52 protein-coding genes, 1 tRNA gene, 1 pseudogene and 2 CRISPR repeat arrays (1 of these 56 running past the window's edge) are annotated in these 57,671 nt (G+C 50.6%); of the genes and pseudogenes, 19 read left to right on the forward strand and 35 right to left on the reverse strand.

Annotation, left to right across the window (positions count from 1 at the left end; translation table 11 throughout):
• A partial coding sequence (locus tag ACYVRB_RS00005) for a transposase (RefSeq protein WP_461212776.1) occupies positions 1–377 on the forward strand: 377 nt, incomplete at its 5' end.
• A 302-nt stretch (positions 378–679) separates the two neighbouring features.
• Here the strand turns inward: ACYVRB_RS00005 and aspS are convergent.
• The 10 genes from aspS to ACYVRB_RS00055 form a co-directional block, all read right to left on the reverse strand.
• The gene (gene aspS / locus ACYVRB_RS00010; RefSeq protein WP_461212777.1) at positions 680–2,479 is read right to left on the reverse strand and encodes an aspartate--tRNA ligase; all 1,800 of its coding nucleotides are present in this window, start codon (positions 2,477–2,479) and stop codon (positions 680–682) included.
• 2 nt (positions 2,480–2,481) lie between these two features.
• Positions 2,482–3,762 (reverse strand): histidine--tRNA ligase, encoded by a 1,281-nt coding sequence (gene hisS, locus ACYVRB_RS00015; protein WP_461212778.1) that lies wholly within the window; start codon positions 3,760–3,762, stop codon positions 2,482–2,484.
• A gap of 456 nt (positions 3,763–4,218) precedes the next feature.
• A CRISPR array of direct repeats spans positions 4,219–6,853; the repeat unit is 32 nt; unit sequence ATTTCAATTCACGCACTCCCGTAGAGTGCGAC.
• Between the two features lie 174 nt (positions 6,854–7,027).
• The gene (locus ACYVRB_RS00020) at positions 7,028–9,544 is read right to left on the reverse strand and encodes a CRISPR-associated endonuclease Cas3'' (RefSeq protein ID WP_461212779.1); all 2,517 of its coding nucleotides are present in this window, start codon (positions 9,542–9,544) and stop codon (positions 7,028–7,030) included.
• Positions 9,534–10,469 (reverse strand): type I-C CRISPR-associated protein Cas7/Csd2, encoded by a 936-nt coding sequence (gene cas7c / locus ACYVRB_RS00025; RefSeq protein ID WP_461212780.1) that lies wholly within the window; start codon positions 10,467–10,469, stop codon positions 9,534–9,536. Before cas7c ends, ACYVRB_RS00020 begins: the two co-directional genes overlap by 11 nt.
• Positions 10,462–12,342 carry a type I-C CRISPR-associated protein Cas8c/Csd1 gene (cas8c, locus tag ACYVRB_RS00030; RefSeq protein WP_461212781.1) on the reverse strand — a complete coding sequence of 627 codons (1,881 nt, stop codon included), beginning with the start codon at positions 12,340–12,342 and terminating at the stop codon, positions 10,462–10,464. Before cas8c ends, cas7c begins: the two co-directional genes overlap by 8 nt.
• 1 nt (position 12,343) lies before the next feature.
• Positions 12,344–13,066 (reverse strand): type I-C CRISPR-associated protein Cas5c, encoded by a 723-nt coding sequence (gene cas5c, locus ACYVRB_RS00035; protein WP_461212782.1) that lies wholly within the window; start codon positions 13,064–13,066, stop codon positions 12,344–12,346.
• 281 nt (positions 13,067–13,347) lie between these two features.
• On the reverse strand, positions 13,348–13,644 hold the full coding sequence (gene cas2 / locus ACYVRB_RS00040; protein WP_461212783.1) for a CRISPR-associated endonuclease Cas2: 297 nt from the start codon (positions 13,642–13,644) through the stop codon (positions 13,348–13,350).
• The gene (cas1c, locus tag ACYVRB_RS00045; RefSeq protein WP_461212784.1) at positions 13,645–14,676 is read right to left on the reverse strand and encodes a type I-C CRISPR-associated endonuclease Cas1c; all 1,032 of its coding nucleotides are present in this window, start codon (positions 14,674–14,676) and stop codon (positions 13,645–13,647) included. It lies immediately after the preceding gene.
• Complete coding sequence (gene cas4, locus ACYVRB_RS00050) at positions 14,673–15,326, reverse strand: CRISPR-associated protein Cas4 (protein WP_461212785.1); 654 nt, start codon at positions 15,324–15,326, stop codon at positions 14,673–14,675. The genes cas1c and cas4 overlap by 4 nt, the downstream gene beginning before the upstream one ends.
• A gap of 280 nt (positions 15,327–15,606) precedes the next feature.
• A CRISPR array of direct repeats spans positions 15,607–19,047; the repeat unit is 32 nt; unit sequence GTCGCACTCCTCGTGAGTGCGTGAATTGAAAT.
• Between the two features lie 172 nt (positions 19,048–19,219).
• Complete coding sequence (locus ACYVRB_RS00055; protein ID WP_461212786.1) at positions 19,220–20,227, reverse strand: LacI family DNA-binding transcriptional regulator; 1,008 nt, start codon at positions 20,225–20,227, stop codon at positions 19,220–19,222.
• Between the two features lie 351 nt (positions 20,228–20,578).
• Between ACYVRB_RS00055 and ACYVRB_RS00060 the strand changes: the two genes are divergently transcribed.
• From ACYVRB_RS00060 to ACYVRB_RS00075, 4 genes are all read left to right on the forward strand, one after another.
• Positions 20,579–21,577 carry a zinc-dependent alcohol dehydrogenase family protein gene (locus ACYVRB_RS00060; protein WP_461212787.1) on the forward strand — a complete coding sequence of 333 codons (999 nt, stop codon included), beginning with the start codon at positions 20,579–20,581 and terminating at the stop codon, positions 21,575–21,577.
• A 75-nt stretch (positions 21,578–21,652) separates the two neighbouring features.
• Positions 21,653–22,528 (forward strand): ROK family protein, encoded by an 876-nt coding sequence (locus ACYVRB_RS00065; RefSeq protein WP_461212788.1) that lies wholly within the window; start codon positions 21,653–21,655, stop codon positions 22,526–22,528.
• Positions 22,529–22,542: 14 nt separating this feature from the next.
• Positions 22,543–22,929, forward strand: a complete 387-nt coding sequence (locus tag ACYVRB_RS00070) for a VOC family protein (RefSeq protein ID WP_461212789.1) — start codon at positions 22,543–22,545, stop codon at positions 22,927–22,929.
• A 12-nt stretch (positions 22,930–22,941) separates the two neighbouring features.
• The gene (locus ACYVRB_RS00075) at positions 22,942–23,874 is read left to right on the forward strand and encodes a GRP family sugar transporter (protein ID WP_461212790.1); all 933 of its coding nucleotides are present in this window, start codon (positions 22,942–22,944) and stop codon (positions 23,872–23,874) included.
• A gap of 72 nt (positions 23,875–23,946) precedes the next feature.
• On the opposite strand, the gene ACYVRB_RS00080 is transcribed toward ACYVRB_RS00075, so the two are convergent.
• The 3 genes and pseudogenes from ACYVRB_RS00080 to ACYVRB_RS00090 form a co-directional block, all read right to left on the reverse strand.
• Positions 23,947–25,254 (reverse strand): TPM domain-containing protein, encoded by a 1,308-nt coding sequence (locus tag ACYVRB_RS00080; RefSeq protein ID WP_461212791.1) that lies wholly within the window; start codon positions 25,252–25,254, stop codon positions 23,947–23,949.
• 45 nt (positions 25,255–25,299) lie between these two features.
• Positions 25,300–26,763: pseudogene (locus ACYVRB_RS00085) on the reverse strand (flotillin family protein); the annotation flags it as partial.
• 30 nt (positions 26,764–26,793) lie between these two features.
• On the reverse strand, positions 26,794–27,174 hold the full coding sequence (locus tag ACYVRB_RS00090; protein ID WP_461212792.1) for a hypothetical protein: 381 nt from the start codon (positions 27,172–27,174) through the stop codon (positions 26,794–26,796).
• Positions 27,175–27,458: 284 nt separating this feature from the next.
• Here ACYVRB_RS00090 and ACYVRB_RS00095 point away from each other — a divergent pair, with 284 nt between their 5' ends.
• The 3 genes from ACYVRB_RS00095 (at position 27,459) to ACYVRB_RS00105 (ending at position 31,153) form a co-directional block, all read left to right on the forward strand.
• Positions 27,459–28,778 (forward strand): N-acetylmuramoyl-L-alanine amidase, encoded by a 1,320-nt coding sequence (locus ACYVRB_RS00095; RefSeq protein ID WP_461212793.1) that lies wholly within the window; start codon positions 27,459–27,461, stop codon positions 28,776–28,778.
• Between the two features lie 124 nt (positions 28,779–28,902).
• Complete coding sequence (locus ACYVRB_RS00100; RefSeq protein ID WP_461212794.1) at positions 28,903–29,634, forward strand: SDR family NAD(P)-dependent oxidoreductase; 732 nt, start codon at positions 28,903–28,905, stop codon at positions 29,632–29,634.
• 478 nt (positions 29,635–30,112) lie between these two features.
• On the forward strand, positions 30,113–31,153 hold the full coding sequence (locus ACYVRB_RS00105) for a zinc-dependent alcohol dehydrogenase family protein (protein WP_461212795.1): 1,041 nt from the start codon (positions 30,113–30,115) through the stop codon (positions 31,151–31,153).
• 53 nt (positions 31,154–31,206) lie between these two features.
• On the opposite strand, the gene ACYVRB_RS00110 is transcribed toward ACYVRB_RS00105, so the two are convergent.
• The gene (locus tag ACYVRB_RS00110; RefSeq protein ID WP_461212796.1) at positions 31,207–31,773 is read right to left on the reverse strand and encodes a hypothetical protein; all 567 of its coding nucleotides are present in this window, start codon (positions 31,771–31,773) and stop codon (positions 31,207–31,209) included.
• Between the two features lie 112 nt (positions 31,774–31,885).
• Between ACYVRB_RS00110 and ACYVRB_RS00115 the strand changes: the two genes are divergently transcribed.
• A complete protein-coding gene (locus ACYVRB_RS00115; protein WP_461212797.1) occupies positions 31,886–32,890 on the forward strand; it encodes an amidohydrolase family protein in 1,005 nt (334 codons plus the stop codon).
• Positions 32,891–32,904: 14 nt separating this feature from the next.
• Positions 32,905–33,216 (forward strand): DUF2316 family protein, encoded by a 312-nt coding sequence (locus ACYVRB_RS00120; RefSeq protein WP_461212798.1) that lies wholly within the window; start codon positions 32,905–32,907, stop codon positions 33,214–33,216.
• A 58-nt stretch (positions 33,217–33,274) separates the two neighbouring features.
• Here ACYVRB_RS00120 and ACYVRB_RS00125 read toward each other — a convergent pair whose 3' ends face one another.
• The 3 genes from ACYVRB_RS00125 to ACYVRB_RS00135 form a co-directional block, all read right to left on the reverse strand.
• Entirely contained in the window at positions 33,275–33,901 is a 627-nt protein-coding gene (locus ACYVRB_RS00125; protein ID WP_461212799.1) for an HAD hydrolase-like protein, read from the reverse strand.
• 13 nt (positions 33,902–33,914) lie between these two features.
• Positions 33,915–34,361, reverse strand: coding sequence for a D-aminoacyl-tRNA deacylase (gene dtd / locus ACYVRB_RS00130; RefSeq protein ID WP_461212800.1), 447 nt, complete (start codon positions 34,359–34,361; stop codon positions 33,915–33,917).
• Positions 34,362–34,631: 270 nt separating this feature from the next.
• Complete coding sequence (locus ACYVRB_RS00135; protein ID WP_461212801.1) at positions 34,632–34,994, reverse strand: MerR family transcriptional regulator; 363 nt, start codon at positions 34,992–34,994, stop codon at positions 34,632–34,634.
• A gap of 87 nt (positions 34,995–35,081) precedes the next feature.
• On the opposite strand from ACYVRB_RS00135, the gene ACYVRB_RS00140 reads away from it, so the two are divergent.
• Positions 35,082–36,023: an alpha/beta hydrolase gene (locus ACYVRB_RS00140; protein WP_461212802.1), complete on the forward strand. Its 942-nt coding sequence runs from the start codon at positions 35,082–35,084 to the stop codon at positions 36,021–36,023.
• 70 nt (positions 36,024–36,093) lie between these two features.
• Here ACYVRB_RS00140 and ACYVRB_RS00145 read toward each other — a convergent pair whose 3' ends face one another.
• From ACYVRB_RS00145 to ACYVRB_RS00170, 6 genes are all read right to left on the reverse strand, one after another.
• Positions 36,094–38,328, reverse strand: a complete 2,235-nt coding sequence (locus tag ACYVRB_RS00145; protein WP_461212803.1) for a RelA/SpoT family protein — start codon at positions 38,326–38,328, stop codon at positions 36,094–36,096.
• 86 nt (positions 38,329–38,414) lie between these two features.
• On the reverse strand, positions 38,415–38,741 hold the full coding sequence (locus ACYVRB_RS00150) for a hypothetical protein (protein WP_461212804.1): 327 nt from the start codon (positions 38,739–38,741) through the stop codon (positions 38,415–38,417).
• A gap of 4 nt (positions 38,742–38,745) precedes the next feature.
• A complete protein-coding gene (locus tag ACYVRB_RS00155) occupies positions 38,746–39,480 on the reverse strand; it encodes an RsmE family RNA methyltransferase (RefSeq protein WP_461212805.1) in 735 nt (244 codons plus the stop codon).
• Positions 39,477–40,421: a 50S ribosomal protein L11 methyltransferase gene (gene prmA, locus ACYVRB_RS00160; protein WP_461212806.1), complete on the reverse strand. Its 945-nt coding sequence runs from the start codon at positions 40,419–40,421 to the stop codon at positions 39,477–39,479. The genes ACYVRB_RS00155 and prmA overlap by 4 nt, the downstream gene beginning before the upstream one ends.
• Positions 40,422–40,431: 10 nt before the next feature.
• A complete protein-coding gene (locus tag ACYVRB_RS00165) occupies positions 40,432–40,929 on the reverse strand; it encodes a DUF3013 family protein (protein ID WP_461212807.1) in 498 nt (165 codons plus the stop codon).
• Complete coding sequence (locus ACYVRB_RS00170) at positions 40,907–41,539, reverse strand: DNA-3-methyladenine glycosylase (RefSeq protein ID WP_461212808.1); 633 nt, start codon at positions 41,537–41,539, stop codon at positions 40,907–40,909. The genes ACYVRB_RS00165 and ACYVRB_RS00170 overlap by 23 nt, the downstream gene beginning before the upstream one ends.
• A gap of 262 nt (positions 41,540–41,801) precedes the next feature.
• On the opposite strand from ACYVRB_RS00170, the gene ACYVRB_RS00175 reads away from it, so the two are divergent.
• Complete coding sequence (locus ACYVRB_RS00175; protein WP_461212809.1) at positions 41,802–42,041, forward strand: hypothetical protein; 240 nt, start codon at positions 41,802–41,804, stop codon at positions 42,039–42,041.
• A gap of 112 nt (positions 42,042–42,153) precedes the next feature.
• On the opposite strand, the gene ACYVRB_RS00180 is transcribed toward ACYVRB_RS00175, so the two are convergent.
• From ACYVRB_RS00180 to ACYVRB_RS00200, 5 genes are all read right to left on the reverse strand, one after another.
• On the reverse strand, positions 42,154–42,564 hold the full coding sequence (locus ACYVRB_RS00180; RefSeq protein ID WP_461212810.1) for a hypothetical protein: 411 nt from the start codon (positions 42,562–42,564) through the stop codon (positions 42,154–42,156).
• A 341-nt stretch (positions 42,565–42,905) separates the two neighbouring features.
• Positions 42,906–44,453, reverse strand: a complete 1,548-nt coding sequence (locus ACYVRB_RS00185; RefSeq protein ID WP_461212811.1) for a BCCT family transporter — start codon at positions 44,451–44,453, stop codon at positions 42,906–42,908.
• 236 nt (positions 44,454–44,689) lie between these two features.
• Positions 44,690–45,271: a sugar O-acetyltransferase gene (locus ACYVRB_RS00190; protein ID WP_461213026.1), complete on the reverse strand. Its 582-nt coding sequence runs from the start codon at positions 45,269–45,271 to the stop codon at positions 44,690–44,692.
• A 306-nt stretch (positions 45,272–45,577) separates the two neighbouring features.
• The gene (locus tag ACYVRB_RS00195; RefSeq protein WP_461212812.1) at positions 45,578–45,751 is read right to left on the reverse strand and encodes a hypothetical protein; all 174 of its coding nucleotides are present in this window, start codon (positions 45,749–45,751) and stop codon (positions 45,578–45,580) included.
• The gene (locus tag ACYVRB_RS00200) at positions 45,751–46,131 is read right to left on the reverse strand and encodes a hypothetical protein (RefSeq protein ID WP_461212813.1); all 381 of its coding nucleotides are present in this window, start codon (positions 46,129–46,131) and stop codon (positions 45,751–45,753) included. The genes ACYVRB_RS00195 and ACYVRB_RS00200 overlap by 1 nt, the downstream gene beginning before the upstream one ends.
• Before the next feature lie 111 nt (positions 46,132–46,242).
• Between ACYVRB_RS00200 and ACYVRB_RS00205 the strand changes: the two genes are divergently transcribed.
• A tRNA-Ser gene (locus ACYVRB_RS00205) sits at positions 46,243–46,330 on the forward strand.
• Between the two features lie 180 nt (positions 46,331–46,510).
• Here the strand turns inward: ACYVRB_RS00205 and ACYVRB_RS00210 are convergent.
• The 3 genes from ACYVRB_RS00210 to ACYVRB_RS00220 all read right to left on the reverse strand — a co-directional run bounded on the left by ACYVRB_RS00210 (position 46,511) and on the right by ACYVRB_RS00220 (position 49,368).
• Complete coding sequence (locus ACYVRB_RS00210) at positions 46,511–47,629, reverse strand: tyrosine-type recombinase/integrase (protein ID WP_461212814.1); 1,119 nt, start codon at positions 47,627–47,629, stop codon at positions 46,511–46,513.
• 92 nt (positions 47,630–47,721) lie between these two features.
• A complete protein-coding gene (locus tag ACYVRB_RS00215; RefSeq protein WP_301057634.1) occupies positions 47,722–48,954 on the reverse strand; it encodes a replication initiation factor domain-containing protein in 1,233 nt (410 codons plus the stop codon).
• A gap of 213 nt (positions 48,955–49,167) precedes the next feature.
• Positions 49,168–49,368, reverse strand: coding sequence for a DUF3173 family protein (locus ACYVRB_RS00220; RefSeq protein WP_125754576.1), 201 nt, complete (start codon positions 49,366–49,368; stop codon positions 49,168–49,170).
• A gap of 192 nt (positions 49,369–49,560) precedes the next feature.
• On the opposite strand from ACYVRB_RS00220, the gene ACYVRB_RS00225 reads away from it, so the two are divergent.
• The 6 genes from ACYVRB_RS00225 to ACYVRB_RS00250 all read left to right on the forward strand — a co-directional run bounded on the left by ACYVRB_RS00225 (position 49,561) and on the right by ACYVRB_RS00250 (position 54,930).
• Positions 49,561–50,079, forward strand: a complete 519-nt coding sequence (locus tag ACYVRB_RS00225; protein ID WP_301057638.1) for a helix-turn-helix domain-containing protein — start codon at positions 49,561–49,563, stop codon at positions 50,077–50,079.
• A 66-nt stretch (positions 50,080–50,145) separates the two neighbouring features.
• The gene (locus ACYVRB_RS00230; RefSeq protein WP_301057640.1) at positions 50,146–50,799 is read left to right on the forward strand and encodes a PASTA domain-containing protein; all 654 of its coding nucleotides are present in this window, start codon (positions 50,146–50,148) and stop codon (positions 50,797–50,799) included.
• A 449-nt stretch (positions 50,800–51,248) separates the two neighbouring features.
• Entirely contained in the window at positions 51,249–51,620 is a 372-nt protein-coding gene (locus ACYVRB_RS00235) for a type II toxin-antitoxin system RelE/ParE family toxin (protein ID WP_301057642.1), read from the forward strand.
• Positions 51,617–51,937, forward strand: a complete 321-nt coding sequence (locus ACYVRB_RS00240; protein WP_301057644.1) for a helix-turn-helix transcriptional regulator — start codon at positions 51,617–51,619, stop codon at positions 51,935–51,937. The genes ACYVRB_RS00235 and ACYVRB_RS00240 overlap by 4 nt, the downstream gene beginning before the upstream one ends.
• A 324-nt stretch (positions 51,938–52,261) precedes the next feature.
• Positions 52,262–54,040: an RNA-directed DNA polymerase gene (locus ACYVRB_RS00245; protein ID WP_461212815.1), complete on the forward strand. Its 1,779-nt coding sequence runs from the start codon at positions 52,262–52,264 to the stop codon at positions 54,038–54,040.
• Between the two features lie 50 nt (positions 54,041–54,090).
• The gene (locus ACYVRB_RS00250) at positions 54,091–54,930 is read left to right on the forward strand and encodes a TIGR02391 family protein (RefSeq protein ID WP_301057648.1); all 840 of its coding nucleotides are present in this window, start codon (positions 54,091–54,093) and stop codon (positions 54,928–54,930) included.
• Between the two features lie 315 nt (positions 54,931–55,245).
• Here ACYVRB_RS00250 and ACYVRB_RS00255 read toward each other — a convergent pair whose 3' ends face one another.
• From ACYVRB_RS00255 to recJ, 4 genes are all read right to left on the reverse strand, one after another.
• Positions 55,246–55,560 carry a DUF960 domain-containing protein gene (locus ACYVRB_RS00255; RefSeq protein WP_461212816.1) on the reverse strand — a complete coding sequence of 105 codons (315 nt, stop codon included), beginning with the start codon at positions 55,558–55,560 and terminating at the stop codon, positions 55,246–55,248.
• Between the two features lie 43 nt (positions 55,561–55,603).
• Positions 55,604–56,119, reverse strand: coding sequence for a Cys-tRNA(Pro) deacylase (ybaK, locus tag ACYVRB_RS00260; RefSeq protein WP_461212817.1), 516 nt, complete (start codon positions 56,117–56,119; stop codon positions 55,604–55,606).
• A gap of 98 nt (positions 56,120–56,217) precedes the next feature.
• Positions 56,218–56,745 carry an adenine phosphoribosyltransferase gene (locus tag ACYVRB_RS00265; RefSeq protein WP_461212818.1) on the reverse strand — a complete coding sequence of 176 codons (528 nt, stop codon included), beginning with the start codon at positions 56,743–56,745 and terminating at the stop codon, positions 56,218–56,220.
• Between the two features lie 24 nt (positions 56,746–56,769).
• Positions 56,770–57,671 carry the final stretch of a single-stranded-DNA-specific exonuclease RecJ gene (gene recJ / locus ACYVRB_RS00270; protein WP_461213027.1) on the reverse strand. The gene runs 1,366 nt beyond the window's last position, so 902 of the gene's 2,268 nt are visible here — the last part of the coding sequence; its start codon lies beyond the right edge, outside the window; it ends in the stop codon at positions 56,770–56,772.

The following is a 57,671-nucleotide window of genomic DNA, read 5'->3' on the forward strand; positions in this document are numbered from 1 at the left end:
TCGTAGTGACCAGCCTGGCCTCCGAGGCTCCAGAGACTTTGTTCAAGACCTATAGACAGCGGGGCAATGCTGAGAACCAAATTAAGGAGCTGAAATGCGGGTTTGGCTTTGACAAAACAGACAGCTCAACTTTTGCACGGAACACTGCACGAGCCTTGATCACCGGTATTGCCTATAACCTGGTTCAGCTCTTTAAACAGCTCTTTGTCTCGGAAGACCGTCGTTCAACCATCTCCTCGCTACGGTTCAGTCTCTTTCACATCGCCGGTAGGATTACTTGGCACGCCCGTCGTGTGGTGATTCATCTTGCTTCTAACTATGTTTACAAGAACTGGTTTAGTCGGCTCATGGACGAAGTCCATCAGTTGGCGACCTGAACTGAATAACTGAATAGGTCGTGCGTCGAGCCGAAAACTGGGTCGGTCTGTTCGTGGTGCATCGATCACCAACTTCTCCGCTCAGTCAGTATTCGCAACGCTCCAAACGTTGCTTTCAGACCGGCCAGATGCGATTTCATGTCCCAAATACCGAGGTGAATAATCCAGGTGTAGTTGATCGTGCGCGATTATAACCCCCTTTTTGCAAGCTAGTCGTGTACCCACAAGTAATTTTGGGTCTCAGACATACAAAAAAGGACTGATGTTAATCAGTCCTTAAATATGAAGATTATATTTGTGAATTATGCTTCTGGATCGGTGTCGTGTTCGTGTTCCGGATCGACGCCGGCACGTACCTCGATGCCAAGATCAACCAGCTGCTGATCTGCGACCGGATAAGGCGCGTTGGTCATCGGCTCAGAAGCCTTGGAGTTCTTCGGGAACGCGATGACGTCGCGAATGTTGTCGCGGCCACTCAAGAGCATTGCGAAGCGGTCGAGGCCGATCGCCAGGCCACCATGAGGCGGGAAGCCGAAGTCTAAGGCGTCAAGCAGGAAGCCAAAGGCCTTTTGCGCCCGCTCTGGGGTGAAGCCCAAGGCACGCAACATCTTCTCTTGGATCTCGCGGGTGTGGATACGAATGGAACCACCGCCCAGTTCATACCCGTTCAAGACGATGTCATAAGATTGGGCATGTGCCGCGTGCGGATCGGTATCCAACAGATGGACATCTTCCTCGTTTGGCATGGTGAATGGATGGTGGGCTGGGACCCAGCGATCGATGCCTTCATCGTATTCGAACAGCGGCCAGTCAACGACCCAGCAGAATGCGAATTGATTTTCGTCGATCAAGTTCAGCTCGTGGCCAAAATACGTCCGCAAGTAACCCAAGGATGCCGCAACGACACTCGGCTGATCCGCAACGAACAGGATCAAGTCGCCGTCTTTGGCGGCCAAGGCATCGGTCAGCACTTTGCCATCACCAAAGAACTTGCTGATGGGGCCGGTGATGCCATCGGCGGTGACTTTCATCCACGCCAGACCCTTGGCACCGAAGCGCTTGATGTAGTCTTGCAAGGCGTCAATCTTCTTGCGGGAATAGGCCGCAGCGGCACCAGGTGCGACGATGGCGCGGACTTGGCCGCCGTTGGCAACGGCGCCAGCGAAGACCTTGAAGTCAGAGTCTTTGACAAGTTCGGAAACGTCTTGGATCTCCATGCCAAAGCGCAGGTCCGGCTTGTCAGAGCCGTATTTGTCCATGGCATCTTGCCAGTCGATGCGCTTGAACGGCAGCTTGACGTCAACGCCTTTGACATCCTTCATGACCTTGGCGATCAGGCCTTCGGTGAGGTCTTGGATCTCTTCGGCAGTCAAAAAGCTGGTTTCCATGTCGATCTGAGTGAATTCTGGTTGACGATCGCCACGCAGGTCTTCATCGCGGAAGCAACGAGCGATCTGGTAGTACCGGTCAAACCCGGCACCCATCAACAGTTGCTTGAACAGCTGTGGGGATTGCGGCAACGCGTAGAAGCTGCCTGGATAAACCCGAGAAGGCACGAGGTAATCGCGGGCCCCTTCTGGCGTGGAAGCCGTCAGCGTCGGTGTTTCCAGATCGATGAAGCCTTGCGCGTCGAAGTAAGCGTGGGTCGCGGTCATGATCTTGGAGCGCATGATCAAGCCTTTTTGCATCTCTGGGCGGCGCAGATCCAAGTAGCGGTACTTGAGCTTGGTTTCTTCGCTGGCAGAGATGCCGTCAGTAATTTCAAACGGCGGTGTCTTGGCTTTGTTCAAAATGCTGATCGCGTGCACTTCGACTTCGACCTTACCGGTTTTCATCTTGTTGTTGATCGCAGCGCCTTCGCGAGCGCGGACTAAGCCAGTCGCTTCGATGACGAATTCTGAGCGCAGGTCTTCAGCGACAGCCAACGCGTCGGGATCGATTTCTTGAGAGAACACCAACTGCACGATCCCCGCGCGGTCGCGCAGATCGATGAAGATCAGGTTCCCGAGGTCACGGCGCTTTTGCACCCAACCCTTGAGCGTCACGGTTTCGCCTAAATGGGCTTCGGTGACGTCCCCTGCATAATAACTACGTTTAGCCACGATTAATCCTCCAGTGTTTCTTGATATAAAGTTGCAAACTGCTTAGTGACGACGTCTTGGGCGACGGTTTGTTGGACGCCGTCTGCCATGTCCTTGACCTGCACGGTACCGTCTGCCAGTTCGCTTTCACCCAGCGTCAGCACTAGGCGCGCGCCGGCTTTGTTGGCCGACTTGAACTGGGCCTTGGCTTTGCGGCCGAGGTAATCCATATCCACGGCAAAGCCTTGCGCGCGGATCGCTTGGGCCAAGCGCAACGCGGTCGGGGCGGCTGTTTCGTCGATGGCAACGATGTAGGCCGGCAGGACTGCCGGTTTTTGCTTGCCTTGCATCAAAAGCATCAAGCGTTCAACACCCATCGCAAAACCGACGCCTGGGGTTTCTGGGCCGCCGAGTTCTTCAACCAAGCCATTGTAGCGCCCGCCACCTAAGATGGTGGTATAGCCGCCGCCGAAGACCGGATCGCCGGACATCACTTCAAAAATCGTGTGGTTATAATAGTCCAGCCCGCGCACCATGTCTGCGTCGACCACGTAGTCGATGCCGAGGTTTTCGAGGTTGGTCTTCACCCCGTCAAAATGCGCCTGCGCTTCAGGCGTCAGATAATCCAGGATCTTCGGGGCGTTAGCGACGATTTCTTGATCGTGCTTATCCTTGGAGTCGAGTACCCGTAGTGGGTTCTTCTCTAAGCGCACCTTAGAATCGTCTGACAATTCATCTTTAAACGGCGTGAGAAAGTCGACCAAGGCCTGATGATACGCCTTGCGACTCTCAGGATCTCCGAGCGTGTTGATGGCAAAACGCAGCTTCGTCGCCCCCATCGCCTCGAGCAGATCTTTGGCCAAAGCGATGACTTCAGCATCCAGCACCGGGCTGGTCGATCCGAAGGCTTCCACCCCAATCTGATGGAACTCACGCTGACGGCCGGATTGCGGCCGTTCATAACGGAACATCGAACCCATATAAAAGAGCTTGACCGGCTTGGCGTGTTCCGGCCCGTATAACTTGTTTTCAACATACGCACGGACGACGCCAGCGGTGCCTTCTGGACGCAACGCCATCATCCGGCCGCCTTTGTCTTCGAAGGTATACATTTCCTTGGTCACGATGTCGCTGGTATCACCGGCAGAGCGTGAGAAGACTTCGACGTTTTCAAACAGCGGAATGCGGATCTCTTGATAGCGATAGCGGTTGAGGATTTGGCGCGCCGTGGCTTCAACTTGCTGCCAAAGCTCACTTTGGCCCGGCAAGATATCAGCGGTGCCTTTTGGTCGTTGATAGTTCATAATTGTCCCTCTTCTTATTAGATTCATCCGTAAAAAAAGACACCCCTCGCCTGAAACGAAGGGTGCGAACACGGTACCACCTTGTGATTTTACTCAGCCATAACGGTGGCTACCGGAAAAATTTCTGCCTCGGCTGTGTCTTGTCGATCGTTATCGGGCTCACACCTTCCCCGAATCGCTTGCATGATCTCTTCTAGAGCGTCAATGGCAACGGATGTCTTGTTTACCTATTGAGAATACTCAAATGCATGCGGTTTGTCAATGGAACGCGAGGGTAACAGCCGCGTTATACCGACAAACAGTATATCGCATACGAAGTCTACGTTTTAACGCACACATCTGCATGACAAACACTAATACCGGTACTCATGACGACAATGATCAGCAATTTGTTTTACTTCCTGCACTCGTCTGGTGTGAAACGGACAAGTTCACGACGACGTGAGTGGTGGCGAAATTTCAACTCACGCACTCCCGTAGAGTGCGACAAATCATTTTGACTAGCTAAGCATTTTCCCAAATTTCAATTCACGCACTCCCGTAGAGTGCGACGTAATCAAGCTCATTCTGGTATCGATCTAATCGATTTCAATTCACGCACTCCCGTTGAGTGCGACCTCGGTTTAAACGTCAATTCACGCATGGCGATATTTCAATTCACGCACTCCCGTAGAGTGCGACCGTTGGTTCCTTGATGGAATTCAACTTGTTACGTATTTCAATTCACGCACTCCCGTAGAGTGCGACGTTAGACACAGCTAGTGCAACTGACCTCCCGATATTTCAATTCACGCACTCCCGTAGAGTGCGACCCGGTGCGGCTCGTTTTGAGTGGCACCGACATATTTCAATTCACGCACTCCCGTAGAGTGCGACTGTGATGGTGCGGATTTTACTGCTAGATGAAAATATTTCAATTCACGCACTCCCGTAGAGTGCGACGTGACACTGCCCAGCTCAACGTGATTTTGAGTACGATTTCAATTCACGCACTCCCGTAGAGTGCGACGCCACAGCGGCCAGCAGTGCCATCGGTGCCAATTTCAATTCACGCACTCCCGTAGAGTGCGACGGTTGCACGGGTCAAAACTACAGCTTGCGGGTTATTTCAATTCACGCACTCCCGTAGAGTGCGACCACGATTGTAATTGCGAATGAGGCGGACTAATATTTCAATTCACGCACTCCCGTAGAGTGCGACATTTTGAATAACTTGATAGACGACTCAATGATATTTCAATTCACGCACTCCCGTAGAGTGCGACGCTAACAAAATGACCACCGCGCCCGTGAAAACTATTTCAATTCACGCACTCCCGTAGAGTGCGACTTTTAGTTTGTCATTATAGTCTAAGGTCTTCCAAATTTCAATTCACGCACTCCCGTAGAGTGCGACGAGTACGTCAAAAACTATCCACGGCGGCGAGTTATTTCAATTCACGCACTCCGGTAGAGTGCGACTTGGAGTTGGAGGGTGAGCCTGTGGATGGCGATATTTCAATTCACGCACTCCCGTAGAGTGCGACCTTGCTTAATGCGATGTCCAATTACGTTGATATTTCAATTCACGCACTCCCGTAGAGTGCGACCAATAAACTAGATTGTGCATATCAGAACCGGCAAATTTCAATTCACGCACTCCCGTAGAGTGCGACATCTTCCACATCAAGGGCTATTTGTGCGCAAAATTTCAATTCACGCACTCCCGTAGAGTGCGACCGTAAGTAAAAAAGGTTGACTACTTGCACATGTATTTCAATTCACGCACTCCCGTAGAGTGCGACCATGGTCGGCAAGACGATTCAAAGCAAGATTGATATTTCAATTCACGCACTCCCGTAGAGTGCGACAATTCCCCGTTGCGTTCCTCCGTCACCGTAGCGATTTCAATTCACGCACTCCCGTAGAGTGCGACCCTGAAGTACGCCGCATTTGGCAACTCATCAGAATTTCAATTCACGCACTCCCGTAGAGTGCGACGTTCAAGCCATTCATTCGAGGACGTATCCTCTACATTTCAATTCACGCACTCCCGTAGAGTGCGACCTACGTGGTCTTCCAAACGGGTAAGCCTAGTTATTTCAATTCACGCACTCCCGTAGAGTGCGACACTAGCCATGCGTGGGTTCATGAAATTCTTGATATTTCAATTCACGCACTCCCGTAGAGTGCGACTTGCTCTGGTGATGTGATTTGGATCACCTACTTTGATTTCAATTCACGCACTCCCGTAGAGTGCGACGTCAGCAACGACACCATCAGCGGTGATAGCACTCTTATTTCAATTCACGCACTCCCGTAGAGTGCGACTGGTACGACGTGGACTGTTTTACCTACTACATAATTTCAATTCACGCACTCCCGTAGAGTGCGACCAACGCCCGCAAAGTTTTCGGATTGAATCGTCCATTTCAATTCACGCACTCCCGTAGAGTGCGACAGCTTGTTCGCGCGGAACAACGCACGGAAATTATTTCAATTCACGCACTCCCGTAGAGTGCGACGGATTGCAAGAACTGAAGATGCTTACCGCGAGATATTTCAATTCACGCACTCCCGTAGAGTGCGACGTTTGTCTTCGGCTCTGCTGCATCAAGATCATTACATTTCAATTCACGCACTCCCGTAGAGTGCGACGATAGCAAGGGCGGCTATACGGACGAGAATTTATTTCAATTCACGCACTCCCGTAGAGTGCGACATGAACAACAAAATGGTAAGATTGCATGTATTATTTCAATTCACGCACTCCCGTAGAGTGCGACTCACAGGACTTGTTAGTAGCCAGCTATGATAGTATTTCAATTCACGCACTCCCGTAGAGTGCGACTTTGTCGGTGCCAACGATTTTGGCAGTCCAAGCAATTTCAATTCACGCACTCCCGTAGAGTGCGACGGGGATGAACCACAAAATGGTAGGACTGCATGTATTATTTCAATTCACGCACTCCCGTAGAGTGCGACCATTACTACTTAAAGCCTTTTCGATGATGTAATTTCAATTCACGCACTCCCGTAGAGTGCGACCAGATTGCAAGTCAACAAGATTAAGGGTAAGGATTTCAATTCACGCACTCCCGTAGAGTGCGACCGCAACATGTAGGCGATTGAAGTCACAATTCCTAAATGTTGTAGCTAAAGCTGTTTACCCATTCAATATACGATCAATTCATGTCAGAACCGTACAATAAACAAGTAATTCGTAACAAGATATGGTGCGAATCCCCTAGGTAGAACATGTTCAACCCGGACTCGCACCACTCACTCATAAGATAATTGAGCCGACTACGCTATCAGCAGTAATTCCAGTGTCCGAATCATAGTTCATAGTGTAGTACACTCCACCATGCTTACCGATATCAATATAGCCAATATTTCCCAACTGATCCAGGTTGTAGACCTGAACAGTAAATGCTTGGGCGCGCTGTAACAACCCCGGCACCTTGTCGAATGAGGTCTCATTAGACAAAAGCGCAGTAATAATGTCAGTACCGCTTTCAACGTGTTTGCTTGATTGTAACTCACCCAACTCAACATCAGTATTTGGATCATACGCCACAATGACCGGCGTTGTTGGGCTATCGATGACTTCAAAATGCTTCGCAATCGATTGTGGCGCTGCACTGACTAATCCATATGATCGAACTGGCCCGTGATTTGACAACACGTCCATCGAACTTGCCACTGCATTGAAACGTTCATTGTTCACTAGCTTCAGTCCCGCCGTAACATGTCCCCATTCGAACATCAAAGACCCTTGGTACGGATATCGTGTTACTTTATTTCGATCGAACTGCGCGTAATATCGTTGAAAAAACGACTTCACGATTTTAGGCGCAGATAGATCGGCCTCAGGATTTAACGCGGCAACTTCTTTAGTCGTCTCCATCCCGACCGTCAGTGTTTTAAGACTGCCCATTCTCTCTGCAGACTTAACGATCGAGATTAGGTGCACCGTGCCCATCGGCAATTCATGATTGCGATTACAACGGCCGGCAGTCTGGACAACACTGTCTAACCCGGCCAGCGATCGAATTGCCATCTGAAAACTGAGATCCACGCCTGCTTCGATTAGACGTGTCGAGAAAACGACCACCTTCTGTCCATTTTGTTTCAAGTTGCGCTTAATCCGTTCAAATCGGCGTTGACGATTGGCAGGACACATATCCGTCGAAAGATGAAAGGTTTGCACACCTTCTTTTGTAAAGCCTTCATACGCACGCTTTACGGCCCCTTTCGTATTCAAAACAACCAAGATACTATCGACATGATTCAACTGTTCATCGACAAACTCATCCAGTTTAGAAATCGTCCAAGGCGTTTCAGTAAGATGCGACACGATTTTCGTCCGAGCAAACGTATCAGCAACTCGATCGACATCCTCAACGATTTCTGTCGGTTGCTTGGCCAAGCCTTGGAGAAGATAGCGCCCGCTCAAATCTGGTTGTGTTGCCGTACACAACAGCACTGTTGCCTTCCCAGCTGTCGTTAACCAATCAATTAAGGCGTTGCTCATTGAAATCAGCTTAATTGGTAATGTCTGGACTTCATCCATAATGATTGCACAGTTAGCTGTCCGGTGCATGTGACGAAGGTTTTTGCTACCATGGCCAAAAAATGCGTTGAAGAATGCGACCTGCGTCGTCACGACGATTGGTGCATCCCAGGCGTCTCGTGCATACCGATAAGCTTCACTAGCTTGGTCATCGTTGACAACGACGTTACTATGATACTCCAATACTGTGGTGAGATCGCTTTCTTCAACTCCCAGCGCAGAACGAATTGCTGCCGCATTTTGTTCAATAATTGTCGTATACGGTGCGACGTAAATAATTTGTTCGAAACCATGTGCCTTAGCCTGGTGTAAGGCGAAGCGCAAGCTAGAATAAGTCTTACCACCACCGGTTGGAACACTGAGACTGTATAATCCTGTAGCCTGATCTCCAGCTGTAGCACTAAGATCAGACATGTGCTGCCTGTCACGATTCAGTTGTTGTGTCGCCGGGTTATCTGCCACCTGCTGTGACCGTTCGGAAACACTAATTTCGTTAGCTTCGTTCAACGTACAAAGCTTTTCATTAGTTGCCTTCAACGTATTCGGACGTTTTGTTGAAAAATTGGCGGTATCCGTGTGATCTGCATCAACCAAACACGACGCGATAAAACGCTGATAATAAAACTGTGACTTTAGTAGCGCTTCCGATCCGATGCGTTTGGCTTCGACAATCATCCCCTCACATTCCGTAAGAAATTCCTGATAGGACATTTCACCCTGAGAGAAATAAGCTAATGAAATGTCTTCCAGCTGCCAATCGGGGATATCCTGTTGCATTTTCGAATAGTAAGGGAAAAGTGCTTCAAGAGAGACTGCACTATAACCATTTTGCAGAGGTTCTAAGAAATCGTACGGGCCATCGGCATTATGATGAGCCATAATCGCATTTGCCATCAGATCGGCAAGCGTCAACACTGCAAGATTATCGCCATCATCCAGGTCAGTCGTTAGCCAACCATGTGCATGCAATTCAGAAAATAATAAGCGCGCTCCAGCATAGGCATGATTGACACGCGCGTTATCTTGCGCGCGAATGTGTGCTTGAAATTTGGCTGAGTATTTCCCGGCGTCATGCAATTGCCCGACCAGGCGACAAGTATGCTCAAGTCCAACTGGTGCGCCGAAACGTGCCGCCAGGTCCCCCGCCGCCTTGAGATGGGCGCGTAAGGATTGATAACGAATTGGATCACCAGAGGTGTGCCCAATATAGCCTTCACTAGAAACCATCGATCACTTCCACGTGTAAGCCGTCGATTTGTGGGTCGTCAACGGTTACTTCGACCTTGGTGAAATCGGCATCTTGATAACGACCTTGATTGCCAGCAAACAGCTCCCCTTTTTCAACCGCCATTGGGTTCTTAACTTTGGTCGCCGCATGAACAAGATAAGGGGCAAGCTTGCCAATTTCTGAGTCGTGCTCCCACCACACAAGCTTGAGAACAGCCATCGAGCCTTCAGGACGGGCGGCAGAGCTATCGTTCACGAAAAGCGTGCGCAAAGCTTCTTTAAGCGCGGCCGCATCGTCGTCAGTAAAGCCACTCTTCTGCGCTAACTCAACGTTGACACTGCCGTTAAAAACATAAACGCCAAACGGGACGACCGCCTTGGTTCCCATTGTGTCGCTACCTTTGGCATCGCCGGGCTCCAGATTAATCGATTTGGTGATTTGTTCTTCTCGAACCACGATGGGATCAGTCGAATAAGCGGCTTGGATGCTGACAGGGCCACGCAATGGGATCGACACACCGTCTAAGCCGTCATCACTGCCTTTCTTGAATGGTAAGACCTGGCCGAACGCTCGAACATCGATCCAGCTCGCGTTTGCCGCTGTCATCAAAGCTCGGCGATCAACGGGCTTCTTTTGGGTAACCCCTTCAAGCACCTTCTGAACCAGCTCACTAGACTTGACCCGCTCACGAAGGTTGGTCGGTTCTCCGGGTTCAATGCGGTCTTGTGATTCGACAAGCACTGGTAAACTCATATCCTGCCAGCGATTGCGGATCTTGCGCTTGATGGCTACATCGCTGATTTCGCCTAGACCGTCTGCGTTTACTCGTGGACGGTTACTGTCCAATGGATCCCCGTTTGGATTGGCATTTTTGACACCGATAACCACCGTAAAATCAATTTTGTGCGTTAATGCGTTACTCATTATCCTTACCCCCATTTGTCTTCGCGGCTTTCTTCTCAGCAATAATCCGTGCGGCCTCTTGTTGCAACATCGTGCGCTCATCCATAAATCCCTTGAAAACATTACCTGTCAGCGGATCGTCATTAGACATCGCATCATCAGCAAATTGCTCGGTCGCATCCTGCCAATATGCCATGTAACGCTCACGCTCATGGCCACTGGTGATCCGTGGCAGATACGCGTTCATAATTGCCGCAGCGATCCGATTCCAGGTCGTGCTCGGCTGTGAAATGAAGCTGGAGTAAAAGCGCAACGCAGTGGTCAACCGTGCCGACCCGCCACCGCTTGTGTGCCCTTGAATTTCACGCGCCCGAGTCTCCACATAGTCTGCAACGGCTAACAATCGTCCGAATACATAAGAGCGATCCGTCTCATCTTTATTTAACGCCATTTCCATCTTCCTCCCGCCATCAAACTGCGAATTATAAGTTAGCACGGCGCAATATACACGCACATCTTGTTGCCAAACATCTGCGCCTTGCCATTTGCCACGATTTACATTTGCATAACCTTCAGGTTTGCTGATGCGGCGATAGATTGCCTGTAACATGTCACTCGGTATCGGTTGCCCATTGATCACAGCAAGCACAAGTCGACTCGTCGCTCGTCGACTCAAAGCGGTAAAGCGCTGTCCACGCTTACCCGTCAAGTAGGCCGACTCAATGATTTGGTTGAGGTTCGGCGTAAAATCTCCCCAAACACAAGTTAACACACCATTATTTGCCCAGTTCAGTAAGTGCTCCCGGAAAGTACCAGATTGCATCATGTCATAATAGACAACCGACATCCGGCCCTTCGTGGCAGCATCAAGAAACAATACATTTAACACTTGATTATCAGGAATATTTTGAGTGTGTTTAAACAGCACATCATGATAGGTGTCTGCCACAGATTTTCCTGCAGTATCTGAGCGGCCGGTGAAAATCAACTTGAGCACACCAGAAGCCGACTGAGCGGAAGATTTCTTGTCACGCGTCCAAACCAGAAATGCCCGAGAGTCGATCATAATACCTTGGCGCTGCAGTAGCCACTTCAACGCATGTGTCATTTTCTGGGAAGATTCTAAGCCAATGTGATAGAACTCAGTATCTAAAAACATCCCCCGATACGAGAAGCCGCTACTATCGTTGGCGGAAATGAGTTTAGCACTACTTGCATTGGAATAGATATTCTTCTCAAGCATCGGGGCCTCTGGTTGGATGTCTCCAGTCAAGTAATCAAGCGTTTGTGGCAGTGCTTCGCGAGTCTTTGGCAGATAGTAGTTCTGCCATGCATCGAAAAGCTTTTTGTCTCGCCAAGGACCCAACACGTTGGGGTCATCAGTCACTAGACGGAACCGAACGAAAGATTCTCCCTTCTTGATTCGCTTGATTTCTTTGGCATCATCAAATTGTGATAATAAGTCTGCAACCACTGATTGATTATCAGTATAAGCGGCAACCGCCTTAACGATTTGAGGTGCTTGCGCATCTTCCGCCCATTGATGGAGTTCGTGGTTATAAGCAATATAGCATGCTTTAGCACGTTCTTGTTTGGCACCAGCATAAGGTGCAAAATCTCCAGCGACGTATTTGATTTTGTCTTGCAATGGAAAAGCCGCCACGTTGTTTGCTCGACCGGCTGCTTCAATGGTTGCCGGTACAACTGTCAGACCATCCTCGTCTGACAACGCCAATGCACTGACAAAATCTCCGGTAGCCGTGATGCTGATCTGATATTCAGCTTTAATCGACACGTGTGCCAACGGCATCAATGTCAGCCCATCATTGTCAAATTCGCCCACGGCTTGACTATTTTCATCAAAAGTTGCTACCAGTTCTTGATATACAGTCATCTCAATCACCTCCTAACAAGGCGTTGTACAACGCGTCGACATTCTGATCGACAACACTGGGTTGCGGTAATTGATCAACCTTCCGAATCAACTGCACGTCTTTGACTTCTTCAGGACGTGGAAACTTAACAACACCATTGACCATCACAGGGTTCCACAAGCGTACCGCAAATTCCTTACGGCCCGTCTGGTTAGGGTAATCAAAACCATGTACCATCGTCCCCATATACCGCGTTGCGTCATCACGATGATCGTAGAACCCTTCACCTTCTCCAAATTTTATCGGTTTGACATATGCCTGGCACTCACGGGTCCCCAAATAAACATCACGGCGTCCTCCTCGCGCTAGTGCACGATTAAAAATGGCAACGTGTTTTTTCATGTTGCGGTCTTGCTCAAGATCTGGACGTTGCATGTTCCACTCAATATGCGCGCGCACCTGGAATCTGGGATTCTGCAGATAAGAATAAAACGCAAGATCAGGGCTACCATCCATCTTGATTGGCCTAATGCCTTTAGACTCGATGCGGATCTCATTCATAACGCGAAGCTCGTCGACCACAAAGATAATTGTTGGTTTCCAGTAAACGCTTTCAATTATGCCGACAAGCGATTGGTAAGTTGGAATCTGTAAGCTCATTCGTTCCGTACCTTTTGTTAGTGCATCGGTGAATAGTGCGTTCTTACCCCAAACTTCGAATTCAAGACTATTACTGTTTGACACTGGTGATTCACCTCCAAACATCTCCCTCATCAACGGAATGCTGATGTAAGAGCATTATTAACTAACAACATGCATAGCTTTCCGCCTTAGGAAAAAAATGTCAATACTGAATAACATTACATATGAATATAAGATATTCGTAAACGCCAGAACATTACTGTTCTGGCTTGTTCCCATGATTGACATTTCATATATTTCAATCCACGTCCACAGACGTGCTGGTTTCCCAGCAACAATCTCATCGATTGCTCTTCCATCATAACAAACCTTCCCCCTCGAACTCAAAGGATGATTGCACTATCCAAATCCGGAACATCTCGTGTCCCTACATGTGTAATCTTGTTCGCGTAACTTTTTCCTAACTGGTAATATCGCACCGAATCAAGCTTTGGGTCGATAATCTTTAGCATCTCGTGTTGCAACTGATGGAACTGCAAATTATCGATCAAACACTCGAACACCGAGTTTTGTACACGTTGCCCAAACTTGCTACATAACTTTGCCACCCGAGCTAAACGACGTGCGCCATGCGGTGAGGTAATAGCAATATCGTAAACGACAACAATCATATTATTCATCTACTTCCAAAAAAATGGTGGATAAGCATCAATATCTCCACGAAGGTACCGCGCCAACAACAACGCCTGAACATGAGGCACTAACCCCCATTGAATCTTCTCATTCAAAAATGGATGGGTCAGTTGCTCACTTCGCCGCTTCTGCCATGCCTCCAACACAACACGTCTACCACGACCATTCAACAAAACGGCACCATCTTCTTGAATATCAAAATCGTTCTTCTTAACCATCTGCCTGTTAATCAACGTCAACACGAATCGGTCCGCAAAAGCACTGCGGAGTTCTTCCATTAAATCCAGCGCTAGGGAGATTCTCCCGGCACGATCGCAATGCAAAAAGCCGACATATGAATCTAACCCAACTGCTTCCAGTGCCGCCGCGCAGTCATGTGCAAGGAGCATATACGCATATGATAACAAGGCGTTTGTTCGGTCAAGTGGTGGCCGTCGATTTCGCCCTGTGAAAGCAAAGTCTTTACGTTGCTGAAGGATCAGCTCACCAAACACGCTGAAGTATTCATGCGCAACATTACCTTCAATTCCACGGAGTGCATTGTCGTTCTCAGCTGACTTCAACTCACCTAAACCAGCTCGCAAGCGTGCGATGGCGACATCGATTGCAGTTTTATCAATTGCTAAACCGTGATCACGTCTTGCTCGCTCCAGCACCCAGCGTTGATTGAAAACTTTGCCAATTAAAAACGATTTTGCTAAAGTCAACGCCGCCTGGTCATCATCAGCAACCCGATATTGTGTTCGCCTCAACAAAACATTGCCATTTGCTGCGCCAGTTAGGCGACCACAAAATTGCCCTGTCTGTGAAATGAAACTTAATGCGACATTATGTTCAAGACAATATCGCATTAAACCGGGACTAACACCAGGATACCCAAATGTCACAATACCCTCAAAACTGATCAATGGAAGCTTTGCCACAGTTTCATGGTCACATTCAACAACAACATTGCCTCCGTCCAGCCTGAGATACGATTTTGCATTTGTTATATAAAGAGTCGTCAGAATCTTTTTCACTCTTCTAGCATCCCTTCAACGTATTTTGCAGCGGATCTTTTCTTCATCAATACAGGCAAACAAATCTCGCTCAGAGAACACCGCTTGCACCAAGCACCTGTCTTGACTTTAGGCGTATAGTGTTTCGTCCATAATTGCCGCATTTCGCGAATCTTACTTAATAGATCTGTACGCATTTCTTCTGTGAATGATACGGTGACTCGCTGATTCGTTTCAAAATAATAAAGGCTGCCTTGGTTGATCCGACCACCCAACATCTCTTCCAAGCACATGCTTTCGGCAAGTAATTGATAGGTGTCGGACAAATTACGCTTTTGATGTCCATGTTTATATTCAACAACTTCAGGCCTATACAGCTGATCCCGACCACTCAATCGAACGCCATATTCCGACTCGGTAAATTCAACCGCATCGCAAACCCCGTATATGCCAAGATTAGATGAATGCACTCTCAGAGCATGAACTATCAACTTATCCCCACGTTTTTCCTTTAACTTCGGTGAATCAGCCCGCTCATGCTTCGCACGACCATCATAAGTGAGCGTATTTTCCTGCCATTGATTCTCAATGTGAATCAGTGCCCATTGTCGACGACAAAATAAGAAATGTTGTATTCCAGAAATCATTAAATAATCATCTTCGTTATACATTTTCCGTGCCTCCTTATCGTCCACAATATACGCAAACGTTTACCTTTACAATACATCATCCATCATGTACATTGTATATGTATTGCGACTTATTGCCAATAAGTTACGCCAATTATTGAAAAGTGCGAACAAGGGTCAAACATAAAAGGTTCAGGACATTCGCACTAAAATTATGTCCAATTCCCTTCGAAATCACCTGTTATTGGCCGCAATCCGCTTGTAACAATGGTACCAGCCACAAAATATGCTACTTTAGATATGCTTTTGCCTATATTTTGCGGTCGCACTCCTCGTGAGTGCGTGAATTGAAATTGGCTGATCAAGTAGATCCGGAGCTGCGCGACTGTCGCACTCCTCGTGAGTGCGTGAATTGAAATACGTACTACGGTGCTAAGTTATTCGATGACAAAGTCGCACTCCTCGTGAGTGCGTGAATTGAAATAAACATGTAACCCGCCATTGGGGAATCGAAACTGTCGCACTCCTCGTGAGTGCGTGAATTGAAATTTCTACTGCAACAGAACCTTCTCACGTTGAAGGTCGCACTCCTCGTGAGTGCGTGAATTGAAATACCTTCCGCGACAACTTGCCAACAGACGACATTGTCGCACTCCTCGTGAGTGCGTGAATTGAAATGCAAAAAATTCAACCTTGACACAGCAGAGATTCAGTCGCACTCCTCGTGAGTGCGTGAATTGAAATCATCATGTCACCTCAATCCTAGATTTTTGATGTCGCACTCCTCGTGAGTGCGTGAATTGAAATATCACTGATGACGGGCCCGATGTTGAAGTACATCGTCGCACTCCTCGTGAGTGCGTGAATTGAAATCTATGCCTGGATTGCTGATTTACCAGCTAAGCGTGTGTCGCACTCCTCGTGAGTGCGTGAATTGAAATAGATAGCGAAACGAGGGCGATTTATTATGTCTAAGTCGCACTCCTCGTGAGTGCGTGAATTGAAATAATTACGACTGATATTGGTATTATCTGCCGCGGTCGCACTCCTCGTGAGTGCGTGAATTGAAATTTAGCACCCCGTAGAATTCGTTTGGACACTGGAAGTCGCACTCCTCGTGAGTGCGTGAATTGAAATATGTGCTAAGTTCACTAGCTTGGCAAACTGATCGTCGCACTCCTCGTGAGTGCGTGAATTGAAATAAGTGCCGAATGCACGCCAGCTGAACGTCTCGGGTCGCACTCCTCGTGAGTGCGTGAATTGAAATAATGATTGGATAAAAGTATTCCGTGGCGACAGCGTCGCACTCCTCGTGAGTGCGTGAATTGAAATACTTGTGCATGCTGTGGCAAGACCTATGACAAGCGTCGCACTCCTCGTGAGTGCGTGAATTGAAATGCATTTGAATAGTTAGTTTTTACACCCAGTCGAGGGTCGCACTCCTCGTGAGTGCGTGAATTGAAATTGGAAGCTCACGGGTATGATTACACCAAGTGGGAGGTCGCACTCCTCGTGAGTGCGTGAATTGAAATATGAGTCAGTAATGGGCATCCGTAATTTTCACAGTCGCACTCCTCGTGAGTGCGTGAATTGAAATTGATTGGCTGTCACCCACTCTAGGTTTTCAAGGTCGCACTCCTCGTGAGTGCGTGAATTGAAATTATTGTGGCGCTTGACGTCGAGAGTGGCTATCCGGTCGCACTCCTCGTGAGTGCGTGAATTGAAATTAGCTTAATAGTTTTGATGTAGCAAGCGCCGCGTCGCACTCCTCGTGAGTGCGTGAATTGAAATTTGGCGGTGATTTGGCTCACGTTGACAATATCAACTGTCGCACTCCTCGTGAGTGCGTGAATTGAAATTTGGCGGTGATTTGGCTCACGTTGACAATATCAACGTCGCACTCCTCGTGAGTGCGTGAATTGAAATATGAATCAGGTTTTTTCAAGCACGCCGCGACACGGTCGCACTCCTCGTGAGTGCGTGAATTGAAATAAAGCGAACACGGCTGACGGGCAGGCAGTAATCGTCGCACTCCTCGTGAGTGCGTGAATTGAAATTGTATGACAAGAATGGATTGAAGAGGAGAAAAAGTCGCACTCCTCGTGAGTGCGTGAATTGAAATTGCAAGAGACGTGTGGGAATCATTAGGTATTGGTCGCACTCCTCGTGAGTGCGTGAATTGAAATACTACGCATGATTATAAGGTGCCAGAAACGCTTGCGTCGCACTCCTCGTGAGTGCGTGAATTGAAATACCCGATCTATCAAGCGTCATGATGGTTGGTGTCGCACTCCTCGTGAGTGCGTGAATTGAAATACGTCAGCTACGACGAAAAGCGCCCGCTGCATGTCACGTCGCACTCCTCGTGAGTGCGTGAATTGAAATTTGGCTGTTGTCTCCTTGGCCGCGATAGCTTCTGTCGCACTCCTCGTGAGTGCGTGAATTGAAATATCACCTATACAAAAGGGTGATAGAACCGGTTTTGTCGCACTCCTCGTGAGTGCGTGAATTGAAATCCGTTTGTACCAGCGGGACCCTGAGAACCAGTGGCACGTCGCACTCCTCGTGAGTGCGTGAATTGAAATACGCCAACTGCATTCTTCCAATTCGACCGGAAAGGTCGCACTCCTCGTGAGTGCGTGAATTGAAATTGATAATTCGGGGTACAACCCAGCCGCCAGCCGGGTCGCACTCCTCGTGAGTGCGTGAATTGAAATCAATCGTGGTTAACACGCCATTTGAAAAGATTGTCGCACTCCTCGTGAGTGCGTGAATTGAAATCTCCGTTGGTAAAGCTGTTGGTGGCTGGGTTGGGTCGGTCGCACTCCTCGTGAGTGCGTGAATTGAAATCCAAAGCCGCGGCGTCGCGATTGCCCCTGAGAGTCGCACTCCTCCTGAGTGCGTGAATTGAAATCACGAGATTCAAGCGAAGCGCACATACGCAGTATGTCGCACTCCTCGTGAGTGCGTGAATTGAAATAGTCAATGCGTAGCGCATGATTTCAGCGCCTTCCCGTCGCACTCCTCGTGAGTGCGTGAATTGAAATAATCATGGACAACGAACAGCAAAACGTACAAGCGTCGCACTCCTCGTGAGTGCGTGAATTGAAATGCCTTTAGGCCCTACTGGACCAGTGTCACCAGGTCGCATTCCTCGTGAGTGCGTGAATTGAAATATTTTCAGGCTGATACAGCACGACAGCGCCCTTGTCGCACTCCTCGTGAGTGCGTGAATTGAAATATGGGCATCCCATGCCGCACGGATTCCCGACGGTCGCACTCCTCGTGAGTGCGTGAATTGAAATTGTTGCGTGGAGAAATCTCAGAGACGCTGTTTGTCGCACTCCTCGTGAGTGCGTGAATTGAAATTTCCACGCAGCCAATGATTTCCGTTGGGGTGATCGTCGCACTCCTCGTGAGTGCGTGAATTAAAATCTTGAGCAACCTCGCGCTGGCCGGCTTGTCACCGTCGCACTCCTCGTGAGTGCGTGAATTGAAATGGATTGAGTTGCTCGGTTGCGGCCTCGGTGCTGTCGCACTCCTCGTGAGTGCGTGAATTGAAATTGCCATGGCTCATGTCCTCCTTAGCCCTGAGGTTCTGGTCGCACTCCTCGTGAGTGCGTGAATTGAAATGTCTATGGTGTCGGCTACGCCATTAGTAAGGCACGTCGAACTCCTCGTAAGTGCGTGAATTGAAATTGATCGCAACGACGAAACCAACGGCGAATACCGCCGCACTCCTCGTGAGTGCATGAATTGAAGTACCAACTTTAAGGAAGGCGTGGGCAAAACCGGCACGTCACACTCCACCGAAACGCCTGAAGTGCACCTATAAGAATGGTACTAACCTGTTGCAAGAGTTACGCCCGTGATAAATATGCCCTCACACACACAAACCCCCAACCACGCATGGTTGGGGGTTCATTGTCGTCTCCTCACTTCTCCGGCGTGGTGTCGCGCAGTTCCAGCTTGCAAGGCACGTTGATCTGCTTTTTCGTCTGCGGTGGGTTGGTAATCGCCCGCACCGCTTCATCAACCGCCATCCGTCCGATCAAGCTAAAGTCTTGGGTGACGCTCGAGATCTTCGGCCGGGTTTGCTCGCAGATCTGCGACCCATCGGTGCTGATAATTCCCAGTTGATTGGCAAATGTCCCGTCGCGATCGATCAGGCCGTTGATGACCCCAAGCGCCCCATCATCAGACGTCGCAAACACCGCATCGATGTCGGCGTGGTCGGTGTAATACACGACAGCATCAAGACCTGACTGATAACTATACTTGCCATCGCCAATATATAACCATTCGTTGCGATAATTAATCCTGGCTTCAGCCAAAGCCGCTTGATAGCCAGCAAAACGCTGCGAACCAACGATGTCAGCCACGGGATCTGCCCCGACAAAGCCAATGCGCGAGTATCCTTTTTCAATCAAAGTCCGGGTCGCCAGCAAACCCATCTGGTAGTCGTTGGAAGACACATACGACATGTCTAGCGCATAGGCACTGGCAACTTCTTGCGGATAAATGCCGGCTTTACGGATCATGTCGATGATTGGCTGCCCCGGATGTACAGACAGGAACAAGATGCCAAAAACGCGCCGCTCGATGAGGTTGGCAACGACTTTTTGAATCGTGGCCTGGTCGTCTCGATCGGCGATCATGATCAACATATCAACGTCGTTTTGGCGGGCTTCTTCGGTGATACCGCGGATCACATGGAAGTTCGAATCGGTTTCCGCGGGATAGTTGATGACGCCCAAGGTCGTTTGCGTGTGCCGGGCCAAATCTGACGCCGAGCGGTTTTTGTAATAACCCAGGTCTGCGGCGATCGCGCGTACTTTTTTCGCGGTGGTTTGGGAAAAGCGGCCACGGTTATTCAAAATTCGCGACACCGAGGCCGCTGAGATGCCGGCCTCCTTGGCAATGTCTTCAATCGTCACTCGCATGATCCTCTTCCTCCCCTGGCGTAAACGTCTACGCTTTAGTTCTTAGTTTACCCGTCTTGTCGCCCAATGGAAAGCGTTTTATACCCTAAAAGTCAGCCTTAATGCTTGCGTAAACGCAACCGCAACTATTGAAGTTAAATCCCAGTAATCATGCAAAAGCAACTTTTTTAAATTTAGGGGTTTACAAATCCATGTAAGCGATTAGAATAAGGGTTGAACGTTGAGTAAACGCTTACGCAGATAACTACTGCAAGTCCGTGGTGATTTGCATATCACCTTTTTTTAAAGCTATTTGCGTAAGCGTTTACCCACCGCTCGCGATTCCATCTAAATCTATTGGAGGTATTTAACATGAAAGGATTAGTTCTTACAGCTGTTAAAAAAATGGAAGTTCAAGATCTGCCAAAACCAGAGGTCAAGCCGAACGAAGTGCTGGTGCAAACCAAGTACGCCGGGATCTGCGGCACCGACCACGCCTTGTATAATGGCCTGCCGGGTTCAGCCAACGCGGTGCCACCGATCGTTTTAGGCCACGAAAATTCCGGGGTCGTTGCCGCTGTTGGCAGCGAAGTCACCAACGTCAAAGTCGGCGACCGCGTCACCGTAGATCCCAACATCTATTGCGGCCAGTGCTTCTACTGCCGCACCGGACGTCCTGAACTTTGCGACAACCTTTCTGCCGTCGGCGTTACCCGCAACGGCGGCTTAGCGGAATACTTCACCGCCCCAGACACGGTCGTCTATCACTTGCCTGACGCCGTTTCGTTCAAGGCCGGCGCCACGATCGAGCCGATCTCTTGTGCCGTGCACGGCGTTCAGTTGTTGCACCTCACCCCTTACGACAAGGCTTTGGTCATCGGCGATGGCTTCATGGGGCAGCTGTTCGTCCAGATCTTGCAGGCTTACGGCGTTCACCAAGTCGACTTCGCCGGCATCATCGATGACAAGCTGGCGTTGAACAAGAAGCGCTTCAATGTGCAAAACACGTACAACACGACTCGCGACCAGATCCCGAGTGATTACGATGTGGTGGTCGAAGCCGTTGGCAAGCCGGAAACCCAAGAACAAGCCGTCAATGCCACCCGCAAAGGCGCGCAAGTCTTGATGTTTGGGGTCGGCCATCCAGACGCTCACTTCCAGATGAACACTTACGAGATCTACCAAAAGCAACTCACGATCCAAGGCTCATTCATCAACCCCAACGCGTTCGAAGATTCCATCGCGCTGCTCGCTAGCGGCAAGGTCAATGTCGATCCGCTGATCAGCCACGAGCTGACGCTGGAACAAGTTGAACCCGTCTTACAAGGCAAGGTTCAAGGCGTTTCCAAGGCCGTTGTGAAAGTCGGCTAATCACTTCTTGGATCGTTCCGGCATAAGCAACCTGCTTGTGCCGGAATTTTGTCAATGAAAGAAAGGAACTTGGCTATGCAACTAGGCAGTATTGAAGCCGGCGGCACAAAATTTGTCTGCGCAGTCGGCGATGAGAATTACCACACACAAACTCGCAAGGTCATCCCCACCACCACCCCTGAAGCCACCTTGGCGCAGGTGAACGCATTTTTCGCCCAATATCCAGCACTCAAAACCATGGGGATCGCATCATTTGGCCCGATCGAGATCCGGCACCACTCCCCAAAATATGGCTTCATCACAGATACCCCGAAGCCTGGCTGGAAGGATACCGATTTTGTCGGTGCCATTCGCAAACAGTTCCACGGCCCGATCGCGTGGACGACCGATGTCAACGGCTCCGCTTACGGTGAATACGTGCTGGCAGACCTTTTCAATGAAAAAATCGATTCGCTGGTGTATTACACCGTCGGTACCGGCGTCGGCGCCGGCGTGGTGCAAAACGGCGACTTTCTCGGGACGCTCGGGCATCCGGAAATGGGCCACATCTACGTGAAGCGGCATCCCGACGACTTGGCATTCAAAGGCCTCTGCCCGTTCCACGGCGATTGTCTGGAAGGCTTGGTTGCCGGCCCGACGTTTGAAGCGCGACTGGGCAAGCGTGGTCAAGACGTGCCGTTAAGCGACCACGTCTACGATATCCTCGCCTACTACATCGCCCAAGCCGCCGTGCAAAGCACCTTGACGATCCGGCCAAACCGCATCGTCTTTGGTGGCGGGGTCATGTCTGAACCGCTTTTGGTCAAGGTCCGTGCCCAGTTCAAGACGCTACTCAACGATTACGTTGATGTCGGGCCGCTCGATCACTACCTCACCATGCCTCAAGCCAAAGACAACGGCTCGGCGACCATCGGCGATTATGCCTTGGCCTTGAAAGAATACAATCGGTAACAGGAGGAACAACCATGATCAATGATTACGTGACAGGGATCGCCCATATCGGCATCCCCGCAAAAAATTTAGATGAAACCGTGAAGTTTTACGAAAGCATCGGCTTTAAGTGCCTGGGCATTTTTCATAACGGTGCCAACCGCTGTGCGTTCGTCGCGCTCAACGACTTGATGATCGAAACTTGGGAAGGCGACCAGCCAGCGATGCAAGCCGGCGCAATCAACCACGTCTCGCTAAACACCACCGACGTGGACGCGGCCTTCAAAGCCGCCAAAGCGCAAGGTCTGAACTTGGTCGACCATGAGATCCAGCAGATCCCAAGTTTCTGGGATCACGGGATCCGCTTCTTCAATATTCTCGGCCCGAACCACGAAACGATCGAATTCTGTCAGAAACTTTAGGAGGTGTTTGGTATGCCGTTGCTTATTGCACTGGTCCCCGCCGTCACTTGGGGCCTGATGGCAACCATCACCACCAAGCTCGGCGGCACCGCCGGCCAACAAACTTTAGGGACAAGTCTCGGCGCGCTGGTGCTGGGCATCGGGGTCTATGTGGGCTACGTGTTGCCTCACGGTGTCGTGATTCCCGTCAGCGTCTGGATCACCGGCTTGTTGTCGGGGATGTGCTGGTCGCTGGGCAACACCGGGCAGTACCTCTCATATAAAGACCTGGGCGTATCCATCGGCCTGCCTTTATCAACTGCCGGGCAGATCGTCGCCAATGCCTTGATGGCGGCGATCGTGCTGGGTGGCTGGACCACCGCCAAGATGTGGGGGTTCGGAACGCTTGCCATTGTCATCATCGTTTTGGGCGCCATGCAGATCTCTGGTCGCAGCAAATCCGATCAGACCAGGATCGCGCCGAGCGTCATGCGCCACGGGTTGATCGTGCTCGCATGGTCGACACTTGGTTTCATGCTTTACTTCGTGTTCCCAAACCTGATGGCAAAACTCGGCTTTGTCAGCGCCGGCTTCCACGCAGAAGACCACGGTCTGACCTACATGACCGCCGTCGTGTTACCCCAGGCGATCGGCCAGTTGCTCGGGGCGCTGGTCTTGATCTTTGCCGTATTCCACGAGCGCCAGTTGATTTTTGAAAAGCATTCGTTCACCAACATCTTGACCGGGCTCACCTGGGCGGTCGGCAACTTGTGCATGTTGATCTCCGCGGGCAACCCGCAGGTCGGCCAAACCATCGCCACCACCCTATCACAAATGTGTGTGATCGTCGGCACGTTCTGCGGGATCTTCCTCTTACACGAACGCAAGACCAAATCGCAGATGCGGCGGATCACCATCGGGACGTTGCTGATGGCTTTGGGTGGCATGATCATCGCCAACCTCTAGCAAAAACAAGCACCGACAGTCACCAACCCCAACGGGTTGACGATTATCGATGCTTGTTTTTTTGATCTCCAGTTACCAGCCACCATCGAAGCCACCGCCACCGGTGTCGCCACCGCCAAAACCGTCGCCGGAGCCAAAATCATCATGGTCGTCGGTCGAAATCGGCGTGTCGTATCCGCTTTGGACCCACATCGGCATCAACGCCCAGTCGGTGTCACTGACGTCTTGGCCATTGAGGTACGCCAAGATCGTGGCGAACACCAGTTGTTGTGCCTCTGGCTTGGCGAGCTTGGTAGCGTCTGCCGGACTGACGTTTGCTGCAAATTCTGCCCAGACGGCCTGCTGATTCGTGAGTGACACGTGTTTGGCCCACTCGCCAAACGCCTTCAGGTACTGGCGCAGCGGATCAACGGCGAGCGCAACCGTCGACTCGATCACGGTCAAATAAGCTGCCAGCGTTGGTGCTTGGAGGCCGGCCTCGTCGTAATCACGCAAGTCTTCTTCAGCCACCATGCCATACACGAACAGTGGCTCTGGAGCCGTCGGTTTGGCACCGGCAACCAAGTCTGCCAAGTTGGCGCGGACGTACGCCATGAAGTCTCGGCGCACCCACGCCTCAAGGTCTTTGGGCATTGCCGCAAACCACGGCGCGGCCAAGTTTCGGCGATATTGTTTCCGTCGGCCTGGGGTCATGGCCAGATACAACGGCAAGTTTGCCCCAATGCCACCGGTGAAGGCCTGTAAAAGGCGTTTTCGCCGGCGCTTGTGGCGCCAAACCAGAAAAATCGGAATCAGCACGATCACGACCGCAATGAGCCACATCAGCATCACATTGCGCCGGTGGGCCGCTTGTTTGGCTTTGATATCAGCCGGGGTCATGATGTTGCTTTTGTTGGCGATCAGTCGGTGCCGAATGTTGCCTACAATCGCAGAAACAGCCGTATCGTAATTGCCGGCGCGCAACTGCGTTTTGACGTGAGGCGTCACGATGTTGTCTGCTTCGGCATCCGGTAAGGCGCTTTCCAGCCCGTAGCCGGTGGCAAACCCGTATTTATGCGTTTGCGTCGCCATGACAAAATACAGCCCGTTGTCCCAATCTTGCCGGCCGATGCCAAGTTGCTCAAAGCGCTTGACCTTGTAGTCGGCAGTGTCTTCGTTGCCAGGGATCCGCTTGTAGATTTCTACCGCGAGCACCGGGTGCCCAGGCAACTTGGCAAAATCGCGGGTGTTGATCGTTTCGATTTTTTTCTCTGTCGCCGGTGACAACACGTCAGCGTGATCGTAGACATACCGGTTTTCTGAAGCCTGCACCTGCTGCGTGCCGCCGATCAAACCAATCATCAGCGCGATCAGCCACCAATACTTTCGCATGATTCGCATGTTTCTCTCCTAAAAAGAGGCTGCGATTGCAGCCTCTTGCGGTTACTTTTCTTCGACAGCCTCAGCGACGTCTTTGACGCCGGCCTTGGTGGCGATAGTGCTGTTCAAAATGTCTGCGACATCGATCCCGGTCATCGTGTGGAGTTGATCCAGTTGCTTGGCCATGTTTTCAACGCTTTGGCCGGTGAGATCGCCTTGGCCATAAAGCGTGAGGTGTTCGACGTTCTTGTACGCTTCGGCGTTAGCGGCGAACAGTTGGGGCAAGACATCTAATAGCATCTGCAACTTCCCAGATTCGTTCATCTTCGCTAATGCGGCCGCCTTCTTCTCGGTGGCTTCCGCGTCTGCCAGCCCGATCGCGCGGGTCTTGGCGGCTTGCGCTTCCCCGGTCAAGGTCGTGGCGTTGGCTTCCGCTTGACCTTGGACCTCCACTTGGTGGGCTTGCGCATCAGCGGCGACTTTGACCTGCGCGGCTTGAGCCTCGGCCTGCAGGCGCACCTGTTCCGCCTGCGCTTGGGCGTTGGCGATTGCGGTGGCTTTGTTGGCTTCGGCTTGTTGGCGCGCTTGATAAAGATCTGCATCGGCCTGTTTGCGGACAGTCGCGTTCAAGGTCATTTCTTGCAGATCTGCATCTTTTTGAGCCAGCTCGATATCTTTTTCCTTTTGCACCTGCTTGGCCTTCATCTGTTCGGCGATGGCTTCTTGGTCAGCCCGCGCCTTGGCGATTTCTTGTTCCTTGGTGTATTCCGCAATCTGGACTTGCTGTTCGCGCTTGGAGTTGGCGACTTGCGTCTGGCGCTTGATCTCTTCTTCTTGCGCGAGCTGATCGGCTTCCGCCTGCTTGATCCGGCGTTCTTTTTCCGCTTCCGCCTCTGCGATCGCGGCGTCTTTTTTCACTTCTGCGATCTGCTTTTTACCCAGGCTGTCGAGGTAGCCGTTGGAATCTGCGATGTCTTTGATCGTGAATGACACGATCTGCAAGCCCATCTTCGCCAGGTCTGACGACGCGACTTGTTGGACCTGTTCCGCGAAGGCATCGCGATTTTGATATGTATCTTCGACGGTCAACGTGCCTAAAATGGCCCGCAGATGCCCTTCCAAGATTTCTGTGGCTTCGTGGTTGATCTGCTCATCTTTTTTGCCTAAGAACTGTTCCGCCGCGGTCGCGATTTCTTCCAGCGACGACCCGATCTTCAAGATGACGGTGCCGTTGACTTTGATCGGCACGCCGGCTTTGGTGTAAACCTCCGGCGTCGCCACGTCGATCGTGCGGGTGTTGAGGCTCAACGAATCCCAGCGCTGGACGATTGGTAAAATGAACGCCCCACCGTTGGTGATCAACTTCACCTTGTTGCCGTTGGTATCCGCATATGTATGCTTGCCACCGATCATCGCCCCGGAGATGATCAGCACTTCGTTAGGCAACGCCGTCTTGCGGTGCGTGATTAAAAACAAGATGAACAATACCACCACAACGGCAACGACGCCTGCGATAATTAACCCATTCATAAATTTTCCTCCTATTGACAATTCAAATTCTTACTCGCTTTGACGCTCAGGCATCTTAACAGGTTGTACGTAGGCGACGCCAGCGCTCATCTTGATGACGACCACGCTGGTGCCTTGCGTGATCACGGCATCAGCGTCATAGCTGCGTGCCGGATACGTCTGGCGCGCCCGGCCGTTGCCGACGACCATCACTTCGCCCAACTTGTTTGCGGCGATTGTCAGCGTCACCGTTCCCAGCAAATAGCTTTGCTCAGATTCTGCCGTGTTGTTTTCACTCGCAGAAAACAGCCTGTTCACCAGCGCCAACAACGGGACACCAACTAGCGTCATCAACAGGTACAAGACGCCGATCACGACCACCACCCCGATCGCGATCAACCACCACGCCGGGTGTCCTTGAGCCACTGACATAAGCCAACCTCCCTGTTATTTGGTCTGCTACGTTGAGTTGATTTTACCATGAATCCACCCCCAACGATAGCGTCGCAGTTGCCACGCCTGGTTGCGCCTTCAACCTTGATATCTCGCCGTGCAAGCAAATCTTGAAGAATTATTATTCCTAAATTGACTCACAATGGGTCTCAGGCAATTGCCTGGGTGAGTGAATGCGGGTACAATGTTAATGATAGTGCGCGTTGTTAGACCGCGCTTTAAATTCCCAATAGTCAACGCTACTTATGCAAGGAATGATGATGATGTTCAAACTTAAAAAAATCCCCCGCGGTCCGCTGGTGATGATTTGTGCGCTGCTGATCGCTGTCAGCGCGGCGACCACGGTCGTAATGGCCAATAATTCGACGTTAACGGTCACCGCCAGCGTCGTCAACGTCCGTCTCGGTCCTGGCCTCGGCTACCGCACCATGGGTCAGGTCCAAAAAGGCGGTGCCTTGACCATCTTGAAGAAGCAAAACTCATGGTATCAGGTCCGCCTAGCCGGCAACCGTATCGGCTGGGTCGCCAGCTGGCTCGTGCATGAAGACGCCGCGTCCACCAACGCCGCCAAGGTCGCCCGGTTAACTTCCAACGCCAACGTCCGCCAATACGCATCCAACGATGCCAAGCAACTGGGCACGCTGCCTTCCGGTTCAAACATCAACGTGCTGTACCAAACCGGTGATTGGAGCCAGATCTTATACAACAACACTGCTGCTTGGATCTCTTCCAGCTTGGTGCAGTTCACCGGTGCCACCACCAGTGTTGCCGCGACCCAGACTTCGATTGCAACGTCTAAACCCACCACGCCGACGCTGACGGCGACCACGACCCTTGCCGCCAACGTTCGTCAGGTCGCCGGCTTGAACGCCGCCGTCGTCGAACGCATTGCCAAAGGCGCCAAAGTCACCGTGTTAAGCCAAAGCGGCGATTGGTATCACGTCCGCACCGCAGACAACAAAACCGGCTACATTGCCAGTTGGATCTTGTCCATGCCAGGCGCGCCGACCAGCAAGATCGCCACAAAACTTTCTGAAGCGACCATCGTCTTGGACCCAGGTCATGGCGGTTCTGACGTCGGTGCCGAATCGACCAACGGCAAATATGAAAAGACCTACACGCTGGCAACTGCCAAGGCGGTCGGCGCCAAGCTAGAAGCGGCCGGAGCTAAAGTCGTTTACACGCGCAGCACCGACACTTTCGTCGATCTCGCGCCGCGACCGGTCGTCGCCAAAAAGGTCCACGCCGACGCGTTCATCTCCTTCCATTTTGACTCGACCCCGAACGCGAACACGGCTAGCGGCTTCACCAGCTACTACTACAACGCCACCAAAGACAAGCCGCTGGCAACGGCCCTGGACAAGTCCTTGGGCAGCAGCCTAAGCCTGAACAACCGCGGTACCGCCTATGGCAACTACGAAGTCTTGCGTGACAACGATCAGCCAGCGGTGTTGCTGGAGATGGGCTACATCAACTCCGATAAAGACTTCAACCTGATCAGTTCACCAGCTTATCAGCAACAAGTCGCCGCAGATGTCGTTGCCGGCTTGAATAACTATTTTGCAGCAGGCAACCATCAGTAATTCAGCCAGCAAACAGCGCCGAGTTGCATCCCAATCTGGATGTGACGCGGCGCTGTTTTAGTCAAACCTGGCCTTGGCATCATGTTAGAATAGATAACAGAAGTAAGTTCACGGAGGCAAACAGATGGCAAACACAGTATTGATCACCGGCGCCAATAAAGGCATCGGGTTTGAAGTTGCCCGGCAGCTAGGCCGCAAAGGCTGGCAAGTCCTGGTCGGCGCGCGCAACCAACAGCGCGGCTTGGCGGCTGTGCAACGGCTGCAGGCTGAAGGCACCAACGCCCATTGGCTGCGGATCGATCTTGATGATCTGACGACGGTGCATGCCGCAGCAATCGAAGTCGCACAGAAATATCCCCAACTGCAGCTGCTCGTCAACAACGCCGGCATCGCCGGTGACATGAAGGCAGAACCGCTCGCCACCAAGGTTGCCGACTTGAAAGCAACCCTAAATGTGAACGTGGTTGGCAGTTTTGCCATGATCAAGGCGTTCACCGAAATCTTGGCGCGGAATCACGGCCGGATCGCCAACATGACGATTCCAACCAAGCCCAGCCGCTTCTGGCATCCTTTTAGCTACATCACCAGCAAGGCAGCATTGGAACAGATGATCAAAATGTTTGCGCTGAGCTTCAAGCGTCAACACATTCCCGTCGAGATCTTCGGCATCATGCCAGGCGGCGTTTCCACCGATCTCAACGACCACATGCAAAACCCCTTCGTCCGCCCTGTGGCTGAAGGCGCCGGCGCGGTGGTGAAGATCGTGTCGGACAAGCACAATCATCAAGGCAAAATCGTGACAGACTACGGCTTGGCTCCGTCACTCAAACGCCTGGTCACACAACACCGACACTAGACGACAAAAGCGCCTGCAAAATCCGGTTGGATTTTGCAGGCGCTTTGTCGTCAGTCAACCATCACAAAAAAATCAGCCGGGTACACCAAATTCGCGCTACGTCCTCGCAACGCAACTCAAGGTTTATGTGTCACTCAAATAAGCAGTTTCGGCTATGATTTTTTACTTACGGGAGTTTTGGCGGTGACGCACACTTAAAGAGGCATTCCGACTAGGATCAGAAAGCTGCGGCTGGTCTCACTGGTGTGCTGGCGAAACAAGGGATATTTGGAGGACCGGTCAATAGATACCCCTACCCAACGCCTGATTAAAGTTTCACATGAGCTGAAACCGATTGCAAAGAGTTGGCTTTGCACGCCAAACACTGTTGATTAACACGAATCAGTCATGCCTCGAAGGTATACCAGACACTTTGAAATAAGTATTGGTCATTGCGAAATCAATTGGCCATAATAGAGTCAGTAATGGAGGGACTATCATGAAAAATACGATTTTTGTTAAACCCGGCCAAGTCGCGATCGAACAGGTTGCCAAGCCGACGATCCAAGCCCCAGATGACGTGATCATCCGCGTCGTGCGCGCTTGCGTCTGCGGCTCTGATTTGTGGGGCTATCGCGGCTTAGACCAGACGCCTGAACACTCTCAAAACTCCGGTCATGAAGCGATCGGGATCGTGGAAAGTGTCGGCGACGCAATCACCACACTGGTACCCGGTGATTTTGTCATCGCCCCTTTCACCCACGGCTGCGGCCATTGCGCGGCCTGCCGTGCCGGTTTTGAAGGTGGTTGTCTCAACCACAAAGACAACTTCAGCAACGGCGCCCAGGCCGAATACATGCGCTACCAGCATGGCGAGTGGTCGCTGATCAAGATCCCTGGCAAGCCCGAAGACTACAGTGAAAGCATGCTGAAATCGCTGCTGGCGTTGGCAGACGTCATGGCAACCGGCTACCATTCCGCTCGCGTTGCCCACGTTCAAGCCGGTGACACCGTTGTCGTCGTCGGCGATGGTGCCGTCGGGCTGTGCGGCGTCATCGCCGCGAAAATGCGCGGTGCCAAGCGCATCATCGCGATGAGCCGCCACGAAGACCGCCAGGCGCTCGCCCGCAAATTCGGTGCAACAGACATCATCGCTGAACGCGGCGATGCCGGGGTCGCCAAGGTGATGGCGTTGACTAACGGTGACGGCGCAGATGCCGTGTTAGAATGTGTCGGGACCGAACAATCCGTTGACACCGCCGTTAAGGTCGGCCGGCCTGGCGCTTTTGTTGGCCGCGTCGGGGTTCCCCACAACCCGAAGATGGATCTGACGCCGGTCTTTTTCCGCAACATCACGATTGCCGGAGGCCCGGCATCGGTCACGACTTACGACAAGCAGCTGTTGCTCAAAGCCGTCTTAGATGGCGAGATCAATCCTGGCAAGGTCTTCACTAAGACCTTCAAGCTCGACGACATCGACGCCGCTTATCAGGCGATGGACCAGCGCCAAGCCATCAAATCTTATGTGATCGTCGACTAACGATCTCACGACAACGCCGTATCAAGGGCAATCCCTGATACGGCGTTTTTGAATCAGGCATCCGCCTGTTCGAGCAAGGTGTGGGGAAACAACTCACGATAAAGCATCAACGCTTCGGTGTCGCTCACCGGCGTCGTGGCCAGCAGACGGGCAAAATTTAACACCGCCCCACCTAAAAAATCCGCCACGAAACGGCGATGCGCGGGTGGATAGTCGCGCAAGATCAAGATTTTCTGCGTGGTGCCACTAAACAAATCTTGAATGCGCGCCTCACTTGCGCTCCATGTCACCAGCCGCATCAACTCCAGGTTGGCTTGGATCTCGGCGACGACGATCGCGCTGGTGGTGGTGAAGTCGACCTGAGTCAAGGCGTCGACTTGCCGTTCAAAATCTGCAATCACGATCAACATTTGCACCACAATCACGTCTGCCAATTGCTGATGATGTCGGTAAAACGTCGCCCGCGACACTCCGGCGCGCTCACAAAGCGCCTTCACTTCAATGTCAGCAAAGTCGCTGCCGGCTTGATACTGCTTCACCAGCGCCGTGTAGAGTCTGACATGGGAGCGATGTTTGCGCTGATCGATATGGAATGGTTCGTTTAAAAATGCTTTAGCCATGGCCTATGCGACATCGGTGGTAGATATGTCGCGTAACTTCCTTTCTTGTCCCGCTGTTTTACCTATAATACGAGTTGTCAGTGAAAAACACCAGTCAAAGGAAGTGCTCAACATGAAAATCATTACCGTAGAAGAACATTATGAATCCGCTGCTGTCACCCAAGCAATGGCCAAACTCGCCAATACCGCCAGCAGGCCCAAAGTCAGTCCTGAGATGCTGACGTACATGCAAACCAAACTACCGAGCCCGGCGATCATGCAAGACGTCACCCAAGAACGTCTGGCCTTCATGGATCGCTATGACGTCGACATGCAGCTGTTGTCTTATGGCAACGCGTCGCCGCAGAATCTCGATCCTAACGTCTCCGTCGACCTGTGCCGCCTGGCCAACGACGAGCTGAGCCGAGTTGTCGAAGCCGACCCGAAACACTTTGCGGCCTTGGCCGTGTTACCTGTCGGTGATCCCGAGGCCGCGGCGAAAGAGTTGCATCGCGCCGTTGCCAAATGCCATTGCCACGGTGTGTTGCTCAAAGGTAATTATCAAGGCAAGTTTTTCGATGACCCCTTCTTCCTGCCGATTTTTACCGCCGCCAGCGAATTAGACGTGCCGGTATACTTCCACCCGTCGTTTGTGCCACCGGTGATTACCCAGCATTATTTTGAAAGCGACCAGTGGTTCGATGTCGTCTCTGGGATTTTTGGCACCGCCGGCTACGGCTGGCACATGGATGTCGGCATCCAAGTCATGCGCATGATCCTTTCCGGGATCTTCGACAAGCTGCCAAACCTGAAGTTGGTTTCGGGCCACTGGGGCGAACTGGTCCCGATGTTTTTGGAACGCTTAGACGACGAGCTTGATGCCTATGCCGGCTTGGACAAGCCATTTTCAACTTATTACCGGCAAAACGTCTACATCACGCCTAGCGGGATCTTGAGCCAACCGCAACTGAACTTCTTGTTGGCCGAAGTTGGCAGCGATCATCTGCTGTATTCGCTCGACTATCCTTACAAGCAACCTGCCAACGGTCGCACGTTCCTCGACCAGACGACGCTGACCCCAGCGCAACTCGATGCGTTCACTCACGGCAACGCCGAACGCATTTTCCATCTCGACTAAAGGAGGTTATCACCATGTCATTAAATCCACAACAAATCGCTGACACCATCGCTGAATTCGACGCCAACCTGAAACTCAGCGGCCTAACCAAGCAACAGGTCGCCTCAGATCTGCACATCAGCCTCACCAAGCTCGAACACCTGTTGAATCTGACGCAACAATCGTTAAACGACCCTTGGATCTTACGGAACTATCTGATTGAAAAAGTCCAAGCCGCCGGCAAAGAACCGGTGCCGTTCACAGCTTTGCGCGGCGATTGGCATCACTATTGGTTCTTAGACAGCGGCACGATCGATCGCCGCGAATTCTCCTACGGCGACGACTAGACACCAAACACCCCTGCTTCGCGATTTGCGAAACAGGGGTGTTGTTTTGGAAAATGGCTTACTTGCCAAGCAACGGCACGATGTCCAGTAATTCTTCGATTTGGTGGTCGGCCATCGGCGCGTCGTTGAGCTTGTCGATGTTGAAATACACCCCTTGGACCCCGGCGGCTTGCCCGGCGATCACGTCGAGGCGGCGATCGCCGATCATCGCGGTGCGCTCGGGGTTCAGCTGGAAGCGATCAACAAGATACAGCACCGCGTCAGGCTTGGGCTTGCGTGCCAGGTGCAGATCACTAGTGACGCCGCCTAGAAACAGCGTGTCCAACCCGTTGCGAGCAAGCAAGGTCCAGGCCTTGTCATCACGGTGCGTCATCAACAAGTTGTTGCCGCCGGCGTCTTTGACCGCCTTGAGCACGGCGGCAGTTTGCGGATACGGGGTCGCCTTCATGACCTCGAGCGCCTCGCGCCGGTGGTATTCCGCCAAGACCTCAGCTTCGACTAAACCTTGCTGGCGGGCAAAGCGCAGCGCGGTTTCCGTCACAGAGCCGTGTTTGATGATCTTGTAAAGCTCGTCTTGGTCGATCTTGACGTCGATGCTCAACAACGTCTCATGTAATGCTTTCAAAATGCCTGGGTAAGTATCGTATAAGGTCCCGTCAAGGTCCCAGATCGCGTTGGTAATCACTCTAGTTGTTCTCCTATTTATCCTTAGAATCGATGATGATCGTGACCGGTCCATCGTTCACCAATGCCACCTGCATATCAGCGCCAAAAACACCGGTGGCAACCGTCAGCCCTGTTGCTTCTAACGCCTGGTTAAACTGCAGGTACAACCGCTCACCCAGCTCTGGCCCCGCAGCGGCGATAAAACTCGGGCGATTGCCGTGCGTGGTGCTGGCATACAGCGTGAACTGGGAGATCGATAAAATACTACCATTGATCTGGTGAATATCCAAATTCATTTTCCCTTGGGCATCCGAAAACACACGTAACTTGCTGATCTTATGGACGAGGTAATCGACATCTTGTTGGTCGTCATCGGGACCGACGCCTAATAAAACCATGAACCCTTGCTTGATCGCACCATGCACGGCACCGTCGATGGTGACCTGCGCCTTGCTGACCCGTTGAATAACTGCTCGCATAATTTCTCCTATTCATCCTCTAAACGAATAATGCGTCTGTCTCGAACCTAATCTCAACAAGCGCAAAACATTCCGCTATTTCAGCCAACACCCGTGGCCACTCGCCCGTCTTCCGGTAAGAAAATCAATACAACTAGCGTAACACGCGGTTTTATCAGACTCAACGTGAGATTTTGGTCATTATTGTTGGTTTGAACACGCGCCGATTGTTGGTTTAACCGAATATCGTCAAAACCTGTTGTGCATCCACTACAACGATAGCCTTTTGCATCATACTTCCGGATGTTGGGCATAATACCTTAATTTATCACCAATATACGCCATGTTCTTCCGGAGCGCCTCCACGTCATGTTGCACTTTTGCTTGCTGCGCTTGGAGCAGCTGGTAGCGTGCGTCATGCGTTGCTGGGCCTTCACGCACCAGATCCGCATAATGCTTGATGTCTCTGATCGGCATGCCGGTTTCGCGCAGACAGTTAACCGTTTCTAGCATCAAAACGTTATCTTGGTTGAACAGCCGCTTGCCCGCAGCGTTGCGTTCTAATCCTGGGATCAATCCCGCGCTGTCGTAATACCGAATCGCCGAAATCGGTAAGTTTAATTGTTTGGCGACTTTGCCAATGCTTAAAGCCACTATCATCATCTCCTTGACCTAAAGTGCACTTTAGGTGCTATGTTAGCTTAGTACCACTGATAACACAAGCACATTTTAGGAGGTCACATGATGGCAGAATATGGGAATTACATTTTTAAGCTGGATCCAGAGGTTAAACGCACGCCAGTCCAATACCACAACCGGTATGGCATCAAAATCTCGGCCGATCTCTACACGCGCCGAGATTTAGATTTGACCACGCAACACCAGGCATTAGTTCTCGGCGGACCAAACACCACAGTCAAAGAACAAACCTCGGGCATCTACGCCAATGAATTAGCAAAACGCGGGTTTGTGGCCATCGCCTTTGATTATTCGTTCACAGGCTACAGCGGCGGCTCGCCGCGCAACCTCGATTCACCTGAAATCTACGTGGAAGACGTCAGCGCCGCCGTCGATTATCTCAGCACGCTACCTTACGTCGCCGCTGAAAAAATTGGCGCCCTCGGGGTTTGTGCCAGCGGCGGTTATTTTCTAAGTGCCGCGCAAGTCGACACCCGGATCAAGGCCGTCGCCACCGTCAGCATGTATAACCCTTCCGACTTCAGCAGTTTTGATCCGACGCAGCGACAGGCGATGTTAGCCGACCTGGCGGCGCAACGGAACTTAGATTTTGCAGGCGACCATCCGGCTTTAGGCGCCCCTTTTGCCCCGGTGCAGTTAGAAAAGGCCCAGGTGGACCCAGAAACATGGGATCTTTACGAATATTATCGGACTCCGCGAGCCTACCACCCTTTAGATACCACCCAGATCACCGCAACCAGTTACCTGCCTTTGATGAATTTCCCGATGTTGACGCACCTGGACTGGATCAGCCCGCGGCCGATCCTGCTGATTGCAGCAGAACACGCCCCGCTCAAGGTGATCCCAGAACAAGTTTATGCGCAAGCCAAAGAACCTAAAGAACTGTACATCGTGCCTGGCGCGCACCACATGGATCTTTACGACAAAACCGCGATCATTCCTTTTGAAAAGATCGATGGCTTCTTCAAGGAACATCTCGGTTAATGCTGAAAACAAAACACCACTTTACCGGCAGTGATTGCTGGTAAAGTGGTGTTTTGTTTGTTAAGAAGGGCTAGCCTTGCGTCCGCTTGACCTCGTAAATATCGGGGATGTTCTTGATGGCATCCATCATCCGGTCGAGATGCGCCAGGTTGCGGATCCCGACGGTGACGTGGATGTCGGCCATCTTATCGTGGTCGACACGGCCGATGACGTTGTTCAAGTTCTTGGTTTGGGCGTTGAGCGTCTGCAAGACGTCGTTCAACAAGCCGGAACGGTTGTAGCCATAAATCTCCAGGTCGGTGTCGAAGAGCTGGCTTTGATCGTTGAGATTCTGCCAGCTGACATCGATCAAACGCCCGGCCATCTCAGAATCCGCGGCGACGTTCGGGCAGTCGGTGCGGTGGATCGTCACGCCACGGCCCTTGGTCACATAACCGACGATCGGGTCGCCGGGAACCGGGTTACAGCACTTGGCGAGATGGACCAGCAGATTATCGACGCCTTCGATCACGATGCCTTCTTGCGTCCGCGAAGTCGGCTTTTGTGTCGGCTTGTCGCGGTTGACGGTGGTGACTTTCTGGTGGGCGTCGAGGATCGCTTTTTCTTTGGCGGCCTGGTCAGCCTTTTCCTTTTGCCGGCGGACTTTTTCCGTCAGGCGGTTGGCGATGATCTTCGGGGTGTATTCCCCATACCCGATCGCGCTCATCAGCTCGTCTTCATGGTTGAAGTTCAGCCGCTGTAAGAGTTCTGCCATGGCGGGCTTAGGTGCGAAAAAGTCCTTCGGAGCATAGCCGGTGTCCAGTAACTGCCGTTCAAGCATATCGCGCCCTTTGACGGCGTTGACTTCCTTGTCTTCCTGCTTGAAGTAGCGCCGGATCTTGTTGCGAGCCCTTGAGGTGAAGACCAAGTTGACCCAGTCGCGGCTCGGTTTGGAGCCAGCACTAGTGAGTACTTCGACGATGTCGCCGTTTTTGAGCTGATAGTTCAGCGGCACGATCTTGCCGTTGACCTTGGCGCCGACGGTCTTATTCCCAACATCAGTGTGCACCAAGTAGGCAAAATCTAGCGGCCCGGCGCCTTTTGGTAGCTCAAAAACATCGCCGCGCGGCGTGAAGACATAGACACGGTCGGAGAAAATGTCGCCTTTGACCGATTCCATGAAGTCGTTGGCGTCGTCGGATTCGTCTTGTAACTCCAAAATCTCGCGGAACATGTCTAGTTTCTTGCCGGACTTGTCGTAGTGGACCTCTTGCGTCTGGCCTTCCTTGTAAGCCCAGTGCGCCGCGACACCATATTCGGCGACGTGGTGCATTTCCTCAGTACGGATCTGAACTTCCAGCGGCTTGCCTTTGGGCCCGATGACCGTTGTATGCAGACTTTGGTACATGTTGGCTTTTGGCATCGCAATATAGTCTTTGAACCGCCCAGGCATCGGCTTCCACTTGGTATGAATGGCCCCGAGCACCGCGTAACAGTCTTTGATCGTCTGGGTGATGACACGCACCGCCAACAAATCGTACAGTTCATCGAACTGCTTGTGCTTGTCGCGCATCTTCTTGTAGATCGAATAGATGTGCTTCGGACGTCCGTAGATCTCGTAATGCATGTTGAGGTCGGCCAGCGCCGCATTGATCTCTTTGATCGCGCCTTGAATATAGGCTTCTCGCTCGCCTCGCTTGGATTTCATTAGCTGGGCGATCCGATAATATTGTTGCGGGTTCAAGTAGCGCAGACTGAGGTCTTCCAACTCCCACTTGATCGCGCTGATCCCTAAACGATCTGCAAGCGGGGCGTAGATCTCCAACGTTTCGTTAGCGATCCGCCGCTGCTTGTCCGGCCGCAGATGCATCAACGTCCGCATGTTGTGTAAGCGATCCGCGAGCTTGACCAGGATCACACGCATGTCTTTGGCCATCGCCAGCAACATCTTGCGGTGGTTTTCAGCCAGTTCGTCTTTGTGGGCGACATAGGTCACCTTCGACAGTTTAGTGAGGCCATCGACGATCACGGCGGTTTCTTTGCCAAAAACCTCTTGGATATCGCCCAAAGTGATGTTTGTATCTTCAACAACGTCATGCAAATAACCGCTGGCGACCGTCACCGGATCCATCTTGAGGTCGGCCAAGATCCCGGCAACTTGAATGGGATGGATGATATAAGGTTCGCCAGACTTGCGACGCTGATCGTGATGAACGTAAGCCGCAAAGTCATACGCCTTTTTCACGAACGCCACGTGCTCAGGGCTCATGTACGCCTTGCACATATTCAGCACCTGATCTTGGGTCAGTTCAATTTCTTCTGCCATAATGCTCCTCCTCAGACGCGGTCACCGGCGCAAAGCTGCAGCGACCGAGTGATTCTTAACATTGATTCAACTCAGATGATACCGCGTTATTCCTTTTGCGACCAGCTTAACATGGTTAAAACCCAATAGATCGGCAAGAACCAATAATTATATTTGGCAAACCGCAAGAACACCATTAGGCCAAACAACACTGGCATTGCCAGACTATACCACCACGGCAGGTGGGCTTTGCGCATCAAACGCCCCACCCACAACGACCATAAACCGTTGATCACGATGAACAACAACCCGACACGTAGCGCGATAGAGCCGCCGACGAGCTTGATGATCCATGGCATGATCAAGGTGAGGATAACGTCGCCATAGATGATGATTCCGGCGTTAGACTTAGACCAAGCGAGCAATTTTTGCATGTGATTAGATCTCCTGTAATTCTAACAAAGCACTGATAGCGCTAAGTAAGTATAGTGGTGCCGTTTCCGTACGCATGATCCGCGGCCCCAACCCAGCTGTGACGAATCCCTTCATGCCAAGCTTGGACACTTCGTCTGGACTCAAGCCCCCTTCAGGACCAAAAACCGCAACCAAACGCTTAGGATGCTGGGCAATGGTCTTGACGAGCTGCGCGGCTTCACCATGTTTAGCCGCTTCTTCATAAGCAACCAAACCAACTTGACCCTCCTCCAAGGTCAAGTCGTTCAGCCGCGTGAAACCGACTGTCGGCACAAAATTCCGGTGGCTTTGCTCCGCCGCACCGGTCGCAATGGCCTGGAGCTTCGCGATTTTCTTGGCGACTTTGTCGTCGTGCCAGCGCGCGGTTCCCCACTGAGTGTTGGCAAACAAGATGGTCGTCGCGCCAAGCTCGGTGGCTTTTTGCACGATCCAATCTGCCTTGTCGCCTTTGCCGACGCCACAAACCAGCGTCACGGCCACCGGTAGCTCGACGCGTTTGGTGATTGCTGCCCCGACTTGCACTTGCAGGGGTGCCGTCGCCAAGACCTCGGCGACAAACGCATGCCCGGCGGTGTCAACGACTTCCAGGTTCGCGCCTTCAGCCATCCGCAACACCTTGATGGCGTGTTTTTGAATCGTGGACTCTAAGGTGACGGTACTGCCTGATTGCAACGGTTGCTTCGTGAAGAACCGATTCATGGCGTCACCACCTTGGCGGCCAGCCCCACCCAGTCGCCTGAATGGCGCGAAGCCACGACGGTCAAGCCAACTTGTTCCAAAGCTGCCACGATCGCCTGCTCTTTATCGTAGTAAATCCCCGACAACAAGACCACGCCTTGTGCCCTCAGCCGCGCTGGCAACTGAGGAATCAGCGGCAACAACACCTCTGCGAGGATGTTGGCGCAGATGATATCTGCTTGTTGATCGATCCCGCTGAGCAAATCGTTGGCAATCACGCGAATATGATCGACAGGGTTCAACGCGAGATTAGCCTCGGCATTAGCCACGGCAATCTCATCGACGTCGGTCGCCAGGATGTCTGCCACCCCAAGTTGCCGGGCGGCGATGGCCAAAATCCCACTGCCAGTGCCGACGTCGATCATCGATTCACCGCCGCGAATAATCGTTTCTAGCATCTGTAGCATCAAGGCAGTTGTGGGATGCGATCCTGTGCCAAAGGCCATCTCTGGATCCAAGCGCACGATCACCTCGCCAACTTGTTGCGGGGTGTAATCCAACCAGTCGGGCACCACCGTCAGATAGCGCGTGATGCGCAAGGGATGGTAATACTGCTTCCACTGGTTGGCCCAGTTGGCCTGGGCGATATCGTCGACGCTAATCTCGCCGGTCCCTTTGGCCAGGCCAAAGCTTGGCAGCTGGGCGACCCGCGCGGCAAGCGTCTGCTTCAATTCGCCCAGGTGCGTGTGCGGGGCAAAATAGCCCGTCACCCCGGCACCGCTTTGGCGATGGGGGATGCTATCCGGATCCAGCCACTCGCCGGTCTTGGTGATAACGGTCCGGCGGTAGTCGGCGCTGTCGTCGATTGCGACGCCAGCCGCGCCGGCTTCCATCATGAAATTGGCAACCGCTTCGACCGCTTCGGTGCTGGTATCGATCGTGAGTGCGATCCAATCATCCATTTTGACCCTCCTAATATTTCGGATACGGTAAAAAGTTCTGCTTGGCAGCCGCCGGTTGTGCCGCATAGGCCGCGTCGTATTTGGCCTGATCGAAGTTCAGTTCGAAGGTTTCCGCATCACTGGTGCCATCAACAAAATCAAACAGGTCGCTTTGCCCGTCATCAAGCAGGTCTTGCATGTAGACGAACAGGGCATCGACTTTGGCCTGTTCAATCCCTTTTCTACCGGAGAAGCCAAAAATTGCCAGGTAGTTGTCGGCATAGTCTTCGCCTTTGACCCGCGTCGAATCGTAAAACAAGATCGCGTCGGCATAATCGACCTCGCCGCCAGACTTAATCTCTTGGCCGTCTTGGTCTTCGACTTCGTAGCCATCTGCGGCATCGACATACATCGTCATCTCAACTTCAAGCACATGGGCCTGCTTATCCCAATTGAGATCCAAGTCCCCGTCAAAATCCAAGGCGTCCATTTTATCGCCGATGTAATCAAGCATGTTCGTTTGTGGCATGTTGCCATCCTTTCTGGTGCAGATCAACTGCACGCCGTGAAATTCCTGAGACATACGGATTGTGCGCGACCCAATAACGCAATGGTGCGGTCGTCCACTCACCTTTGTTGGGCACACCAACACGCGGGCCGCAGGCGATCGTCTGCGGTAAGGCGGCGTTGAGTCTGAGAGCGACGCGACCGCGACCAAGTGGCATGCCGTTATCCGCCAAGGTCAACGCCAGCGCCTGGCACAGTTTGCCCGGACCATTGGCGATCGCCACCCCCTCTCGGTGGCGGCGCTGGGTCATTGTGACCAACCCGCGCGTCGGCTCCAACGCCCGGATCAAGATACATTCCGGGACCCCTTGCGCCTGCACGTTGAGATTCAACAAGCAATATTGGCGCATTTGATACACATAGATCGTGCTGGGTGGCGCCCACAGCGCCTGATTACGCCGCGTTTGATGATTTTGGTACGCATGTGCGGCTTGGTCGCTAGCGCCAAGATACGCCTCGGTTTCCACAATCAACCCGCCACAGCCATCTACCATCAGTTCTGCGCCTAAAAGCGCCTGGGCTAGCGCTGGCGTTGCCGCGCTTTGCGCCCATTGTTGCCAATCAGTTTCCATCTATCCATCATACTAGAAATGAGGTAGGCTTTCCATACGTTGTTACATCTTGTAGGATTACTGATATATAGGGAAATATTCACACTCAGCCGCGCCCGCTTAGCACAAATATATTCGCCAATCATGACAATTATTATACAATTTGCTGTAAGCTATCCCTTAGTTGCCTGAATCACATACGGTGCCAGCCTGTGTGCTCGTTTTAAGGACCTGCACCTTTTCTCATAAAACTATCCACTGACAAGAACGGAGGTGAATCATTTTGGACATCAAGTTACGCCAACTTATCAGCGCCACCACCGACGAAATGATGAGCGAGCATTACACGGAACCGCAGATCCAAGCTCGTTTGGAAGCTTGGCACGCGGCCAACCCAGATGCCGATCTCGCACTCGAAGCTGAACACCAGCTGACAGAAACCCGCGACTTCAGCGAAGAGTTGCTTTACCGCGTCATCGCTCGGCTGCTAGACGCCGGGTACCTGAATCAACCAGCCAATTAAACACCGCAAAAAACCGGCAGGACTCCGATGATGAGTCTTGCCGGTTTTGGTGTATCCGGGCCGCTTTTGGGGATCAACCTGAGGGGGTCGATACGGCTTGGATCGTTATGGATTAAATGGCTTTGGCATCGATGGTGGCAAAAGCAGCATCGAGTTCTGCACGCGCTTGTTCTTGCATCTTGACGCCGCGATCGTACAGCGGGTGGTTGACCCCTGAGTCTTCGATCGCCATCAGCATCATCGAAACGGCGTGTTGCGTTTGTTCCAGACAATAAATGAATGTCCGGTTGAACGTTGTGTAGCCTTTTGGCGCCTGGATCTTACTGCAGTCGGAAACAAAACGGTTGAAGCGCAAGACGTTGCGGCTAAAGTAGTCATGGAGTTGCGAGAAGCTTTCCGTAGCCAAACAGTTCCCGATCTCGAGTTTGTGGCAGGTCAGTCCATATTCTTTGAACACGGTTTCATAAACGAGTAAACGTTCGAGTGCGATATTCACGGTTTGGATGTAGTCTTCATTCAACATATAAGTATCCCCCTATCAGTATCATTAACTCATGCAATTAGTATAACGCTTAAAAATCTTATAATCAACATAAATTATAATGAATATTTAAATACCAGACGTTATTTTAAAAGCGCTACCAATCGCGCTAGATTAACCTTTTGTGCCATTTACTCGTGTCATTGGGATCCTTAAGACGACGCCTGCATTCATAGATTGTCATTTTATTGACGAATAATTCGATCTCACGACCGCTGTGACCGCAAACACAAACACCGGTGCCACGCCTCCAGAAAAGTGGATGGCGAAACACCGGTGTTTGTGATGGCAGCTAACCAATATTAGCCGCAGCTCTTTTTAGTTTAGTTATGCAACGAGTCATGCACCACCGGCAAAACAGCCGGAACATGCCGCTTGATCTTGGCAGGTGCTGGTGCAGGCGCAACACTGCGATCTTTGATCAACAGTTTCCACGTCGAGAAGATCAGCAAACCTGAGACGAAGATCAGTGGGAAGCCCGCGACCGAACAGATGGCTTGCACCGTGTCGAACCCGCCGACAAACACAATGCCAAACGCGAACAACATGAAGATCCCCATCCAGACCATGCGATTGAGCAGACTCGGCTGCTGGGTCGCCTTCAAGCGCGTCGACGTAAACGCCGAAACGATATACGCTGATGACGATACCGTTGTTGCCAAGAAAATGAAACAGCAAACCGCGTAAATCACCAACATGACGTACTTGAATGGCAAGGTCGCCAAAATCTGGGCGATCGTTGCGGCCTGACCTTGGGTATTCAGCGTGTGGATCAGATCCACCGCACCGCTTTGTTGCAGTGCCAGAGAATAGCCGCCCAGGATCGCATAAAAGCTCATGCACCCAAGTGCCCCGAAGCCCAGCATTCCGAAGATGACCTGGCGAATCGTGCGGCCCTTAGAGATCCGTGCGATGAACAAGCCCATGAACGGCATGTAGGTCAGCCACCAGCCCCAGTAAAAGACCGTTTCGGACTTAACTGGATCGATGCCGCTGCCACCTGTCGTCAAGCCGGTACTCATGGCTGCAAAGTGAGTGACCAAATCACCCAGGCTGTGCATCTCAGAACGGATGATCGAACCGGTCGGGCCGACCATCAACACGATGACTAAAAAGCCGATCGCCGTCCAGATATGGGCGGAACTGAGACGATCGATGCCGCCTTTGAGTCCTTGCACCATGGTCAGTGCAAAAATCACCAGCAACACCACAAACATCGCGAGCTTCAACCAGATAGTATCTGGCACGTTCGTGATCTGGGCGATGATCCTGGCCAACACGGGAATCTCCATGCCGACCGACGAACCGATGCCGCCCATGATGCCAAAGACAACCAAAAAGTTAACGATCAAGCGCAATGACCGCTTGGTGCGACTTTTGCCCTGTAACAGCGGCATCGCGTCGCTCAGTGCCATCACGTGGACGTGCTTAACGAACATCATGTACCCGATGATGACCGCCGCAGAGGCAAACATCATCCAGGCCATGGGACCCCAATCGAATTGGCCGAGCATGTGGGCGTTTTGATAGTTCTGCGCGGACATGGCTTTGGCGCCAAACAACGGTTGTTGCACGTAACGCAGCGGATCGGTCATGCTCAGCATCAAGATGCTGGCGTCGATCGCTGTGGCAAACACCATGCTCCCCCACTGGAAGTTGCTGTACAGCGGCTTATCATCAGGATCACCGAGCTTGATCTTGCCCAAGTGGCTGCAGGCCAAGCCCAAGAAGAACACGAAGTTGATGATGTAGATGCCTAGATACAACCAGCTGAAGTGCGCGGTAATGCCGGCCATCATGCCTACCAGCAACGTCTTGAGGGTGTTACCACCGAGTAACAACGCGGCTGAAACGATCAAGAATAATGCCACCGTCGGAATGAATAGTCGTTTATTAATATTTTGCCTGTTTAAAATAAAAATGCTCCTAGTTCCCGTCGACCGTCATCGTGATGCCATCCCTGCCAGGCAACGGGTCGTTGACGCCGTCTGTAGTGCCTGCGGTAACAAGATTGATTGTCGCCGTCGCCATCTGGTTGAACCCAGACGCTTCGGTGGCATCACGATCACCAGACTACCGATTCAGAGCGGATAGTCTGATCTTAATTCTATTTATCAGTCATCACATCCCCATGAGCATCGAGTTGGCGAATGACTCGCGCCGGATTCCCGGCGATCACAACATCAGATGGAAACGACTTGGTTACTACCGAACCGGCACCGACAACCACACGGTCGCCGATCGTCACCCCTGGTAAGATCGTCACGTGCCCGCCGATCCACACGCTGTCGCCAACGGTGATCGGCTTGCCCAGCTCCACGTCGGCATCACGCAAGCGTGACGCCAGCGGGTGCACCGGCGTGTAGAAGCCCACATCGGGACCAACATAACAATGGGTGCCGATTGTGATCGGACAAGTGTCGAGAAGCGTGAGGTGGTAATTGGCATAAAAATGCTCGCCGATATGAATGTTGAATCCATAATCGAATTCGATCCCCGCCTCAGCGAAGAAATCTGACCCGACATCGGCAAGCAACGCCTTAATCTGCGCGTTACGTTGATCATTGTCGTCAAGCTGATTGATCTTGATCAGCGCTGCCCGCACCAGTTTCCGCCGGGCGATCAGCTCTGGGTCAAACTCTTGGTAAGATTCTCCAGCTGTCATTTTTGCTCTTTCAGTATTCATCATAATCATAGCATAGCACTGATTGGTCCATTTGTGAAAAAATATATTCGTCGTCAAATGCGCATCGTCGCACGGGCATTCAACTAAAATATTATTTCACAATCTTTCTGTAAAGCAAGAAACTACCTATTATAAGGATTAGCCGTTAATTGATGACGGACAGCCCAATGGTTATTGGGAATCACCTCATGATTATGGGCGAAAATTATTCAATTAAATTCCGTATGAATGAATCATTTTTTCCTTATAAACCGTTTCATCAACCCACATTCCGTGCAAACAAAAAACCAGCATTGCGCTGGCTAATCACTATTTCGAATTCTTCTTCTGCTTTTTGGCCTGGCGGTTTTTCTTAAAAGCCGCCTGCACCTGCTTGAAACGACTTGGATCGCTTTCGCGGGCAGACTTGACCATGCTGGCAAAATCATAGTTCTTGCTTGTCAGTTCATCGTCGTCGTCTTTCTTACGCTTAAACCACGCCATCACGACACCTCACTAACAACTGGTTTGTCCGACTTCAGCTGCGTCTTGGTGATCGTGGCGATCACGATCAGATGCACGATCAGCAGGATCAAGCTGTAATTTGGAACAAGCGCATAGCCGATGAAAAGGCAGATCCCCACGGTGTTGCTGATGAGCAACCGAGGACTCTTGGACCGGATGAAACTGATGAGGTGCAATAGCCCACCGATGATGCTCAGATACCACCAATGCGGTTCCCAATTCATTAACGTCGCCCCGACTTGTTCGGTTGAGAAGCCTTTAGTAACGGCGTAAATCGTGGCAACGATCAATATGATCGCGGTGAAGAGTGCGTATAAAACCCCAAACAATGCAGGCAGTTTGATGAGTGACAGTTTCACGTTCACACGTCCTTTAAAGAGTTAATAGTGTTAGTATACCGACATCCCGGGCGTTGTTAAAGTTTCCTTTGCAAAAACCTAATTATTTGCTATACTAGAACTCGTTGTTATGGAGAGTTGGCAGAGTGGTAATGCAACGGACTCGAAATCCGTCGAACCGGCTAATACCGGCGCACGAGTTCGAATCTCGTACTCTCCTTCATAAACGTTGATATATCAGCGTTCCGCGACCTTTCGGGGTTGCGGTTTTTTGTTGCTTTCAAACGCTTGTTTGGGTCGAAATCGGCCTTCCAGTACCAGTGCAGTACCAGTTCGAAAAATCAGACCGCCGTTCTTGGCGGCAAACGTGTTCGGAATTTCATGTGCTCAAACCTTTCTCTTAGAAGAATTTATCGAGGGCATCAGCTGTTTCGCGTTGCTTGTTGGGGAAAAGATGCCCGTAAGTGTCAATCGTTGTGACGATGCTGGCATGCCCCAGTCGTTCCTTTATGATCGTGTACTCTGTTTCTTGATCAATCAGCAAGGCGACGTGTGAGTGCCGGAAATCGTGAATCCGAATCTGCTTCATCGTGGGATCACGCTTGCAGATACGTTTGTAGCGCATGCGGATCGTGTGCTTGTTGCGGCGTATCAGCGTTGCTTGGAACATCGGCGTATCTTCGCTCCAGTCAAGGCCTAAGTCGTGCTTAAACAGTTCCTGTTGCTGTTCACGCCATTGCAGAAGCAAGGCGATCATGCCTTGGTTGAGGCTGATGCGGCGGTTGCTGGCCTTAGACTTTGGTGGCGTAATGATATCCACGCCGCCGCGTCGGAACACAGATTTGCTGACAGTCAGCTCTTTGCGTTTGAAGTCGAGATCCGACCAGTCTAGCGCGCAAAGTTCGCCGACCCGCAGGCCAGAGAAGAACAGTAGTGAGAACAACACATACCAGTCGAATTCCTCTGGCAGGTGAATCAGCTCGGTAAACGCGTGAAATTCATCAGGCGTGTAGAATTCCATTTTCTTGCGTTCGATTTTGAGCTTCTTTACGCCAATACAAGGATTTTCGACAATCACTTTCTCCTCAACGGCAACGTCGAGAATCAGCTTCAACTCAATCAAGGTCTTGTTGTTGGTGTTGTTGCTCAAATCGCGTTCTTCGGTGAGCCATTCTTGAAAGTCGCGTATATGCTCGCTAGTCAGGCGCTTAATATCGGCATTGACGAAGAATGTCTGGATATAGCGCTTGTACACGGCGCGTTGTGACTGCAAGTAGGACGGCTTAATATGGATCTTAACGCGGTTCACGTACCGCTCGAATAACTCGTCGAAGGTGACTGTTTCTTGATTGAACAGTCGGTCGACGCTAGTGCGCATCATCTCCTTTTCAACTTCGCGGGCAGCCGCCATTGAATGAATGCCTTGTTTCTTTTTGCGGCGGCGCCTGCCGGTGACGGGATCAGTGCCAAACGAGACACTGACAGCATAGGTGCCATTAGGTGCTTGGGTAATGCTCATTTCATACCTCCAAATAATTGAAGGCACGCTTGCTTTGGTCGTTGACCATGATATACTTGGCTTGTCTAGGGCAAAGTATCGGGTGCGTGCAATCACGTCCATTCGTTGCTTTGTTTTTTTTCGTCTTCATGTTGCGCTTGTTCAAATACCTCCTTGAGTAACGTCTTCTGTTGCGGCGATAATTCAGCCTCGTTAATCATATCCGCGATCATGTCAGTACCATTGAGTGAATCGACTTGCTGAACCATTTTCAGACTGGGCGCGACTTGCTTGGTCAGCCAGTTCAGCACGCTGTCCATCGTGATTGGTTCTGGCCGCATTGCTAGTTTCAAGCGATTACGGTTATCGCCGATAAAAGTTTGCCAGTCTGGATCTAGTGGACAATCGGCTAATTTCTTTGAGCCTTGTGGCGTTACGACCCGCAAGTAATGGTTGATGATCCCGAAGACGACCGTTTCGGCGTCTTTGCAGGCCAGCAGTTCCTTCATGGCTTTTTGAGCACGCTGGTCGCGAAGTCGGACTTCAAACCGGTTGAGGATTGGAGAATCCTCTGGATAGTCGATTTTGTTTTTGAAATATTGCTCGATGTCCTTTTGATAGCCAATCATTTGCACCAAACTTTGCGGTGAACCGAATTGAACGGTTTTTCCGACGCGGCCTTTCTTAATGGTTTCGATTGCGCCTTTACTCTTGAACAAGCTCACTAGTTCTTCTTTTTCGACTTTTTGAATCAGGTGGGGAATGTCGATAATCCCGACGGTATCATTGATGGCGAAGTCAACCCGTTTGTAGATCCCAGTTAGGTCATCGCAGGCCTGAAAAAAGTCGAACCAAGTCAGCCCATCTCGGACAAGTACCGCCTCTAGTTGACGGCAACCAGAGCCGTGCATCTCAATCATTGTTCCCAGATAGGCATTCGGGCCGCCCACGCGGGTACTCATGATTGAAATATCGCCACGCTGAATCGTGTAGTCGAACCCATAAAATGCCTTTTCAGTTAAGGAGAAGAAGTCCCTGTTCATTGGAAACAGCTTCTTGAACACATACTCGGCGTCTTGCGTATTGAACCGCACCCGCACGTAATCGACTAAGATAAACATCGAATCACGATTGGTCAGGCCAAGGAGCGCGTGGCCTAGGCGTCGTTGCATTTCTTCTGTCAGTGCAGCGCGCCCATTTAACAGCCGATTGACATAGGAGCGCGTCATGCCTAATTGCGCCGCAAGTTGCGTTTGACTGATACCGGCATCAGTCATCTGTTGGCGAAATTCCACCAACCAGCCGTGTCCAGTATGATCACGGCCATTCATCATTGTTTTGTCCATTGCTCACCTCGTGTGCTCTGAGTTCGCCGTCTGCGAACAGCCGATTGCCGTGCATAGCGGTGAATCGCTTGTGTTTTCTGCCTCGTTTCGGATTGTTGTTGTCATTTTGTGCCCCCCTGTTAGAATACGGGGGCTTGGGCGGCCGGCTAACGCCGACCGCCGCCGCTCGCGCTAGCGGCTTTCGCGCTGCACGCCGCGCGCGGCGGCGTGGTGTTACGTGACCATTGCCAGATCTTCAAATGGATTGAAGCCTAACAGACTGACGATGGCGTGGAGTGGGACTTGGCCGCACTTGCGGTTTGCATAGAAGCAATGACCGTCTGCAACCAGGTTCAGCTTGCATTGATGGATAATCTGTCCGGCTTTGTAACCGGAAAATCCTAGCTGCATGAGCATGTTCTTATCGACTAACATATAATCACCTCTTTTGGTTTGAATTTAACAGGTATGGGTTTATAATCTGCTATGGCTGTATCATACCATCCTCGAAGAAACTTATCAACCTTTTTGGGTAAGTTACAAACAGGTTTCGTTTAATTATTCCTTGACACTTTCAATGGGTTTCATTAAGCTTCAAGTAAGGCTACAAAAAGGAGAAATCAACTCATGTTCGGAAAAAGTGAAGAAGGTATCGACAAGAAGCTCGCTAGAAATATTAAGCGTATTCGTATGGAACGCGGCATGACGCAAAAAGACCTTGCTGATGCAATGGGTAGCATTGAGCAAAGCGTGTCTAAGTTTGAGCGGGCAATTTCGGCACCGTCTGCCAAAGCGATTATGCAGCTGTGTGAGGCGTTGCAAGTGACGCCTAACGACTTGTATCTCAACGATGCCGACTGGCGCAGCTGGCAGTCAGAGAAACTTGAACACCAAGACAATTCTGTTAACGGTTTGGTCGATCACGTCGAAATGGTTCAAAAGATGTTTGCGGAAGCAGAAATTGCCCGAAAAGCCGGAGACGAGAAGCTGGAACGTGCTACTTTGGATCAAATCATTCAGATGTACATGTGGACCAACGACCATTTCCGTGACGTCGCGCACTTGTTAGATCGACGGTATGTGACAGAGTACCTTGATAAGATGGAAAAAGAAACTCGTGACGCAATGATCAACAATGCTGACTAGACCTTTATTAATACGCCAAATTGCTTAGAGTTATCGGATTTAATCAATGAAACGGAGGAATTTAAAATGACTGCAAAAGATAGTAAATTAGATAAATTTATTAAAGCCGCGGACAAATTAGTAGAGTCTAAGGGTGTTTCCAAGCTCACTAAAACACTCGACAAAACCTTGAATATTGCCGGAAATGCTGTTGAAGCTGCTGCTGATGTTACTAATCATCAGTTGGATGAACATAACAAGAGGCATCTTAACGATGTGAAGGTGCCAGATATAAGCGGCCTTAGTTTAGATCAAACTAGAGAATTATTTGCTACACTGGACATCAAGTATGCTCTAGTAGTCCCTGAACCTGATGCAAGCTTTGCAACGGCTAAAGTTGATATTATCGTAAGCACTGTCCCCAAGGCTAACACTGTATTATCCGCAGGAAGTTTCGTTAAGATTTACTATTTAGACGCTGAGGTTATTGAAGCATCGAAGTTGATTGTTTCAAAGAAAGAAAATCGTAAGCGGATTCGAAAAGAAGCGGCTAAAGCACTGGCCACTAAACTTGGCCATGGTACTGCTGTGAGTGCTAGTAATGTTTTAAAAGCAACGACCAATGTGACAAAGAAAATGACTAGGCACAGTAAAACGATAAAAAATCCTAAAGAGATTACTGCAACGATCATCGACGTTCCATCTACCCCTGATGAGAGCATAGACGACGAGAGTAAGTAGAAAATAATAAAAATTTTATGAGGTAGACGAATGACTCAAGTGCCGCAAAGATAAGGCGATGGTTTAATTAGTGTTTCGTCAACTGTAAGTTCACTAAAAACTCGAGGCCAACGTTAGGCTAACCAGCTCAGCGTGCTTAATCTTGATCCTATGCACAAGCAGTAATGTCAGTTCAGGTGTTTGTGCCATCGATTGTAATGATATGCCTGTCAACCATCTTCTTGCCGAATCAAGCAGAAGTAATTCAAGTCTTAATCAATACCAAAGACATTGCACACTTCCTTGATCGACGCTATGTGACCGAGCCCCTCGACAAAATGGAAGCTGAGACCCGCGAATTGATCAGCGATAGTCAAAAATAGTAATTTCGTGGTTTCTTACAGCAATCTGGTTCGTCGCATCTCGGTCACATATTTGTTTTACGGTTCAATATATGATAGAATCTGACTATGGAAAAGCCAAAATTCAGACCTTACAAGCGGCCGAACGGCCACATGGAATTCATCGAATTTCTCGACTCGTTGCCACTCAAGGAACGAGCAAAATTACAGTTAGCCATCCATACTACGGAAGAACTTGGCTTACAAGAAGCAGCGCAACGGTTGCTGATCAAGAAGCTCACAACCAATTTATATGAGTTGCGTTCACGACAAGGGAAAACCTATCAGCGCGGTTTGTATTTTCACGTATTTGGCGGCGATTACGTCATCACCCATGGCTTCTCCAAGAAGACCAACAAAACGCCACAGCGAGAGATTGATCATGCCATCGACCTACGAGCTGAGTTTTATCAAACCTACAAGGAGGAAGACGACAAATGAGTAAAGACCTGCACGAATTCACTATGGAACACACCGGTGATCTCGACGCCTACTTCACGGAAATGATGAAAGACTCTTCGTACCGTGAAGTCTACAATGAAGAAAAGAACAAAATGGCAAGCGCGATGGCGTTGCTTGAAGCCCGCGAGGAAGCTGGTTTATCCCAACAGAAGCTGGCGGACAAGTCCGGTGTTCCTAAGACAACGATTGTTCGTATCGAAAATGGTAACAACACTTCCATCGATACGTTAACCAAACTTGCCAATGCACTTGGTCGCCCACTCACTCTCACGATTGGTCCGGCAAGCATGGCATAGAGTTGAGTTTAATTCGATTGACGGCACACCCACAAATCGAGCGTTATAAACTTACGATTCCGGCGTCCCTGTTTAGGAGGCGCCCGAGGCCAGGGATTAGGAGAGGTGGCAAAGCCATCTTGAATACTCACTGGTTTTTTTGCAGCGAGCATTCACTTTCTGGACACTCAAATACGGCAAATGAACTTACACATATATATGAAAACATTGATAGATTCTTGTTTCGCAGGGTTTATCCATGTATGCACAAGAAGCAGTCTGGGGCCACTCATTGCACTTTTTCTAGCGCAAAGCACCCAGCAGACAACGAATGGGAAATAGTTTATGTTAAATAACTTTTTGTTAAGTGATTCCGAGTCTGAAGACGCTGAAATTCTGATTCACGGAATGTTTGCGACTCAACTGCCACCGCTCTTATCAGATATCATCACTAGAAAGAGCACTACTGCATTGATTCAAGAACTCGCGACAAAACCAAAATCAACACTATTTGTACGGGATAGTAAATCAGGGTATATTTCCCGATTAGCCTCAGGGGTTAAATCTCCAGAATATATTTTTGGGGGGAATTGGGCTGCTGAATCGATTAAATTTTTTACGTTGAAAGTTGATGAGTCTTGGCGCCCTATGGCAATTCCTAATATTAAACATACGGTTATGTTTGCATACAATAGTCTATTAGTTGCAGAGTCCGCACTTAATCAAATATATACGAGAGCAGAGCGTATTAGCGGTCGTACAAGTCATTCCGAATCACCTATTATTGGTCGAAATGGTATTTTTTCTGCAATGCTGTATGACCCCTTTGATGATGAGGCAGATCAACAAAGTCAGGACGAGGCAATCGGATTTATTGGTTATGAGCAAACGAACCAATTCTTTGAAGAAAGTAGACTTCACAAGTACAGAATCGAATCAACATATCCATACGTGCTCCAAATTGATCTCAGTAAATATTTTGAGAATATTTATACACACCTGCTTGCAAACATTGATGTACAAACTTTTCGATTGTCCAGTGAGCATGCAAAAACCTCACTTGGAAAATATTTGAAATGGCTGGACGAGTTCAATCAAAAAGTTAATGATAATCACACCAAGGGAATGATTCAAGGTCCTGTTTCATCTAAAGTCTCTGCCGAAATCTTTCAACTTTCTCTGGATCAAAAAATTGAAGCCGAATTGGTTAATCAACATCTTGATATCAGCTTTACTCGTTATGTGGATGATTACCGCTTTTTTTTAAGAACAATTACTGATCTTGAGTTGGTAAAGACTATGCTGGTTAAGCTGTTTCGTTCCCACGAACTTTCATTTAATGAAACCAAGGTGAAGCTATTCAAAGGTTTTGAGATTCAGAAACAGGCTCATTTTGAAAAGTATCAGTCAATTATTCCTGTGTTGCGGCGGCGTCGGGTTTCGTTTACTTTTAAGCAGTATCAACGCGTCCATGATTCTATCTCAGAAATGATTGAATCTTCCGACATTCCGACAGTCAAGGCAGTTCTGACAATTTTAAAAAAGAAAACCCAGATGAACAAAATTCAATTTCCAAATGATCAAATTATCTTATCATTCTTGGAGTTTTTGATTAAAATTTCTTATGTCCTCCCTATCGTATGTATGCAGACTTACAAAGTGATTTACGAAATTGTCAATTCAGTAGAACCAAAAACTCGACATCAGTGTTGGAGGCGCCTTTTTGATGAATTTGATTTTATTCGCGAAAACTACGCAGACTCAGACTTGGAAATATGGTATTTTTACGTGCTAGCTAACTCCGGAACATCAAGTGAAACGCTAAAAGTGGTTTCTAGATACCTGAAAACAAATGGAAGCATTAGCCCAATATTGTTATGTGTATTAACCAAGCCGCGTAGTAAGGCCTCTAACGCAAAAATTGAAGCCGCAATTGTTTCCCAGGTCAAAGATTGGCAGAAGATTTCACAGTCGAAATGGTGGTTACCACTATCTCAGCTTTGGGTTTCTACCCAGAGAAAAGTTTCTTCAAATGAGATTAAGAAATTATTTCTTTCAAATAACGGCTCGAAAATACAGTGGGACAAATTGGGTATAGTCGAATATCTAATGTGTCATGTCTAATCAACACCATTCCGAGTTATAGCATTTCCCGTTTATGGGGGGGACATTCATTGAGCAAAAGAATTGATCAACAGGTCGTTGAAAAGATTTCTAGAATTCTTGCGGAACAACTGACGGGTTCGAAGATAACCGATATGTTTTCAAATCTAAGGATGAAGGATTTTGACGAGGAACGAATTATCCAAATTCCACAAATGTCGCACACTACGAAATGGCAGCGTTTAAACGAAACGGCTATTTACGAAATGAACCATGCTGGTGGTTCGCCACGTCCCTTTTTTCGAATTATTCAGTATGTAATTCAACCCGCCAATTTTGTATCTCGACCAAAAGATTGGAATCTCATCCGGCAGTCTATTAACTCTATATTGATTTTTTATGGGTTTGAGCTAGGAGACGATGGGGTAATACTTCAGGTTGAAGCAGTTTCGACTATGTCTGAAGCACTGGCCCGACTCCAGACGTTTAGCAATCTGTTAACACCATTGGAATTGCACCCCCAAGTGATGGTCTATTGTACAGAAGAGTTGCTACACGAGGATTATTTTCATGCAGTTTTCGAAGCTAGCAAGGGATTGCTAGATCGGCTTCGTAAAATGTCTGGGTTGACACTAGATGGAACTGGCCTTCTTACGAAAATATTTAATCTAAAGCAACCGGTTTTGTTTATTCGCGGTAACCGGCTTGAAACACAAGATGAAAAGGATCAGTATTTCGCAGTTGCATCACTGTTGAAGACAATTGTGTATATGTATCGTAATCCGAAGGCACATCAATTGAAACTGTATGACGAAACGAAATTAAGTGATGCGGTTACCGCCTTTGTCATGATGTCAGAAGCCCACAAGTTGATTGATAATCTAATGAACGCCCAAGGCTGGGATGTATAGATTGAAAAACCCATCATGAATACACGATGGGCGTCAAGTATATTCGCGTGCCAATTCAGTACCACTTCATTCAAATTCAGCCTATTTCAACGGTTTCAATCGCACCAAGAATGGCCGTGCATCAACAATCCGACGTCATTCAAGCCGTCAGATTACAACTCGAAATCCGTCGAACCGGCTAATACCGGCGCGCAGGTTCAAATCCTGTACTCTCCTTCATAAAATGCTGATCTATCAGCGTTCCGCAGCCGTTATCGGTTGCGGTTTTTTTGTTTTGCCGCAAAAAAATCGACCAGCCTCCGCCAGTCGATTCGTTTAGTTCCCGTGGCCCTCTTCAGGCAAGAGGATGGTTTGGTTTTCACCGTCATCATACGCCATCACCGTGTCGGGAAACTGGTTGGTGTATTGGAACGGCAGATCGATCGCCATGGTCGTCGGGCTGTCTTTTTCTGAAAACGCGACGGTGAGCTTACCGCCGTTGTTCAACAGATCGAAGCGCAACAAGTTGCCTAACGGGATGACGCCTTGAAGATTTTGATCAATGATCAGCCAGATGCTATCGATGATTTCTCCTGGCAGGTGTGCGATCACGCCGTAAGTGGCGAAACGACTATGGTTTGCTGTGAACATATGATCTCCTCCTATTCGTCGGAAAGCCAAGGCGTAGCGACGCTTAGTTTGATTCTTGCGGTTCCAGTGCGGTAATATCGGCGAACTTGGCACGGACACTTTTGGCCAAGGCCTTAGGGTCGATGCCGACCGAGCGCCCGAGCTTACCGGCAGAGACGATAATTTCTTTCTCGCTTTCTGCTTCTTCACCGATAAAAATCGGGTAGTTGTGGCGCGCATGGATTCCGATCGGGGTGTTGGCACCATGAATGTAGCCGGTGGTTTTCTCCAGGTCCTTGAGCGGGATCATCCCGACCTTCTTGTTGCCAGAGGCCTTGCTCAGCTTCTTGTAGTCGATGTGGCGGTCGATCGGCACGACGCCGACAAGCGGGCCGGTTTTATTCCCGATCAGCGCCAAGGTCTTGTAGATCCGGTGCTCGTCGACATCGAGATGGTCGACTTGGACCTGCTGAACGTCGCCTTCTTGCACCGTCGGAAACGTGTAGCTGGTATATGCGATGTTTTGCTTATCGAGCATCTTCTCGACAAGCGTCTTGTCTTCTTTCTTATGCTTTGCCATGAATAGACTCCTTCATACCAATATTGTACCACATTCTAAAAGTAAGCGAAAAGACAAACAGGCCCGCATCCGCGGACCTGCTGGTGATTTTGAGTTGATTACGCGCCTTCGTACTCCATCAAGGTGAAGATGTCGTGATCGCCGATCTTATCGCGACCGTGAAGATCCGTCAGCTCGACCAAAAAGGCGGTGCCCACAACGATGCCGCCGAGCTTTTCGACCAGTTCGATCGTCGCGGCGATCGTGCCACCGGTCGCCAGTAAATCATCGCATACTAACACGCGCTGACCGGGACGAATGGCGTCTTTGTGTAAGTACAAGGTCGCCTTACCGTATTCAAGGTCGTAGCTGGCGCTGATCGTTTCACGCGGCAGCTTGCCCTTTTTACGTGCAGGCGCAAACCCGACACCGAGCTTATAAGCCACCGGACAGCCAACGATGAAGCCTCGCGCTTCAGGACCGACGATCATTTCGACGCCTTTATCCTTGGCGTATTCGACGATCTCGTCAGTTGCCGCGGCATAGGCCTTGCCATCGGCCATCAACGGAGAGATATCACGAAAGACGATGCCCGGCTCCGGGAAGTCGTTAACGCTGGCGATGTAGTCTTTGAAGTTAATTGACATGCAGATTGTGCCTCACATTCTGAATTAGGACCGTAATAGGCGCGAACTTAGTGTTGCCCGGTCATCTTGTTGCAGGTGAGCGGCGAGCGCTAAAAAGGCGGCGCGGTCTTGGTATGCTTGTGCCGCATTCAGCGGCTGTTTAGTTGGCTGGTCGCTGACCGAAATCAGCGCACCATCTATTCTAACAAATCCGAGTTCGAAAAACACCTGTACCACAAAAATTGCTTGCAAAGTTGTCACATGCACGGCCTGTGCCAACGCCGGCAAGTGATGCTTGTCAAAATTGGGATGCTGGCGCAAGAAGACCAGCACGCGGCCAAACTCTTCACGCTGAGGGATCGGGACAAGCCGCGCCGGATCGGCCGCAAACACGACCCGCACCGGTGTTTGCAGCTGGCGCATCGCCGCCTGCAAACTGGCATCATCTGCCGGTAAGTCGACCAGCACAGCGTCGGCGGTGTCGGGAGCTAAATCTTTGGCTAGCACCGTCGGCCCGCCAAACTGGAACCGCCGCGTCATCTGCGCCTTCACCTTGGAATCAAAGAAGACGTAGGTATACGCCCCACGAAACTGCTCGGCACTCGCCTGCGGTAGCCGCATATCGATCACGTCTGGCTGTTGCAGTTGCCAGTCACTCAACCGCAACTGCAAGTTGGTGCGGTTTTGCCAGGTGTTCTCATCTAGCGTCACCGCCAGCTTAACCTGATTCGCCGCGGCCAGCGCGTCGGCTTGATCCCCCTGGCCAAACGCCAAGACGTCAACGCCGTCCGCTGAAAACTTCAGGTGGTCTTTGGTCTTGCCGATCTGGCGGATGCCATCGAGCCGTTCTGGTCGCAGGCTGAATACCGGTTCGGGATTACCTTCGCCAAAAGGCGCCAGCTGACGCATGTCGTGATAGTTGGCCAGCGTCAAGTCGGCCGGCGTCA

It is taken from the genome of Lacticaseibacillus boliensis (assembly GCF_054784775.1).

What these genes read in the sequence shown, in the direction of transcription:
- hisS (WP_461212778.1), bottom strand. Translation starts at nt 3,762, where the DNA reads ATGAACTATCAACGACCAAAAGGCACCGCTGATATCTTGCCGGGCCAA.
- ACYVRB_RS00020 (WP_461212779.1), bottom strand. Translation starts at nt 9,544, where the DNA reads ATGGTTTCTAGTGAAGGCTATATTGGGCACACCTCTGGTGATCCAATT.
- cas7c (WP_461212780.1), bottom strand. Translation starts at nt 10,469, where the DNA reads ATGAGTAACGCATTAACGCACAAAATTGATTTTACGGTGGTTATCGGT.
- cas8c (WP_461212781.1), bottom strand. Translation starts at nt 12,342, where the DNA reads ATGACTGTATATCAAGAACTGGTAGCAACTTTTGATGAAAATAGTCAA.
- cas2 (WP_461212783.1), bottom strand. Translation starts at nt 13,644, where the DNA reads ATGAATAATATGATTGTTGTCGTTTACGATATTGCTATTACCTCACCG.
- cas4 (WP_461212785.1), bottom strand. Translation starts at nt 15,326, where the DNA reads ATGTATAACGAAGATGATTATTTAATGATTTCTGGAATACAACATTTC.
- ACYVRB_RS00055 (WP_461212786.1), bottom strand. Translation starts at nt 20,227, where the DNA reads ATGCGAGTGACGATTGAAGACATTGCCAAGGAGGCCGGCATCTCAGCG.
- ACYVRB_RS00060 (WP_461212787.1), top strand. Translation starts at nt 20,579, where the DNA reads ATGAAAGGATTAGTTCTTACAGCTGTTAAAAAAATGGAAGTTCAAGAT.
- ACYVRB_RS00065 (WP_461212788.1), top strand. Translation starts at nt 21,653, where the DNA reads ATGCAACTAGGCAGTATTGAAGCCGGCGGCACAAAATTTGTCTGCGCA.
- ACYVRB_RS00070 (WP_461212789.1), top strand. Translation starts at nt 22,543, where the DNA reads ATGATCAATGATTACGTGACAGGGATCGCCCATATCGGCATCCCCGCA.
- ACYVRB_RS00075 (WP_461212790.1), top strand. Translation starts at nt 22,942, where the DNA reads ATGCCGTTGCTTATTGCACTGGTCCCCGCCGTCACTTGGGGCCTGATG.
- ACYVRB_RS00080 (WP_461212791.1), bottom strand. Translation starts at nt 25,254, where the DNA reads ATGCGAATCATGCGAAAGTATTGGTGGCTGATCGCGCTGATGATTGGT.
- ACYVRB_RS00090 (WP_461212792.1), bottom strand. Translation starts at nt 27,174, where the DNA reads ATGTCAGTGGCTCAAGGACACCCGGCGTGGTGGTTGATCGCGATCGGG.
- ACYVRB_RS00095 (WP_461212793.1), top strand. Translation starts at nt 27,459, where the DNA reads ATGTTCAAACTTAAAAAAATCCCCCGCGGTCCGCTGGTGATGATTTGT.
- ACYVRB_RS00100 (WP_461212794.1), top strand. Translation starts at nt 28,903, where the DNA reads ATGGCAAACACAGTATTGATCACCGGCGCCAATAAAGGCATCGGGTTT.
- ACYVRB_RS00105 (WP_461212795.1), top strand. Translation starts at nt 30,113, where the DNA reads ATGAAAAATACGATTTTTGTTAAACCCGGCCAAGTCGCGATCGAACAG.
- ACYVRB_RS00110 (WP_461212796.1), bottom strand. Translation starts at nt 31,773, where the DNA reads ATGGCTAAAGCATTTTTAAACGAACCATTCCATATCGATCAGCGCAAA.
- ACYVRB_RS00115 (WP_461212797.1), top strand. Translation starts at nt 31,886, where the DNA reads ATGAAAATCATTACCGTAGAAGAACATTATGAATCCGCTGCTGTCACC.
- ACYVRB_RS00120 (WP_461212798.1), top strand. Translation starts at nt 32,905, where the DNA reads ATGTCATTAAATCCACAACAAATCGCTGACACCATCGCTGAATTCGAC.
- dtd (WP_461212800.1), bottom strand. Translation starts at nt 34,361, where the DNA reads ATGCGAGCAGTTATTCAACGGGTCAGCAAGGCGCAGGTCACCATCGAC.
- ACYVRB_RS00140 (WP_461212802.1), top strand. Translation starts at nt 35,082, where the DNA reads ATGATGGCAGAATATGGGAATTACATTTTTAAGCTGGATCCAGAGGTT.
- ACYVRB_RS00145 (WP_461212803.1), bottom strand. Translation starts at nt 38,328, where the DNA reads ATGGCAGAAGAAATTGAACTGACCCAAGATCAGGTGCTGAATATGTGC.
- ACYVRB_RS00150 (WP_461212804.1), bottom strand. Translation starts at nt 38,741, where the DNA reads ATGCAAAAATTGCTCGCTTGGTCTAAGTCTAACGCCGGAATCATCATC.
- ACYVRB_RS00155 (WP_461212805.1), bottom strand. Translation starts at nt 39,480, where the DNA reads ATGAATCGGTTCTTCACGAAGCAACCGTTGCAATCAGGCAGTACCGTC.
- prmA (WP_461212806.1), bottom strand. Translation starts at nt 40,421, where the DNA reads ATGGATGATTGGATCGCACTCACGATCGATACCAGCACCGAAGCGGTC.
- ACYVRB_RS00165 (WP_461212807.1), bottom strand. Translation starts at nt 40,929, where the DNA reads ATGCCACAAACGAACATGCTTGATTACATCGGCGATAAAATGGACGCC.
- ACYVRB_RS00170 (WP_461212808.1), bottom strand. Translation starts at nt 41,539, where the DNA reads ATGGAAACTGATTGGCAACAATGGGCGCAAAGCGCGGCAACGCCAGCG.
- ACYVRB_RS00180 (WP_461212810.1), bottom strand. Translation starts at nt 42,564, where the DNA reads ATGTTGAATGAAGACTACATCCAAACCGTGAATATCGCACTCGAACGT.
- ACYVRB_RS00190 (WP_461213026.1), bottom strand. Translation starts at nt 45,271, where the DNA reads ATGATGAATACTGAAAGAGCAAAAATGACAGCTGGAGAATCTTACCAA.
- ACYVRB_RS00195 (WP_461212812.1), bottom strand. Translation starts at nt 45,751, where the DNA reads ATGGCGTGGTTTAAGCGTAAGAAAGACGACGACGATGAACTGACAAGC.
- ACYVRB_RS00210 (WP_461212814.1), bottom strand. Translation starts at nt 47,629, where the DNA reads ATGAGCATTACCCAAGCACCTAATGGCACCTATGCTGTCAGTGTCTCG.
- ACYVRB_RS00215 (WP_301057634.1), bottom strand. Translation starts at nt 48,954, where the DNA reads ATGGACAAAACAATGATGAATGGCCGTGATCATACTGGACACGGCTGG.
- ACYVRB_RS00220 (WP_125754576.1), bottom strand. Translation starts at nt 49,368, where the DNA reads ATGTTAGTCGATAAGAACATGCTCATGCAGCTAGGATTTTCCGGTTAC.
- ACYVRB_RS00225 (WP_301057638.1), top strand. Translation starts at nt 49,561, where the DNA reads ATGTTCGGAAAAAGTGAAGAAGGTATCGACAAGAAGCTCGCTAGAAAT.
- ACYVRB_RS00230 (WP_301057640.1), top strand. Translation starts at nt 50,146, where the DNA reads ATGACTGCAAAAGATAGTAAATTAGATAAATTTATTAAAGCCGCGGAC.
- ACYVRB_RS00235 (WP_301057642.1), top strand. Translation starts at nt 51,249, where the DNA reads ATGGAAAAGCCAAAATTCAGACCTTACAAGCGGCCGAACGGCCACATG.
- ACYVRB_RS00240 (WP_301057644.1), top strand. Translation starts at nt 51,617, where the DNA reads ATGAGTAAAGACCTGCACGAATTCACTATGGAACACACCGGTGATCTC.
- ACYVRB_RS00245 (WP_461212815.1), top strand. Translation starts at nt 52,262, where the DNA reads ATGTTAAATAACTTTTTGTTAAGTGATTCCGAGTCTGAAGACGCTGAA.
- ACYVRB_RS00255 (WP_461212816.1), bottom strand. Translation starts at nt 55,560, where the DNA reads ATGTTCACAGCAAACCATAGTCGTTTCGCCACTTACGGCGTGATCGCA.
- ybaK (WP_461212817.1), bottom strand. Translation starts at nt 56,119, where the DNA reads ATGGCAAAGCATAAGAAAGAAGACAAGACGCTTGTCGAGAAGATGCTC.
- ACYVRB_RS00265 (WP_461212818.1), bottom strand. Translation starts at nt 56,745, where the DNA reads ATGTCAATTAACTTCAAAGACTACATCGCCAGCGTTAACGACTTCCCG.